This is a genomic window from Bacillus sp. GW823-FHT06A10 (assembly GCF_058795375.1).
Genome location: NZ_JBXAHT010000001.1, coordinates 379,394 through 437,064 on the forward strand (window position 1 = coordinate 379,394; position 57,671 = coordinate 437,064).

General features: G+C 36.3%; 57 protein-coding genes and 1 other annotated feature (2 of these 58 running past the window's edge). Of the genes, 34 read left to right on the top strand and 23 right to left on the bottom strand.

The features are described from left to right. From AC1Q8M_RS01985 to AC1Q8M_RS02010, 6 genes are all read left to right on the top strand, one after another. Positions 1 to 509: the 3' portion of a competence protein ComK gene (locus AC1Q8M_RS01985; protein ID WP_000444448.1), read on the top strand. 73 nt of this gene lie to the left of the window's left edge; 509 of the gene's 582 nt are visible here — the last part of the coding sequence; the start codon falls outside the window, past its left edge; the stop codon is at positions 507 to 509. A gap of 374 nt (positions 510 to 883) precedes the next feature. After that, positions 884 to 1,477, top strand: coding sequence for a TVP38/TMEM64 family protein (locus tag AC1Q8M_RS01990; protein ID WP_000347517.1), 594 nt, complete (start codon positions 884 to 886; stop codon positions 1,475 to 1,477). A 56-nt stretch (positions 1,478 to 1,533) separates the two neighbouring features. Next, entirely contained in the window at positions 1,534 to 2,097 is a 564-nt protein-coding gene (gene lepB / locus AC1Q8M_RS01995) for a signal peptidase I (protein ID WP_000751897.1), read from the top strand. 116 nt (positions 2,098 to 2,213) lie between these two features. Beyond that, positions 2,214 to 5,729: a helicase-exonuclease AddAB subunit AddB gene (addB, locus tag AC1Q8M_RS02000; RefSeq protein WP_000058586.1), complete on the top strand. Its 3,516-nt coding sequence runs from the start codon at positions 2,214 to 2,216 to the stop codon at positions 5,727 to 5,729. Further along, entirely contained in the window at positions 5,726 to 9,451 is a 3,726-nt protein-coding gene (gene addA, locus AC1Q8M_RS02005) for a helicase-exonuclease AddAB subunit AddA (RefSeq protein ID WP_492334113.1), read from the top strand. Before addB ends, addA begins: the two co-directional genes overlap by 4 nt. 12 nt (positions 9,452 to 9,463) lie before the next feature. Next, positions 9,464 to 9,751, top strand: coding sequence for an RNA polymerase alpha subunit C-terminal domain-containing protein (locus tag AC1Q8M_RS02010; RefSeq protein WP_000255714.1), 288 nt, complete (start codon positions 9,464 to 9,466; stop codon positions 9,749 to 9,751). Between the two features lie 136 nt (positions 9,752 to 9,887). Here the strand turns inward: AC1Q8M_RS02010 and gerPF are convergent, their stop codons facing one another. The 7 genes from gerPF to AC1Q8M_RS02045 form a co-directional block, all read right to left on the bottom strand. Continuing rightward, on the bottom strand, positions 9,888 to 10,103 hold the full coding sequence (gerPF, locus tag AC1Q8M_RS02015; RefSeq protein ID WP_001141566.1) for a spore germination protein GerPF: 216 nt from the start codon (positions 10,101 to 10,103) through the stop codon (positions 9,888 to 9,890). 42 nt (positions 10,104 to 10,145) lie between these two features. After that, positions 10,146 to 10,532, bottom strand: a complete 387-nt coding sequence (locus AC1Q8M_RS02020) for a spore germination protein GerPE (protein ID WP_086422205.1) — start codon at positions 10,530 to 10,532, stop codon at positions 10,146 to 10,148. Positions 10,533 to 10,547: 15 nt separating this feature from the next. Then, the gene (gene gerPD, locus AC1Q8M_RS02025) at positions 10,548 to 10,742 is read right to left on the bottom strand and encodes a spore germination protein GerPD (protein WP_001052807.1); all 195 of its coding nucleotides are present in this window, start codon (positions 10,740 to 10,742) and stop codon (positions 10,548 to 10,550) included. A gap of 6 nt (positions 10,743 to 10,748) precedes the next feature. Continuing rightward, the gene (gene gerPC, locus AC1Q8M_RS02030; RefSeq protein WP_001070763.1) at positions 10,749 to 11,363 is read right to left on the bottom strand and encodes a spore germination protein GerPC; all 615 of its coding nucleotides are present in this window, start codon (positions 11,361 to 11,363) and stop codon (positions 10,749 to 10,751) included. A gap of 67 nt (positions 11,364 to 11,430) precedes the next feature. Then, positions 11,431 to 11,637 (bottom strand): spore germination protein GerPB, encoded by a 207-nt coding sequence (gene gerPB, locus AC1Q8M_RS02035; protein ID WP_001012508.1) that lies wholly within the window; start codon positions 11,635 to 11,637, stop codon positions 11,431 to 11,433. A gap of 14 nt (positions 11,638 to 11,651) precedes the next feature. After that, on the bottom strand, positions 11,652 to 11,873 hold the full coding sequence (gerPA, locus tag AC1Q8M_RS02040) for a spore germination protein GerPA (RefSeq protein WP_001111187.1): 222 nt from the start codon (positions 11,871 to 11,873) through the stop codon (positions 11,652 to 11,654). A gap of 96 nt (positions 11,874 to 11,969) precedes the next feature. Next, positions 11,970 to 12,149 carry an aspartyl-phosphate phosphatase Spo0E family protein gene (locus tag AC1Q8M_RS02045; protein ID WP_000462857.1) on the bottom strand — a complete coding sequence of 60 codons (180 nt, stop codon included), beginning with the start codon at positions 12,147 to 12,149 and terminating at the stop codon, positions 11,970 to 11,972. A 246-nt stretch (positions 12,150 to 12,395) separates the two neighbouring features. Between AC1Q8M_RS02045 and AC1Q8M_RS02050 the strand changes: the two genes are divergently transcribed. After that, entirely contained in the window at positions 12,396 to 13,295 is a 900-nt protein-coding gene (locus AC1Q8M_RS02050) for a fumarylacetoacetate hydrolase family protein (protein ID WP_064532885.1), read from the top strand. A 34-nt stretch (positions 13,296 to 13,329) separates the two neighbouring features. Here AC1Q8M_RS02050 and AC1Q8M_RS02055 read toward each other — a convergent pair whose 3' ends face one another. Then, a complete protein-coding gene (locus AC1Q8M_RS02055; protein WP_000926859.1) occupies positions 13,330 to 13,611 on the bottom strand; it encodes a hypothetical protein in 282 nt (93 codons plus the stop codon). A gap of 110 nt (positions 13,612 to 13,721) precedes the next feature. Beyond that, positions 13,722 to 14,912 (bottom strand): ornithine aminotransferase, encoded by a 1,191-nt coding sequence (gene rocD, locus AC1Q8M_RS02060; protein WP_000616660.1) that lies wholly within the window; start codon positions 14,910 to 14,912, stop codon positions 13,722 to 13,724. Between the two features lie 150 nt (positions 14,913 to 15,062). Here rocD and AC1Q8M_RS02065 point away from each other — a divergent pair, with 150 nt between their 5' ends. Then, complete coding sequence (locus AC1Q8M_RS02065; protein ID WP_000233490.1) at positions 15,063 to 15,428, top strand: YisL family protein; 366 nt, start codon at positions 15,063 to 15,065, stop codon at positions 15,426 to 15,428. A gap of 61 nt (positions 15,429 to 15,489) precedes the next feature. Here the strand turns inward: AC1Q8M_RS02065 and AC1Q8M_RS02070 are convergent, their stop codons facing one another. Next, positions 15,490 to 16,044, bottom strand: a complete 555-nt coding sequence (locus AC1Q8M_RS02070) for a DUF2777 domain-containing protein (protein ID WP_000616066.1) — start codon at positions 16,042 to 16,044, stop codon at positions 15,490 to 15,492. Positions 16,045 to 16,282: 238 nt separating this feature from the next. On the opposite strand from AC1Q8M_RS02070, the gene asnB reads away from it, so the two are divergent. From asnB to katB, 3 genes are all read left to right on the top strand, one after another. Beyond that, on the top strand, positions 16,283 to 18,130 hold the full coding sequence (gene asnB / locus AC1Q8M_RS02075) for an asparagine synthase (glutamine-hydrolyzing) (protein ID WP_098365587.1): 1,848 nt from the start codon (positions 16,283 to 16,285) through the stop codon (positions 18,128 to 18,130). A 186-nt stretch (positions 18,131 to 18,316) separates the two neighbouring features. Beyond that, complete coding sequence (gene hemH, locus AC1Q8M_RS02080; RefSeq protein WP_097822113.1) at positions 18,317 to 19,276, top strand: ferrochelatase; 960 nt, start codon at positions 18,317 to 18,319, stop codon at positions 19,274 to 19,276. A gap of 59 nt (positions 19,277 to 19,335) precedes the next feature. Continuing rightward, entirely contained in the window at positions 19,336 to 20,802 is a 1,467-nt protein-coding gene (gene katB, locus AC1Q8M_RS02085) for a catalase KatB (RefSeq protein WP_098855627.1), read from the top strand. 264 nt (positions 20,803 to 21,066) lie between these two features. Here katB and AC1Q8M_RS02090 read toward each other — a convergent pair whose 3' ends face one another. Continuing rightward, positions 21,067 to 22,299 (bottom strand): ammonium transporter, encoded by a 1,233-nt coding sequence (locus AC1Q8M_RS02090; protein ID WP_000367134.1) that lies wholly within the window; start codon positions 22,297 to 22,299, stop codon positions 21,067 to 21,069. A gap of 213 nt (positions 22,300 to 22,512) precedes the next feature. Here AC1Q8M_RS02090 and AC1Q8M_RS02095 point away from each other — a divergent pair, with 213 nt between their 5' ends. Both AC1Q8M_RS02095 and AC1Q8M_RS02100 read left to right on the top strand, forming a co-directional pair. After that, a complete protein-coding gene (locus AC1Q8M_RS02095) occupies positions 22,513 to 23,814 on the top strand; it encodes an alpha-amylase family glycosyl hydrolase (protein ID WP_097822112.1) in 1,302 nt (433 codons plus the stop codon). A 305-nt stretch (positions 23,815 to 24,119) separates the two neighbouring features. Next, the gene (locus AC1Q8M_RS02100) at positions 24,120 to 25,016 is read left to right on the top strand and encodes a helix-turn-helix domain-containing protein (RefSeq protein WP_000397889.1); all 897 of its coding nucleotides are present in this window, start codon (positions 24,120 to 24,122) and stop codon (positions 25,014 to 25,016) included. A gap of 853 nt (positions 25,017 to 25,869) precedes the next feature. On the opposite strand, the gene AC1Q8M_RS02105 is transcribed toward AC1Q8M_RS02100, so the two are convergent. Beyond that, positions 25,870 to 26,361 carry a YajQ family cyclic di-GMP-binding protein gene (locus AC1Q8M_RS02105; protein WP_001040146.1) on the bottom strand — a complete coding sequence of 164 codons (492 nt, stop codon included), beginning with the start codon at positions 26,359 to 26,361 and terminating at the stop codon, positions 25,870 to 25,872. Between the two features lie 230 nt (positions 26,362 to 26,591). Here AC1Q8M_RS02105 and AC1Q8M_RS02110 point away from each other — a divergent pair, with 230 nt between their 5' ends. Then, on the top strand, positions 26,592 to 27,446 hold the full coding sequence (locus tag AC1Q8M_RS02110; RefSeq protein ID WP_000281262.1) for a CvfB family protein: 855 nt from the start codon (positions 26,592 to 26,594) through the stop codon (positions 27,444 to 27,446). A gap of 53 nt (positions 27,447 to 27,499) precedes the next feature. On the opposite strand, the gene prsA is transcribed toward AC1Q8M_RS02110, so the two are convergent. Next, positions 27,500 to 28,357, bottom strand: coding sequence for a peptidylprolyl isomerase PrsA (gene prsA / locus AC1Q8M_RS02115; RefSeq protein WP_001214222.1), 858 nt, complete (start codon positions 28,355 to 28,357; stop codon positions 27,500 to 27,502). 129 nt (positions 28,358 to 28,486) lie between these two features. Beyond that, positions 28,487 to 28,618 (bottom strand): DUF3941 domain-containing protein, encoded by a 132-nt coding sequence (locus AC1Q8M_RS02120; protein ID WP_001120851.1) that lies wholly within the window; start codon positions 28,616 to 28,618, stop codon positions 28,487 to 28,489. Positions 28,619 to 28,718: 100 nt separating this feature from the next. Here AC1Q8M_RS02120 and AC1Q8M_RS02125 point away from each other — a divergent pair, with 100 nt between their 5' ends. Then, positions 28,719 to 29,576 carry a YitT family protein gene (locus tag AC1Q8M_RS02125; RefSeq protein WP_000364431.1) on the top strand — a complete coding sequence of 286 codons (858 nt, stop codon included), beginning with the start codon at positions 28,719 to 28,721 and terminating at the stop codon, positions 29,574 to 29,576. Between the two features lie 25 nt (positions 29,577 to 29,601). On the opposite strand, the gene AC1Q8M_RS02130 is transcribed toward AC1Q8M_RS02125, so the two are convergent. The 3 genes from AC1Q8M_RS02130 to AC1Q8M_RS02140 form a co-directional block, all read right to left on the bottom strand. Then, positions 29,602 to 29,799, bottom strand: a complete 198-nt coding sequence (locus AC1Q8M_RS02130) for a DUF3813 domain-containing protein (protein ID WP_000527406.1) — start codon at positions 29,797 to 29,799, stop codon at positions 29,602 to 29,604. After that, on the bottom strand, positions 29,800 to 29,940 hold the full coding sequence (locus AC1Q8M_RS02135; RefSeq protein ID WP_000516816.1) for a hypothetical protein: 141 nt from the start codon (positions 29,938 to 29,940) through the stop codon (positions 29,800 to 29,802). A 105-nt stretch (positions 29,941 to 30,045) separates the two neighbouring features. After that, positions 30,046 to 30,855 carry a Cof-type HAD-IIB family hydrolase gene (locus AC1Q8M_RS02140; protein ID WP_001041231.1) on the bottom strand — a complete coding sequence of 270 codons (810 nt, stop codon included), beginning with the start codon at positions 30,853 to 30,855 and terminating at the stop codon, positions 30,046 to 30,048. 492 nt (positions 30,856 to 31,347) lie between these two features. On the opposite strand from AC1Q8M_RS02140, the gene AC1Q8M_RS02145 reads away from it, so the two are divergent. Further along, positions 31,348 to 31,527, top strand: a complete 180-nt coding sequence (locus AC1Q8M_RS02145) for a YjzC family protein (protein WP_000531422.1) — start codon at positions 31,348 to 31,350, stop codon at positions 31,525 to 31,527. A gap of 210 nt (positions 31,528 to 31,737) precedes the next feature. Continuing rightward, entirely contained in the window at positions 31,738 to 34,338 is a 2,601-nt protein-coding gene (gene clpB, locus AC1Q8M_RS02150; protein ID WP_000365410.1) for an ATP-dependent chaperone ClpB, read from the top strand. Positions 34,339 to 34,376: 38 nt separating this feature from the next. On the opposite strand, the gene AC1Q8M_RS02155 is transcribed toward clpB, so the two are convergent. Next, entirely contained in the window at positions 34,377 to 34,559 is a 183-nt protein-coding gene (locus AC1Q8M_RS02155) for a YjzD family protein (protein WP_001211116.1), read from the bottom strand. Positions 34,560 to 34,715: 156 nt separating this feature from the next. Here AC1Q8M_RS02155 and AC1Q8M_RS02160 point away from each other — a divergent pair, with 156 nt between their 5' ends. The 7 genes from AC1Q8M_RS02160 (at position 34,716) to AC1Q8M_RS02190 (ending at position 40,803) form a co-directional block, all read left to right on the top strand. Then, on the top strand, positions 34,716 to 35,450 hold the full coding sequence (locus tag AC1Q8M_RS02160) for a lipase family protein (protein WP_000028690.1): 735 nt from the start codon (positions 34,716 to 34,718) through the stop codon (positions 35,448 to 35,450). Between the two features lie 29 nt (positions 35,451 to 35,479). Further along, complete coding sequence (locus AC1Q8M_RS02165) at positions 35,480 to 36,352, top strand: NAD-dependent epimerase/dehydratase family protein (RefSeq protein WP_000487723.1); 873 nt, start codon at positions 35,480 to 35,482, stop codon at positions 36,350 to 36,352. 54 nt (positions 36,353 to 36,406) lie between these two features. After that, a complete protein-coding gene (locus AC1Q8M_RS02170; protein WP_001986215.1) occupies positions 36,407 to 36,583 on the top strand; it encodes a ComZ family protein in 177 nt (58 codons plus the stop codon). 231 nt (positions 36,584 to 36,814) lie between these two features. Then, complete coding sequence (fabH, locus tag AC1Q8M_RS02175; RefSeq protein ID WP_001100533.1) at positions 36,815 to 37,747, top strand: beta-ketoacyl-ACP synthase III; 933 nt, start codon at positions 36,815 to 36,817, stop codon at positions 37,745 to 37,747. 31 nt (positions 37,748 to 37,778) lie between these two features. Further along, positions 37,779 to 39,017 carry a beta-ketoacyl-ACP synthase II gene (gene fabF, locus AC1Q8M_RS02180; protein WP_000412656.1) on the top strand — a complete coding sequence of 413 codons (1,239 nt, stop codon included), beginning with the start codon at positions 37,779 to 37,781 and terminating at the stop codon, positions 39,015 to 39,017. A 106-nt stretch (positions 39,018 to 39,123) separates the two neighbouring features. Then, complete coding sequence (locus AC1Q8M_RS02185; RefSeq protein ID WP_000513280.1) at positions 39,124 to 39,912, top strand: DUF2268 domain-containing putative Zn-dependent protease; 789 nt, start codon at positions 39,124 to 39,126, stop codon at positions 39,910 to 39,912. 144 nt (positions 39,913 to 40,056) lie between these two features. Continuing rightward, entirely contained in the window at positions 40,057 to 40,803 is a 747-nt protein-coding gene (locus tag AC1Q8M_RS02190) for a YjbA family protein (RefSeq protein WP_000966129.1), read from the top strand. 108 nt (positions 40,804 to 40,911) lie between these two features. Here the strand turns inward: AC1Q8M_RS02190 and trpS are convergent, their stop codons facing one another. After that, the gene (gene trpS, locus AC1Q8M_RS02195; protein ID WP_000110989.1) at positions 40,912 to 41,901 is read right to left on the bottom strand and encodes a tryptophan--tRNA ligase; all 990 of its coding nucleotides are present in this window, start codon (positions 41,899 to 41,901) and stop codon (positions 40,912 to 40,914) included. A 75-nt stretch (positions 41,902 to 41,976) separates the two neighbouring features. After that, positions 41,977 to 42,193, bottom strand: a binding site (T-box leader). 105 nt (positions 42,194 to 42,298) lie between these two features. Next, a complete protein-coding gene (locus AC1Q8M_RS02200) occupies positions 42,299 to 42,679 on the bottom strand; it encodes a DUF3899 domain-containing protein (RefSeq protein ID WP_098855625.1) in 381 nt (126 codons plus the stop codon). 320 nt (positions 42,680 to 42,999) lie between these two features. On the opposite strand from AC1Q8M_RS02200, the gene AC1Q8M_RS02205 reads away from it, so the two are divergent. The 5 genes from AC1Q8M_RS02205 to AC1Q8M_RS02225 all read left to right on the top strand — a co-directional run bounded on the left by AC1Q8M_RS02205 (position 43,000) and on the right by AC1Q8M_RS02225 (position 48,715). Beyond that, positions 43,000 to 44,655: a peptide ABC transporter substrate-binding protein gene (locus tag AC1Q8M_RS02205; RefSeq protein WP_071713722.1), complete on the top strand. Its 1,656-nt coding sequence runs from the start codon at positions 43,000 to 43,002 to the stop codon at positions 44,653 to 44,655. A 127-nt stretch (positions 44,656 to 44,782) separates the two neighbouring features. Then, on the top strand, positions 44,783 to 45,712 hold the full coding sequence (gene opp3b, locus AC1Q8M_RS02210; RefSeq protein WP_000534166.1) for an oligopeptide ABC transporter permease: 930 nt from the start codon (positions 44,783 to 44,785) through the stop codon (positions 45,710 to 45,712). Next, complete coding sequence (gene opp3C, locus AC1Q8M_RS02215) at positions 45,709 to 46,725, top strand: oligopeptide ABC transporter permease (protein WP_000974103.1); 1,017 nt, start codon at positions 45,709 to 45,711, stop codon at positions 46,723 to 46,725. The genes opp3b and opp3C overlap by 4 nt, the downstream gene beginning before the upstream one ends. A gap of 18 nt (positions 46,726 to 46,743) precedes the next feature. Continuing rightward, positions 46,744 to 47,787, top strand: a complete 1,044-nt coding sequence (locus AC1Q8M_RS02220) for an ABC transporter ATP-binding protein (RefSeq protein WP_000854346.1) — start codon at positions 46,744 to 46,746, stop codon at positions 47,785 to 47,787. Further along, on the top strand, positions 47,780 to 48,715 hold the full coding sequence (locus AC1Q8M_RS02225; RefSeq protein WP_000166351.1) for an ABC transporter ATP-binding protein: 936 nt from the start codon (positions 47,780 to 47,782) through the stop codon (positions 48,713 to 48,715). The genes AC1Q8M_RS02220 and AC1Q8M_RS02225 overlap by 8 nt, the downstream gene beginning before the upstream one ends. 114 nt (positions 48,716 to 48,829) lie before the next feature. Here AC1Q8M_RS02225 and AC1Q8M_RS02230 read toward each other — a convergent pair whose 3' ends face one another. Next, the gene (locus AC1Q8M_RS02230) at positions 48,830 to 50,275 is read right to left on the bottom strand and encodes an MATE family efflux transporter (protein WP_002093905.1); all 1,446 of its coding nucleotides are present in this window, start codon (positions 50,273 to 50,275) and stop codon (positions 48,830 to 48,832) included. Between the two features lie 352 nt (positions 50,276 to 50,627). Here AC1Q8M_RS02230 and AC1Q8M_RS02235 point away from each other — a divergent pair, with 352 nt between their 5' ends. Further along, positions 50,628 to 52,274 carry a peptide ABC transporter substrate-binding protein gene (locus AC1Q8M_RS02235; RefSeq protein ID WP_000727254.1) on the top strand — a complete coding sequence of 549 codons (1,647 nt, stop codon included), beginning with the start codon at positions 50,628 to 50,630 and terminating at the stop codon, positions 52,272 to 52,274. Positions 52,275 to 52,301: 27 nt separating this feature from the next. Here AC1Q8M_RS02235 and AC1Q8M_RS02240 read toward each other — a convergent pair whose 3' ends face one another. After that, positions 52,302 to 52,505: a hypothetical protein gene (locus AC1Q8M_RS02240; RefSeq protein ID WP_000559974.1), complete on the bottom strand. Its 204-nt coding sequence runs from the start codon at positions 52,503 to 52,505 to the stop codon at positions 52,302 to 52,304. 593 nt (positions 52,506 to 53,098) lie between these two features. Here AC1Q8M_RS02240 and spx point away from each other — a divergent pair. After that, positions 53,099 to 53,494 carry a transcriptional regulator Spx gene (gene spx, locus AC1Q8M_RS02245; protein ID WP_000258267.1) on the top strand — a complete coding sequence of 132 codons (396 nt, stop codon included), beginning with the start codon at positions 53,099 to 53,101 and terminating at the stop codon, positions 53,492 to 53,494. 49 nt (positions 53,495 to 53,543) lie between these two features. Here spx and AC1Q8M_RS02250 read toward each other — a convergent pair whose 3' ends face one another. Continuing rightward, complete coding sequence (locus tag AC1Q8M_RS02250) at positions 53,544 to 54,218, bottom strand: TerC family protein (protein WP_000362604.1); 675 nt, start codon at positions 54,216 to 54,218, stop codon at positions 53,544 to 53,546. A 345-nt stretch (positions 54,219 to 54,563) separates the two neighbouring features. Between AC1Q8M_RS02250 and mecA the strand changes: the two genes are divergently transcribed. The 3 genes from mecA to AC1Q8M_RS02265 form a co-directional block, all read left to right on the top strand. After that, a complete protein-coding gene (mecA, locus tag AC1Q8M_RS02255; protein WP_000350715.1) occupies positions 54,564 to 55,247 on the top strand; it encodes an adaptor protein MecA in 684 nt (227 codons plus the stop codon). 72 nt (positions 55,248 to 55,319) lie between these two features. After that, positions 55,320 to 56,864, top strand: a complete 1,545-nt coding sequence (locus AC1Q8M_RS02260; RefSeq protein WP_000799191.1) for a cardiolipin synthase — start codon at positions 55,320 to 55,322, stop codon at positions 56,862 to 56,864. A gap of 80 nt (positions 56,865 to 56,944) precedes the next feature. Beyond that, on the top strand, positions 56,945 to 57,671 hold the 5' portion of the coding sequence (locus AC1Q8M_RS02265; RefSeq protein ID WP_000612279.1) for a competence protein CoiA. Its footprint extends 518 nt past the window's final position; only the first 727 of its 1,245 coding nucleotides appear in the window; its start codon is at positions 56,945 to 56,947; its stop codon lies beyond the right edge, outside the window.

Here is a 57,671-nt window from a genome sequence, read left to right on the forward strand (position 1 = left end):
TTCTAAGTGAAAAGAAAATTGTTACTCGAGTCGTTGAAATGAATGATTCTTTTTTCGTATTTCAAAAACCTCTAGATATTATAGAAAGAAGTTGCCGCAAGCATGGCTCGAGTTTCTTAGGCAGAAAAGAAGGAACGAAAGAGTTAACTCATATTACACATAAAGCACCAATTGCGATTAGTCCTACAGATCAACTTTATTTTTTCCCTACCTATTCTTACTCTAGAAAAGAGTGCGCTTGGTTGTCTCATTTTTATATTGAAAGTAATAAAGAATTAAAAGATGGAAATCTTATTATTAGATTTATAAATGGCTTTGCTGTGAAATTAGAAATATCAAAAACTAGTTTTGAAAATCAACAAAATCGTACAGCGAAATTACGTACTGAATATGAAGATCGTAGGAAAAAACAAGGGAGCCCTTGTTTTAAAGAGATTGATAAAAAAGAGGAATCAACATTAAGACCCGCTTATGAGAGTGTGTATTTTGTGAAGGAAGGCGAAGTGTGAAAGAATGGGGGGAATCCCCATTCTTTTTTTGTTTATCCCGCTATTTGTGGGCAGTAAGACCCCCACCTCAAAATTCAGCGAAAGCAAAAAAGTTAGGTGGGGGTCGGGCTGTATAGATAAAGCGATATATTTAGAAAATCAACAGTGTAATTTCATTTACCGATAAAAAATCGGAAAACCATCTAAATAACAAAACGAACGACATGTCCTGTCGAATATTGATAGATTATCATAGCTAAATAATGAAGGAATTCTTATGAAAGATATGGAAACTTTAATAAATACATCTCCATATGTCGTATCTACCATTTCCTTTCTCATATAAGCGATGATACAGTAGGGATAGTATTTAGAGTAAAGGGGTAAAGTGTAGAATGGATTTTCAGACAATCAAAGAGTATTTTTCACCAGAAAATATGGATCATATTGTTGAGAGTTATAAAGCGTTCGGACCACTTCTTGGTATTGGTTTACCGATGATAGAGGCGTTGATTCCAGCATTACCGCTTATCGTATTTGTACTGGCGAATGCTGTTGCATTTGGCTTTTGGCTCGGTTTTCTTTATTCATGGCTTGGATCAGTAATGGGTGCATTACTTGTCTTTTTCATCATCCGCCATTTTGGTCGCAGTCGTTTCTTTTCGTTTGTAAATAAGCATGAGAGAGTACGAAAAGCAATGGGGTGGATTGAAAGGAAAGGATTCGCACCGATTTTTGTTATATTTTGTTTTCCGTTTACACCGTCAGCGCTCATAAATGTTGTCGCTGGTTTATCCCGAATTAGTGTAAAACAGTTTGGTCTAGCGTTAGCATTCGGAAAACTTGTGATGATTTTTATTTTAACGTATATCGGTCATGATTTAATGTCATTTATTCATAACCCGGTGAAATCAGTCATTGTAGCGATTGGTATTTTTATTTTATGGTATGTCGGTAAGAAAATCGAAGTAAAGTTAGAACTACATTAAGAATAGTCTTCTTTGTAAAGGAAAGCTTCAGTATTAAAGGATAAGGGGAGAAGCAGATGAAGAAAACTTTGAAAAAAGAAGGCATAGAGTGGATACGAACAATTTTAATTGGTGTATTATTAGCTGTATTTTTTCGAACGTTTTTCTTTTCAACGTATGTTGTAGAGGGGAAGTCAATGATGCCGACATTGCAAGATGGCAATATGCTCGTTGTAAATAAGGTGAGTTATCAAGTTGGGGACTTGAACAGATTTGATGTTGTGGTGTTTCATGCGAATAAAAAAGAGGACTATGTAAAGCGAATTATCGGTTTACCTGGAGATCATATTGAATATAAGCATGATAAGTTATATATAAATGGACAATTTATTGATGAGCCGTATTTAGAGAAGTATAAGAAAGAGATAAATGGAAGGCAACTAACAGGCGACTTTACATTAGAAGAGTTAACGAAAGAAAAGCTGGTGCCACCCGGGTTTATTTTTGTAGTAGGTGATAACCGGCTCGGGAGCTGGGATAGTAGACACTTTGGCTTTGTAAAAGCTGATACAGTCGTCGGTAAAGTTGATTTGCGATATTGGCCAATTCAAGAGGTACAAACGAATTTTTCAAAAGGTTGATATAATGAAGTAGAAGTATAGAAAAGACAAACAACTCAGTTTGTCTTTTTTCGTGTACTATAATACAATTATAGTAGCAAACTAACGTTCGTTATGTAAGTGAAAGGTGGGGTTACATGTCACTTCGATTTGTGATTGGTAGAGCGGGAAGTGGAAAAAGTACACTTTGTTTACGTGAAGTGCAAGAAGAGTTAAAACAGCGCCCGAGAGGGAAAACAATATTATATCTTGTGCCAGAACAGATGACATTCCAGACGCAGCAGGCGTTAATTGGAAGTGAGGATGTAAGAGGTTCTATTCGGGCACAAGTTTTTAGTTTTTCACGATTAGCGTGGAAGGTGCTGCAAGAAGTTGGCGGAGCGAGTCGTCTTCATATTGATGAAGCTGGTGTACATATGTTACTCCGTAAAATTGTAGAGTCTCGTAAAGATGGATTATCGGTGTTCCAAAAAGCAGCGGAGCAAAATGGTTTCTTTGAACATCTTGGCAGTATGATCGCGGAGTTTAAACGTTACAATGTAACGCCATCTAACGTATATGAAATGTGGCAACAATTAGATGCGCATAGTAGCAGTGCCGAACAAAAGTTACTAGCGAATAAAGTGTATGATTTACAGTTACTATACGATGATTTTGAACGTGCTTTAATTGGAAAATACTTAGATTCAGAAGACTACCTGCAATTGCTAGTGGAAAAGCTTCCGCAGTCTGAATATGTAAATGGTGCGGAAATTTATATAGATGGATTTCATTCATTCTCCCCGCAAGAGTTAGAGATTGTAAGACAGCTTATGATTTGCGGAGCGAAAGTTACGATCACGTTAACGATAGATGAAAAAACGTTAGCACAGCCAGTAAATGAACTCGATTTATTTTATGAAACGACGTTAACGTATGAAAAAATAAAACAAGTAGCGCGTGAAGAGAAAATAGAAATTGAAAAAACAATTCCACTTATGGAACAGCCGCGTTTTCATTCTCCAGCATTAGCGCATTTAGAAGCTCATTATGAAGCGCGTCCGAATGAAAAATTTAACGGTGAAGCGAGTGTAACGATTAGTACAGCTGCGAATTTACGAGCGGAGGTAGAAGGTGTTGCTCGTGAAATTCGTAAACTTGTTGCGGATGAAAAATATCGTTACCGAGATATTGCTGTGCTTCTGCGTAACGGGGAAAGTTATTACGATGTGATGCGGACTTTATTTACAGATTATAATATCCCGCACTTCATCGATGAAAAACGCCCGATGTCACATCATCCATTAGTAGAATGTATTCGTTCTGCTTTAGAGATTATTAGCGGGAATTGGCGTTACGATGCGGTGTTCCGCTGCGTGAAAACAGAGCTTTTATATCCATTAGACGTAAGAAAAGAAACGATGCGCGAAGAAATGGATGAGTTTGAAAACTACTGTTTAGCGTACGGTGTACAAGGAAAGAGATGGACTTCAGAGGATCCGTGGATGTATCGCCGTTATCGTTCTCTTGATGATACGAACGGGATGATTACAGACAGTGAACGTGAAATGGAAGAGAAAATAAATAGGCTACGTGACGTTGTAAGAACACCTGTTATTCGCATGCAAAAAAGGTTAAAGCGTGCAGGAACAGTTATGCAAATGTGTGAAGCAGTTTACTTGTTTTTAGAAGAACTGGATGTTCCGAAGAAACTAGAAGAATTACGTATACGTGCAGAAGAAAGTGGAGATTTCTTATTTGCGACAGATCATGAACAAGTATGGGAAGAAGTAATGAGCCTTCTTGATACATTTGTAGAGATGCTTGGGGAAGAGAAAATGTCTCTTTCTATGTTTACTGACGTTATGTCGACAGGTCTTGAGGCACTTCAATTTGCTAACATTCCGCCGTCATTAGACCAAGTGTTAATTGCTAATATTGATCACTCCAGGTTATCTGACGTGAGAGCAACGTTTATTATAGGTGTAAATGAGGGTGTCATTCCAGCAGCACCTATGGATGAAGGGATGCTTTCTGATGAGGAAAGAGAAGTTCTTGGTGCGGCAGGGATTGAACTAGCGCCAACGACGAGACAAACTTTGTTAGAAGAACAGTTCGTTATGTATCAAATGGTAACGAGAGCATCTGAGAAGTTATACATATCATGCCCGCTTGCAGATGAAGAAGGAAAGACATTACTTGCGTCTAGCTTTATTAAGAAAATAAAAAGAATGTTCCCTAATGTGAAAGATTCATTTATTACGAATGACGTAAATGATTTATCACGTTCAGAACAAATTTCATATGTAGCAACGCCAGAAGTAACGTTATCTTACGTTATGCAGCAACTACAAACGTGGAAACGATACGGATTTGAAGGGAATTTAGATTTTTGGTGGGATGTATATAATTTCTACGTAACGTCAGATGAATGGAAACAAAAAAGTAGTCGCGTGCTATCAAGTTTATTTTACCGAAATCGTGCGCAGAAACTAAGTACAGCAGTAAGTAGAGATTTATACGGAGATACAATTAAAGGAAGCGTCTCTCGTATGGAACTATTTAACCGTTGTGCATACGCTCATTTCGCGCAGCATGGTTTGTCGCTTAGAGAGCGTGATATTTTCAAACTTGATGCGCCAGATATCGGCGAATTATTCCATGCGGCATTAAAGAAAATTGCGGACAAGTTATTGCGTGAAAACCGCACTTGGGCGGATTTATCAATAAAAGAATGTGAACATCTTTCTGTTTTAGTAATAGAAGAAATTGCACCGTTATTACAACGACAAATTTTATTAAGTTCAAATCGTCATTTCTATTTAAAACAAAAACTACAACAAATTATTTTCCGCACGTCAATCATTCTTCGTGAACATGCGAAGTCGAGCGGATTCGTACCAGTTGATTTAGAGGTGCCGTTCGGTATGGGTGGTACAGGGTCACTTCCGCCGATGGAATTCTCATTACCAAATGGTGTAAAGATGGAAGTAGTCGGTCGTATTGACCGTGTTGATAAGGCAGAAGATGAAAACGGGACGTTCTTACGTATTATTGATTATAAATCAAGTTCAAAAGCGTTAGATTTAACGGAAGTGTATTACGGATTAGCACTTCAAATGTTAACGTATTTAGATGTTGTTACTTCGAATGCACAGACGTGGATGAAAAAAGGCCACGCAGCATCACCAGCTGGTGTATTGTATTTCCATATTCATAACCCAATCGTTGAGATGAAAGGTGACGCATCTGAAGCTGAAATTGAAAAAGAAATTTTAAAGAAATTTAAAATGAAAGGACTCGTATTAGGAGATGCTGACGTTGTTCGTTTAATGGATAACAAACTTTCAACAGGAAGCTCAGATATTATTTCTGCTGGCCTGAAAAAAGACGGTAGCTTTAGTGCGCGTTCAAGTATTGCAAGTGAGCAAGAGTTTAACGTACTGCAAAAATATGTACACCATACGTTTGAAAATATTGGAAAAGATATTACAGAAGGTGTTATCGATATTGCTCCTTATAAAATGGGAAATAAAGCAGCATGTACGTTCTGTAACTTCAAATCTGTTTGTCAATTTGATGAGTCACTTGAAGATAATCAGTTCCGATCGTTAAAAGATATGAAAGATAGCGAAGCGATGGAGAAAATAAGAGAGGAGGTTGGCGGAGAATGATAGAAAATTGGCCTAAAAAACCAGAAGGTAGTCAATGGACAGATGACCAGTGGAAAGCTGTTGGAGCGAACGGACGTGATATTTTAGTTGCGGCTGCAGCTGGATCAGGTAAAACAGCAGTATTAGTTGAACGTATTATTAAAAAGATTATTAATGAAGAGAACCCAGTCGATGTCGACCGCCTGCTCGTTGTAACATTTACGAATGCAGCAGCGCAAGAGATGAAAAACCGAATCGGGGAAGCGTTAGAAAAGGTATTAATTGATGAACCAGGCTCTCAACACGTAAGAAAGCAGCTGAGCCTATTAAATAAAGCTTCCATTTCAACAATTCACTCATTCTGTTTACAAGTAATTAGAGGATATTACTACATGCTTGATGTTGATCCTCGTTTCCGTATTGCGAATCAAACAGAAAATGAATTGTTAAAAGAAGAAGTGCTAGATGACATATTAGAAGAAGAGTATGGCATCGAAGATAATACGATATTCTTTGAACTCGTTGATCGTTATACGAGTGACCGTAGTGATGATGACTTACAACGTATGATTTTAGCGCTTCATACAGAATCAAGAGCGCATCCAAATCCGGAAAAATGGCTTGATAAATTAGTAGAAGCATATGACGTAGAAGGAAAGACAATTGAGGATTTAGTATATGCTTCTTATTTATTAGAAGATGTGAAATTCCAGCTTGAAACAGCGGAACAGCATATTCGTAAGGCAACTGAACTCGCAATGCTTCCTGACGGTCCAGCGCCTCGCATTGAAACCCTGCAAGCAGATGTAGCTTTACTTGGAACGCTATCATCAGCTGCTCGTGAGTCGTGGACAAGTTTGTATGAAGCGATGCAAAACGTATCGTGGCAAACGTTAAAGCGTATTAAGAAAAGTGATTACAATGAAGATGTTGTAAAACAAGTAGACTCTCTTCGTAATAAAGCGAAAGATGAAGTGAAGAAATTACAGGAAGAGTTATTTAGCCGCAAACCTGAAAGTTTCTTACGAGATTTTCAAGATATGCACCCAGTATTAGAAAAGCTTGTTCAACTTGTAAAAGTATTTACAGAGCGTTTCCAAGCGATGAAGCGAGATAAAGGAATGGTCGATTTCACAGATTTAGAGCATTTTTGTTTACAAATTTTAAGTGAACAAAGTGAAAATGGTGAAATGAATCCGTCAGCAGTGGCGCTCCAATATCGTAATAAATTTGCTGAAGTATTAGTCGATGAATATCAAGACACGAACTTTGTACAGGAATCCATTATTAAATTCGTAACGAAAGATTCTGAGAGTGAAGGAAACTTGTTCATGGTTGGTGACGTAAAGCAGTCGATTTATCGTTTCCGACTAGCCGAGCCAGGACTATTCCTAGGAAAATATAAACGCTTCACACAAGAAGGATTGGGCGGCGGAATGAAGATTGACTTAGCGAAAAACTTCCGTAGTCGTCATGAAGTACTAGCAGGTACGAACTTTATCTTTAAACAAATTATGGGCGAAGAAGTTGGGGAAATTGACTACGATGCTGACGCTGAACTAAAGCTAGGTGCTACCTATCCAGAAGGTGAAGATGTAGCAGCAGAATTACTATGTATTCAGCAAACGGAAGAAGAAGTAATGGATGGAGAAGAAGGTGCAGAAGTCGAAAAAGCACAGCTAGAAGCTCGTCTTATGGCGCAGCGTATTAAAGCGATGGTTGATTCAGGTTATGAAGTGTATGATCGTAAAACGGATAGTATGCGCCCTGTACAATACCGTGATTTCGTTATTTTACTCCGCTCGATGCCGTGGGCGCCGCAAATTATGGAAGAGTTAAAATTGCAAGGAATTCCAGTATATGCTGACCTTGCGACTGGTTATTTTGAAGCGACAGAAGTAAATATTATGATGAACGTATTCCGCGTTATTGATAATCCGATGCAAGATATTCCGCTTGCAGCTGTACTTCGTTCACCGATTGTGGGACTAAATGATGAAGACCTTGCGACGCTTCGTGCTCATGGGAAGAAAGGGTCATTTTATGAAGTAATGAGCTCGTTCTTAAAAGGAGCACCGCTTGAAGAAGAGCAAGAACTTCATGATAAATTAGAGTGGTTTTATAATTTACTGCAAGGATGGCGTGAATTTGCCCGTCAACAATCCCTTTCTGATTTAATTTGGAAAGTGTACGGTGAGACAGGTTATTACGACTTCGTTGGCGGTTTACCAGCAGGAAAGCAAAGACAAGCAAACTTACGCGTACTATATGACCGTGCAAGACAATATGAAGCAACATCATTTAGAGGGTTATTCCGCTTCTTACGTTTTATTGAACGTATTTTAGAACGCGGTGATGATATGGGTACGGCGAGAGCCCTAGGTGAACAAGAAGACGTTGTTCGCATTATGACGATTCATAAAAGTAAAGGGCTAGAGTTCCCGGTCGTATTTGTAGCTGGACTCGGTCGTCGTTTTAATACACAAGACTTAATGAAGCGTTTCTTACTGCATAAAGATTTCGGTTTCGGTTCACAATTTATCGATCCGCGTAAACGAATTAAATATACGACATTATCGCAACTTGCAATTAAACGCAAAATGAAAATGGAATTAATCGCGGAAGAAATGCGTGTATTATATGTAGCGTTAACGCGTGCGAAAGAGAAGTTAATTTTAATCGGAACAGTTAAGGATGCAAATAAAGAAATGGAAAAATGGCTTGATGCGAGGGAACATAATGAATGGTTATTACCAGATCACATACGTGCCGGAGCGTCTTGTTATTTAGACTGGATTGCACCTTCATTATATAGACATCGTGATAGTGAAATGCTTCTTGAATTAGGACAAGGAAGCATTCCGGATGAAATTTATGGGTATGACACTAGCTGGAAAGTAGAAGTTGTGGACGGTAACACGCTACTTGCACCAGAGCCAGTTCAAGAAGAGAAACAAGAATTGTTAGAAGCGCTTCGTGAGAAAAAGGCTGTTCCCCTGCAAAGTGAACGGAAAGAAGAAGTGTACGACAGATTAATGTGGAAGTACGGATATGAGGATGCGACATCTCATCGTGCGAAGCAATCTGTTACAGAAATAAAGAGAAATTATCAATCGGAAGAAGGTAGCGATAACGCCTTTATTAAAAAACTACGTGCACCAATTAAAACACGTCCACGCTTTATGGAGAAAAAAGGGTTAACGTACGCAGAGCGTGGAACAGCAGTCCATGCCGTTATGCAGCATGTAGATTTGAAGAAACCGATTACGGCCGAAACGCTACAAGAACAAATCGCAGGAATGGTAAATAAGGAATTATTAACATTCGAGCAGGCGGAAGAAATAGCAATTGAAAAAGTAATTTCATTCTTTGACAGTGACTTAGGTAAAAGGGTATTAGCGGCGAAAAGTGTTGAGCGTGAAGTACCATTTACGATGATGCTTGCAGCAGAAGAAGCATATCAAGATTGGCAAGGGGAGAGTGAAGAAACGATTCTTGTCCAAGGGGTTATCGACTGCATGATTGAAGAGGAAGATGGCATTACGTTAATCGACTTCAAAACAGATACGATTGAAGGGAAATTCCCAGGTGGATTCGAACAAGCAAAACCAATTTTAGAAGATCGATATAAAGTGCAACTTTCGTTATATGCAAAAGCACTCGAGAAAAGCTTACAACATCCTGTGAAAGAGAAATGTTTATATTTCTTTGATGGGAATCACGTTGTAAATATTGAAGAATAGAGGGGCTTGAAAATGGTAACGGAAAAAACGTTAAGAGCTTGTGAACAGGGACACGAGTATTATAAAAGTAGCGATTGTCCAACTTGCCCAACCTGTGAGAAAGAGAGAAAACCAAAAGAAGGTTTTCTCTCTCTTCTTTCAGCACCAGCAAGAAGGGCATTAGAACACCATGGAATTCAAACTGTAGAAGAACTCTCAAAATATAGTGAAAAAGAAATTTTAAAACTGCATGGTATGGGACCTGCGTCTTTGCCGAAGCTTAGACAAGCTTTGGAGGAGAGCGGATTATCATTTAAATAAAATGAAATAGTGCCTCTTCACTCCTTACTTGTTTATACCACTATTTGTGAACAGTAAAGCTCTTGCTGATTAAAATTTCATTTTAATAATTTGAATTAGATAAAAGAAAAAAGTAGGAGAATATCTCCTACTTTTTTTACGCTGTTCCAATCTGATCTTGATCCGCCACATCAGAATCAAACGTATTTGTTGCACTAACACCGTTAAAAGTATTCACGACAAATCCAACATTAGAAGCTCCGGATCCATTATAAGCTTTCGTATTTTCTTTCGGAGATACGTTATAAAAATCCCCTAAATTAAAAGAACCATTACTGTTTTGAACGACGAGATTTCCAACAACGGAAGGCATACTATCCACCTACTTTACTAAGCTATTTAATTATTATATGGATTATTGAGCGGAAGGTTCATCAGTAATATATTGGCGAATTTGCATAATACGAGAGTTATTGAAAGCATAATCAACATTTCCAATTTGAAAGCAACCAGAATTTAAGAGTGTTCGTAATTCAACGTCATTCACTTCAATAAAAGGACATTCATTTACAATGTTTAATTTTACATCTGTCGTTCGTTTTGGGATTGTAACGTGTTCATCTGTAAAAATTTCAAATGCATCTAAGCGACCTTCGCCTTTTATATAACAAGGAATTTCACGGTGGACGGCAAGAGCTCTACTTTTTAATTCCATTTGGTTTGCATCTCCAACTTGCAATACGGCAGTAATTCCTAAAGAAATAATAGAAACATTTTGGACAATGGACACATGATGCAACATAATTTCTCAGTCTCCTTAACCTGGAGTAGGAGGGACATCTGTTACTAATGGTACAAATGGACCCTCTGTAACTGTTTCAAATGGTGTATCGAGAATAGAAGATAGAATGAGGAGATTTGCATCTCCAATTAAAAAGAGTGCGGACGACGATACACCGTTCATTTTAATCTGTCCGACTTTTAACTCACGGTTTACAACGTTAAGGTTCATACATACTTACTCCTTTCGGAAATTTCCCGGTATGTGCTGAATAAAGGAGAGAAAGGCTTTGTCAATATCTTGTTTCATTGCCTGAATAATGATATCTCGTAAATAATCTGGATCTGTTGAAATACCTTCATATGATTGCGCTTGTGATAAATAATAAGGGAGTCGATGCTCCATCTGTTTTTTTATGTCATCTACCATCATTTGTCGATACATTTCATCAAGCGGTGTTCTCTCTTCTTGTTCAAAATGGAGAATACGATTATATGCTTCTTCATCTAAGTATCGATGCATTTCTTGGAGGATACCTTGATAAAAGTCTGGGTTTGTTTCGGTTTCAGGGTTTACCTTCAATGTTTCTGTATCCACTTGAAAATCTTCAATTTGTTGTCCTTTTGCTGAAAATGGGTTTAAACCAATATTTAAAGTACCATTTAAATTTTCGACTTTTAATTGATCGAATTTGTATTCCACTTTTCCTACAGAAGAGGAGGGGCGATTTTTTAATTCGTTAAGCTCTTCTTGGAGTTGGCGCACTTGTTCTTCTAAATTTAGGATGGCTGCTTGTTGTGTTTGAAGAGCTTGTTGAAGTTGGTGTAAGTAAGTATATATATCTTGATTCATTTGTGAAACCTCCTTTTCAATAGGGAGGGTAAAAATATTCCTGCTATATATTTATGACAAGGATGTCTTAAGAAGAACTAGTTGATGGTTTGATAGAAATAATTTGTCCTTTTGCCTGTAATGGGCGAAGTGGCTCCGTAAATCCGCCCGTATTTGAAAATTTAGATAGGGCTTTAATACTTCCGGCAGTACCAATTTGGAACACAGAAGAGGTTGTAATACTATCAATTTTAATACTGTTGATGATGATACTTTGGTTTACATAAAAATTCAATGCAATTGCCTCCTTTAAGTTGAGCCAATTATCGCTTGATCGATTACATCTGAATCGTTGACAGTCGTTGCACTTTGATAATTGTAGACAGAAACATTATCTCCAACGTTGAAAGAGCCGGCCCCGGCGAAAGCACGTGAGTAACTAATAGGCCTAATCGCAAATACATCTCCAATATGAAAAATACCACTTGATCCAATATTGACGATACGAATATGTCCGACCATAGCTGGCATACAAAACACCCTTCGTTTTTAAAATTTTCTTTTCTACTATTGTATGGGCGTTTCCAATAAAATGTGTGTTTTTTTGAAATAAAAGAAACACACGCGTTATTGCGTGTGTGTGTTGAACGTTTGAGTAGGGTGTAAATCCGTATGTACATGACAAATTACATTTAAGAGCCTGTCCAGTTCTTGGCTACAATCCACTGTTCTTTGAGAAGTCATTCCATAGCGTTCAGCAAAATAGATCATTTTTTCACGTTTTTTTTCAATAGCTTGCTCAAACATTGAAATCGGCTCCATCTCTAAATGAAATTTTTAGTATATATGTAGTACATATTATACAAAAACTCCATAAAAAAGAAATACCTTCGCTAAAAAAAGTAAAATTTCTACATTTTATGCTAAATAATGAATAAGTAACGAATAAGTGCGAGAAGAATATTGTAAAAATTAGCGTGCATGAGAAGGTTTTTTTCTTGCGGATGCGAATACAATTAAAAGGTATGAGTTTTAGGATGGAGAGTGGAAATATTGCGTTTTGTAACGGCGAAGAAAGAAGAAAAGGTATTTGTAGGTATTGTGGATGAAGAAGAAGAAAAGGTATTACACTTAAGAGAAGCGCAAAGACAAAAAGGGGAAAAGGTTACAATCCCTATTACAATGTTAGAGTGTATTGAAAGAGGGACTGAATGCTTTGAGAAAGTATGTGAAATTGTAAATTGGGCAAAAGAGAACGGGGAAGCGGCGTATTATCCGTTAACAGAGGTGAAAATATTAGCGCCGATTCCAAGGCCAAGAAAGAATATTTTGTGCGTTGGAAAAAACTATCGTGAGCATGCGGTAGAAATGGGCGGAGTAGAGTCTATTCCAGAAAATATAATGATCTTTACGAAAGCACCAACAACAGTTATTGGCATAAATGAGCAAATTAATGGTCACCCTCACGCAACGGACGAACTAGATTACGAAGGAGAACTAGCTATCATTATTGGTAAGCGAGGGAAGCAAATTAAAAAAGAAAAAGCGCTTGAGCATGTTTTTGGTTATACGATTATAAATGATGTAACAGCTCGAGACATTCAAAGAAAACATAAACAGTTTTTCCTTGGGAAAAGCTTCGATACATTTTGTCCGATGGGACCGTATTTAATTCATAAATCGGTGGTTGAAACGCCGAATGCATTACACATTGAAACGGTAGTAAATGGAGAAGTAAGGCAAACTTCCAACACAAATAAAATGATTTTTTCAATAGAAGAAATTATTTCAACGATAAGCAAAGGAATGACTTTAGAACCAGGCGATATTATCGCAACAGGAACGCCGGCTGGTGTCGGAAAAGGTTTTACACCACCGAGGTTTTTACATGCTGGTGATGAAGTGGTCATTACAGTGGAAAGAATTGGTACTTTGCGAAATGTAGTGAAATGAGAAAAGAGCTATCTTGTATAAAGATAGCTCTTTTCTATGGTCTCGGATTATAGAGATAATCGATAACGGCAAAAGTGTAAAGACCAATTAATGCAAGTGTACAAATGCCAAATAATATAACCGCAAGTGCGCTTTTTTCTCGTCCAAATCCAATAATAGTAAGAATAACAGCAGTCCAAAATGATGCTTTCAGTAGTGTGAGTGTAGTAGGAGTTGAGTAATGAAGCCATGTTGTGGAAAGTAGGAAACTAAAGAATGTAACTAAAATAAACGCTGTAGCTAAATAGTTAATATGTTTACCATATCTTAGTAGCATATCGCACCTCCTTTATGAATTTAAAATACAGAAAATTACAATTTTATCTTAATATAATTGAATATAAAAAGAAAGAGGTTGTCCCAACATGTTGGACAACCTCTCTATTATTACGATAATACAGCTTTAATTTTTTGGAATGCCCACTCTAAATCTTCTTCAGAGATTACTAGAGGTGGTGCGATACGAATTACGTTTTCGTGTGTTTCTTTACATAGTAGACCAGCTGCTTTTAGTTGTTCACAGTAAGGACGAGCTGGCTCGTTTAATTCGATACCGATGAATAAACCTTTACCGCGAACTTCAGTAATCATTGGGTTATCAATTTCTTTTAATTGCCCAACTAATTTTTCTCCTAATTGAAGAGAACGCTCTGTTAATTTTTCTTCTTCTAAAACTTCAAGAGCTGCGATAGAAACAGCACATGCAAGTGGGTTACCGCCGAATGTAGAACCATGAGAACCTGGCTCAAATACACCTAAAATGTCGCGGTTTGCTGCAACACAAGAGATCGGGAACACACCGCCACCAAGGGCTTTACCAAGTATGTACATGTCAGGAGTTACATCGTCCCAGTCACAAGCGAATACTTTACCAGTACGGCCTAAGCCTGTTTGGATTTCATCTGCTACGAATAAAACGTTTTCTTTTTTACATACTTCAAGAGCTTCTTTTAAGTAACCAGCTGGTGGGATGTTAATTCCTGCTTCACCTTGAATTGGCTCTAAAATGAATGCTGCTGTGTTTGGTGTAATTGCGGCTTTTAATGCTTCTAAATCACCGTAAGGAATTACAACGATGCCAGGAAGCATTGGACCAAATCCACGCTTGTACTCTTCATTTGAAGACATAGAAACAGAACCCATTGTACGTCCGTGGAAGTTATCTTCACAAACGATGATTTCAGCACGGTTTGCTTCTACTTTCTTCACATCATAAGCCCAGCGACGAACTGTTTTAATTGCAGTTTCAACAGCTTCAGCACCTGTATTCATTGGAAGTACCATTTCTTTATTAGTTAGTTTCGCAACTTTTTCGTACCAAGGACCTAATTGATCGCTATGGAAAGCACGAGAAGTTAACGTAACACGATTAGCTTGGTCAATTAAAGCGTTAATAATTTTCGGGTGACGATGACCTTGGTTTACTGCAGAATATGCACTTAATAAGTCCATATAGCGGTTTCCTTCAGGATCTTCTACCCAAACACCTTCTGCTTTAGAAATAACGATTGGAAGTGGGTGATAGTTATTTGCTCCATATGTGTCTGTAAGTTCGATAATATCCTTAGTTTGAATCATGATTGTTCCCCCTTTTGTTATTACAAGAAGTTTGTAAATACTCTAAATATTATAGCATTTAAATGTAAAAAAGCGAAACATTTCCTGAAAATAAATGAACATGTTATCATATAGAGTGAAAAAGTGTGAAAAGAGGAGGTAAGGGATACGATGGTACATATGCATATTACAGCATGGGCGTTAGGTTTAATTTTATTCTTCGTTGCGTATTCACTTTATTCAGCAGGAAGAAAAGGTAAAGGTGTACATATGGGGCTTCGTCTTATGTACATTATCATTATTGTGACAGGTTTCATGTTGTACATGGGGATTATGAAGACTGCAACAAGTAACATGCACATGTGGTATGGTTTAAAAATGATAGCTGGTATTTTAGTTATCGGTGGAATGGAAATGGTTCTTGTGAAAATGAGCAAGAACAAAGCAACAGGGGCAGTTTGGGGGCTATTTATTGTTGCATTAGTAGCAGTATTTTACCTTGGACTGAAATTACCGATTGGTTGGCAAGTATTCTAATAAAGAAAATAAAACCACCTTATAATCTCAAAGACTTGGGAGCTAAGGTGGTTTTTACTTTTTATGTCGCATCGATATGTAACTCTTCTCCATTTACTTTCGTAAAACGGAACATGTTTTTATTGGATGTAGTGTGACGGACGAAATGATGCTGTAGTGTACAGATCATCTCTTCGTTATCAAACAAAAGAATATTTACTCCTTCGCGTGACTCCTCTTTCGGTAAGAAAGATAAATAATTATGACAATACATGCAATCATATAAAGAGTAGTGAAGTGATTGCAATGATTCGGTTAATAATGTGAACACAGAGTCAGGTAATTCCTCGAGCCATTCATTATAGCTAAGAAGTAATTTTTTTCGAATACGTATCATTTCCCCGTTTTGCAGGTGGTGCTGTTCGTTGGCGATTTGTAATATATCTTGTTCATAGAAACGAGCTGGTAGCCAGTTGTTGTTATATAAAATCTCAAAACCATCTTCGGCAATATCTTCTAATAAAAATGCTTCATCATTTTCATCATCAAAGAATACCCATTCATTGTTTATATATTCTACATTACCGACTGTATGAGCGCGGGGCTGGTTATATAAAATATGGTTACGTTGTATCATACATGATTTCTCCTTTATAAAAAGTAGTTATTCCTGTTATAGACAGTTCGTGCATTCTTTATAACTAGACACATCTAGACATAGGTGGGCATACAATAAAACACGTTTTACTGAGTGAGAATGCTATTCCATATGTGGATAGTAGGTTATCGTCAAGTTTTCCATTTTTTGATCCGCACTCTTAGGGTGGGGATTACTGCACGTTCAAGAAAAGAAATAAGATGGAAGGATGATTTATATGTGCGGGATTACAGGATGGGTGGATTATAAACGCTCATTAGAAGGAGAAAGAGATGTCGTTACGAAGATGGCTGAGACGTTAGCCAAACGTGGGCCGGATGATAATAAAGTTTGGATTAAAGGCAATGTCGCATTTGGGCATAAACGTTTAATCGTTGTGGACCCTGAGGGCGGGAAACAACCGATGACTTGTTTAAAAGATGAAACGAATTACGCCATTTGCTATAACGGTGAACTTTATAACACAGAAGACATTCGAAAGGAATTATTAAGAAGAGGGTATACGTTTAAAGGTCATTCTGATACAGAAGTATTATTAGCTTCTTATATTGAATGGAAAGAAGAATGTGTCGATCATTTAAACGGTATATATGCGTTTGCTGTATGGGATGAACAGAAAGAACAAGTATTTATTGCGCGAGATCGACTAGGTGTAAAACCGCTATTTTATAAATATGATAGTGGGCGATTACTATTTGGTTCGGAGTTAAAAGCGATATTGTCGCATCCAGATGTGAAGGCGGAAGTAACGTTAGAAGGGTTATCCGAAATATTCGGCCTCGGACCGTCAAGAACGCCTGGCCATGGTATTTATGCTGGTATAAAAGAATTACGTCCAGGTCATGCGATGACATTTTCAAAGAACGGTTTATGTATATGGAGATATTGGAATGTAGAAAGTAAAAAACATGAAGACTCTTTTGAAGAAACAGTAGAGAAAACGCGCTTTTTATTACAAGATGCGATTACAAGGCAGCTTGTTTCTGATGTGCCACTATGTACTTTTTTATCAGGTGGTGTAGATTCGAGCGCTATTACAGCTATCGCAGCAAAAGAATACGAGAAATCAGGAAAAGGGCAATTACACACGTATTCTATTGATTACGAAGATAATGACAAATACTTTAAAGCGAATGCGTTCCAGCCAAATTCAGATGCTCCGTTTATTAATTTAATGACTGAGACATTTCAAACAACCCATCATCGCTGCGTCATTTCGAATGAAAAATTAGCAGAGTATTTAACTGAAGCAGTACTCGTTCGTGATTTGCCTGGTATGGCAGATATCGATTCGTCATTATTATGGTTTTGCCGCGAAATTAAACAAGATTTTGTCGTCGGTTTATCTGGGGAATGTGCAGATGAAATATTTGGTGGATATCCGTGGTTTTATAGAGAAGATGATTTACAATCGAGTGCCTTTCCGTGGATGCGCTCTACAGAAGCACGTGAACAACTGCTAAAGAAAGAATGGAGAAATAAATTAAATTTACAACAATATGTACAAAGGCGCTATGAAGAGTCGATTCAAGAAGTTCCTATTTTAGATGGAGAAAGTCCGCTAGAAGCAAAAAGACGCCAATTATTTTATTTAAATATGGTATGGTTTATGACAACATTATTAGACAGAAAAGACCGCATGAGTATGGGGGCAAGTTTAGAAGTACGTGTTCCATTTGCAGATCATCGCCTTGTCGAATATGCGTGGAATATTCCTTGGGAAATGAAAATGTATAAAAACCGCGAAAAAGGTCTATTACGTAAAGCGTTAGAAGATGTACTTCCACATGACATCTTATATAGAAAGAAGAGTCCTTATCCGAAAACGCACAATCCATACTATACAAAAGCAGTAACAGTATGGCTTCAAAATCTATTAACGGATAAAGGTTCAATTTTACACGAATTGTTTGATAAGGAGCAGTTGAACGGATTAATTCAGTCTGGTGGCAGTGCATTTCAAACACCATGGTTTGGTCAATTGATGACTGGGCCACAGCTTTTAGCTCATTTAGCACAAATTCACGTTTGGTTTAAAGAATATGGGGTAAATATTAAGGAATAAGGGAAAAGCGACTTACAATTATGTAAGTCGCTTTTTATTAAAGAAATTGTCATATAAAATTCAAAATTACCTTATAAATAATATTTAATTAGAATTATTATTTTGACGTACTTATTATTACTTGTTATAATTGGAAATAAACGTTCTGAAAAGGATTCTCATTTATAAAATTGAGGTGTTATATAGATGACAAAGAAAAAAATAGGTTTACTCGTAATGGCGTATGGAACACCAGAATCATTAGACGATGTAGAGGCATATTATACACATATCCGTCACGGACGTAAGCCGTCAGAAGAAGCGCTTGAAGATTTAATTGGGCGCTATAAAGCGATTGGTGGAATTTCGCCGCTTGCAAAAATTACGAAAGAGCAGGCGCATAAATTAACAGATTCGATGAATAACATATTTACAGAGTATGAATTTACTTGTTACTTAGGTTTAAAACATACTGCGCCATTTATAGAAGATGCTGTAGAGGAAATGAAGCGAGATGGAATTGAGCAGGCGATTAGTATCGTATTAGCACCGCACTATTCTACATTTAGCATTAAAGCGTATAATGATCGTGCTATTCGTCTTTCAAAAGAAATCGGTGGTCCTGTTATTGAACCAATTGAACAATGGTATGATGAACCGAAATTTATTTCGTATTGGGCAGACCAAATAAAAGAAACGTTTACAGAAATTGATGATAAAGAGAAAGCAGTCGTAATTTTCTCAGCGCATAGTTTGCCAGAAAAGATTATTGCAGCAGGAGACCCATATGTAGAACAACTAAAGTATACGGCAGATTTAATTGCAGAAGCTGCAAATATTCAAAACTATACAATCGGTTGGCAAAGTGCTGGGAATACTCCTGATCCATGGATTGGTCCAGATGTGCAAGATTTAACGAAAGATTTATATGCAGAGCATGGGTACGAATCTTTCGTATATTGCCCAGTTGGTTTTGTAGCGGAGCATTTAGAAGTTTTATATGACAACGATTATGAATGTAAAGTTGTAACTGATGAATTAAATGCCAAATATTTTAGACCAAGTATGCCGAATGCACAATCTGCATTTATCAACTGTTTGGCTGAAATTGTTTCAAAAAAAGTGAAGGAAATAGTTGACAAAGATTTAGTTTTGAATAATAATTAGTTTATAATAATTTTAAATAAATAATAATTACTATGAAAGAAAGAGGAGGATCCCCCTAGATGAATCCAAATAATCGCTTAACAACAAACCAAGGTGCTCCAGTTGGAGATAACCAAAATTCTCGTACAGCTGGTCGTCGTGGACCAGTATTATTAGAAGACTATCATTTAGTAGAAAAACTTGCACACTTTGATCGTGAACGTATTCCGGAGCGTGTTGTGCATGCGCGTGGTGCAGGTGCTCACGGTGTATTCGTAACGAAAAATAGCATGAAGCCATATACGAAAGCGGCATTTTTACAAAATGAAGGAACTGAAACACCTGTATTTGTTCGTTTTTCAACGGTTATTCATGGTCAAGGTTCTCCTGAAACAGCGCGTGATCCGCGTGGGTTCGCTGTTAAATTTTATACAGAAGAAGGAAACTACGATATCGTAGGTAATCATTTACCTGTTTTCTTCATTCGTGATGCAATTAAATTCCCTGATATGGTACATTCTTTAAAACCAGCACCTGATACGAATATTCAAACGCCAGATCGTTACTGGGATTTCATGACGTTAAGTCCAGAATCTACACATATGATGACATGGGTATTTTCTGATTACGGTACACCAGCAAGCTATCGTGAAATGGAAGGTTTCGGTGTCCATTCATTTAAATGGATTAATGAAGAAGGTAAAATTGTTTATATTAAATACCACTGGAAACCACAGCAAGGTGTACGTAACTTAAATGCGAAAGAAGTGCAAGAAGTACAAGGGAAAGACTTCAATCATGCAACTCGTGACTTGTTCGATGCAATCGAAAAAGGAAATCACCCGAAATGGGATTTACACGTACAAGTTATGCAATTAGATGAAATGGACTCTTTAGACTTTGATCCATTAGATCCAACGAAAGTATGGCCAGAAGATCGCTTCCCATTAATGGAAGTAGGGACAATGACGTTAAATCGTAATCCGAAAAACTTCTTTGCAGAAGTAGAACAAGTAGCGTTCTCTCCAAGTGCAACTGTAAATGGTATTGAGCCATCGGAAGATAAATTATTACAAGGTCGTTTATTCTCTTACCCAGATACACAGCGTTATCGTCTTGGTGCAAATTACTTACAAATTCCTGTAAACTGCCCATACGCAGCTGTTCATAATCAACAACGTGATGGTGCGATGCAAGTAAATCAAAACCCATCTACAATCAACTACGAACCGAGCCGTCATGCAGAGAATCCGGTTGAAGACAAAGTTTACCGCGATTCAACTATGAAAGTAGAAGGCTATGTATCTCGTGAAAAAATCGAAAAACCAAATGACTTTAAACAAGCAGGTGAGCGTTACCGTTCATTCTCTAAAGAAGAGCAAGATAACTTAATTGCGAACTTAACAAATGATTTAAAAGACGTAAATGAACGCACAAAATTATTAGCTGTTTGTAACTTCTTCCGTGCAGATCAAGAATACGGTATGCGCTTAGCGCAGGCGTTAAATGTTGATATTACGCAATATGTAGGAAATGCTCCGAAATAAATAGGAAAAGACGACCGGGTTTCGGTCGTCTTTTTTCTATAACGTTATGTGGGGTATTTTACTTGTAAATTATGTCGGAATTTGTTTGTAAATCGATATGTTGTGTCGAACCGTTGATATATTGAAAGAAACAATCGATATATTTGAAAAATCGTTGATATATCCAAAAAACCGATGATATATTTACATTTATACTAGGTGGGGTATGTTGCCTAGTACGCAAAAAAGAGATGCAATCTACTGTCAATAGATTGCGTCTCTTTTTTAGTTTGCTCGCTCTGCATGTTCATAAGCCTTCTCGCCGTGCATTGAAATATCAAGACCCATGTGTTCTTCATGTTCATCGACGCGAACAGGGAGGAAGAAGTTAATCGCTTTAATAATGGCATACGTCATGATGATCGTGAATGCATATGTTGCGCCAATCGCTATAAGTTGTTTAAACAGTAAAGCGGCGTTTCCGTAAAACAATCCGTTCGCACCATCCCCGTTTACGGTAGTAGTTGCAAATAGTCCTGTTGCAATACCGCCCCAAGTTCCTCCGATACCGTGGCATCCAAAGGCATCAAGTGTATCGTCATACCCGAATTTTGTTTTTAAGAAGAAAACGGCGCCAAAGCATAATATACCACCAATTGCTCCGATAAGAAGAGCGGAGAAAGGTGTAACGAACCCGCAAGCTGGTGTAATAGCGACTAGACCAGAAACAACTCCGCAAGCAGCTCCCATCGCAGTCGGTTTTGATTGGAAGAACCATTCAGAAAGCATCCAAGTTAGAGCGGAGGCAGCAGCGGCTATATTTGTATTAATAAATGCAGTTAAAGCTACGTCGTTTAAGGATAATGCGCTGCCGACGTTAAAACCGAACCAGCCAAACCATAATAAGCCTGCGCCTAACATTGTAAATGGCAAATGGTGGGGAGAAGAACCATTTATGTTTTTTCGTTTTCCAAGGAAAATAGCTAATACAAGACCAGCAACTCCGGAAGTGATGTGAACGACGTTTCCGCCAGCGAAGTCTAGTGCACCAAGTTCCCTTAGCCATCCGCCGACGCCCCATACCCAATGAGCGACAGGATTGTAAACGATCGTTGTCCATAGAAGGATAAAAATAAGAAAGGCAGAAAATCGCATTCTTTCAGCGAATGCACCTGAAATTAAAGCTGGAGTTAAAATGGCGAACATGAGTTGAAACATCATGAATAAATTGTGAGGAATAGTAGATGAGTAGTCTGGATTTGGTGCGTAGGTAACTCCGTTTAGACCGAACCAATCAAGTGTACCGATAAGCCCGTGCCAATCTGGTCCGAATGATAAAGAATAGCCGATAACAATCCATTGAATCGAAACGATAGCCATTGCGCTATAACTATGCATCGTTGTGCTGAGTACATTTTTGCTGCGAACCATACCTCCATAAAAAAGTGCCAATCCTGGTGTCATCAACATGACCATTACTGTCGTCACAAACATAAAAACTGTATCTCCCATATCCATGATCTCTCCTCCTGTAATGTTAGAAAAAATAACATCTATTTGTTATGTTTCATATCATATTCGAAATTAAACTAAAAATCAACTAAAAATTCAGAAAATTATATGCATGATGTCATAAAACCTAACATGAATTATTTTGTGAGGATTAAAATCGACATATGCGTTTCATTCGGATAATTGGTATAATATTCTTACAATTAAAAAGCTTGGGGGATGCGTGTGGGAAAAATACGGACTAGGAAACTATTCATTTGTTTTTGCTTAGCTGTTGTTTTGTTTGTACCAATACATACTTTTGCAGACGAAAAAAGAGAGTGGCGAGATGAAGTTATATACTCCATTATGATTGATCGCTTCAATAATGGAGAACCGAAAAATGACAAACAGTTAGAAGTTGGTAATTTAGAAGGGTATCAAGGAGGGGATATAAGAGGAATTATAAAAAGGTTGGATTACATAAAAGAAATGGGTTTTACTACCGTTATGCTTTCGCCACTTTTTGAAAGTGGAAAGTACGATGGATTAGACGTGCGAAATTTTAAAAAGGTAAATGAACATTTCGGGACAGACAATGATGTGAAAGAACTTGTAAAAGAAGTTCATGCAAAAGGAATGAAAGTTGTATTTCAATTTCCACTTGGAGAAAACGAACAACAGGTAATTGACGCAATGAAATGGTGGATAAAAGAAGTTGATTTAGACGGAAGTTATGTTATACATAGTGAAAAAAAGCCGCGTTCCTTTTGGGATAACGCGCAAAAAGATATGCAAGTGATAAAGAAAGATTTTCGTATTATGACAAAGGAGGATAGCGAATACAACGAAAAAATAGTAGAATCGTTTTCTAAAGCAGATGTATCGGTGAAATCGTTATACGATGTGAGTAAAAAAGAAGGAGAATTTGTTACGTTCTTAGATAATCAAGAAACAAAAAGATATGCGCGTATTGCAAAAGAAAATATGTATTATCCGCCATCACGTTTAAAACTGGCGCTTACTTATTTGTTAACATCACCTGGAATTCCGAATTTTTATTACGGAACTGAAATTGCATTAGATGGAGGAAGTGTACCCGATAATAGACGATTAATGGATTTTAAGTCAGACGAAAAATTTATGCAGCACATAACAAAACTAGGTGAACTTAGACAGGTGAGACCGTCTTTACGACGCGGTACGTTTGAGCTACTGTATGATAAGAGCGGTATGAGCATACTAAAACGAAAATATAAAAATGAAGTAACTTTAGTAGCAATTAATAATACGAAAGAAACACAAAAAGTCTCCTTACCTGCAAGTACGATTGGTGAAAAACAAGAGTTAAGAGGATTGTTGCAGGATGAAATTATAAGAGAGGAAAACGGGAAATTTTATCTCGTTTTAAAGCGTGAAGAATCAAACGTGTATAAAGTTAACGGAGAAACAGGTGTGAATTGGTTATTTATCTCCTTAATCGTTGGGGTGAATGTATTATTTATTGCGTTTTTAATTGCAGTTAAAAGGAAGCGTAGATAAGATGAGGAGTTGCTGGCTCTATGTTCATGTCTTCTTATTGTATATGTAAGTTTGTTCGGTGGCGCGATAGTGTTTATTCTGTTGATATGAAATTTCTTAAGAGAAACGATGTGAGAATGAAAACGTCCCTAGTGAGAGGAGGGCCAGGTTAGGAAGAGGATTTTCTTCCTAACCTGTTTTTTGTGTTAGCACCGATAGGGAAGAATCTTTGAAAAATCAATAATTGCAACTATATTAATTTTACATTACATTAAAAGTTAGAGAATACTCTTATACTAATACAGTGCTAAATAGTAGGTGGGAAAATGGAGTTTTACGATTTGGGTATTACCATTAAAGAGCTTAGAATTAAAAAAAATATATCACAATCCGAATTATGTCATGGAATATGTTCGCAAAGTCAAATTAGCAAAATAGAAAAAGGTGTGATTTATCCATCTAGTATATTGTTATATCAATTATCAGAAAGACTTGGTATTGACCCAAATAATATATTTGCATTAACTCAAAACAAAAAACTAAAATATGTAGAAAATGTAAAATGCGTAATAAAAGATTGCTTAAAGCAAAAACAATACAAAGAACTTTATGAAATAGTGAAAAAAGAGAAAAACGAAAATAACTTCCAATCAACAGAAGATAAACAATTTTTAATATGGCATGAAGCGATTGCTATATTTATGGTGGATAAATCAATAAAAACTGCTTTAGATTTTTTAAATAATGCATTAAAATTAACTGTAACTAATTCAGATTTTTTATCAGAAAGAGAAATAGATATTATGCAGACAATTGCTATATTCCATGGGGAAAATAAAGAATATGAAAAAAGTATTAATATATTAAGAAGGTGTTTAACTAATTTTAATAAGTTAGATTTTCCTAGAGATAAAGAAATTAAATTGAAAATTATTTTTAATTTAGCAAAAATTTTAGGTCATGCAAATCAACATGAAGAGGCAGTAAAATACAATGATATGGGTATCAAACTAGCTATTAATCTAAATACTTTATATTTACTAGGTGAATTATACTATGGAAAAGCTTGGAATTTATTGAAACTTAAACAACCTAATGAAGAAGATGTTGCAAATAACATGAAAAAAGCATTATTTATATTTGAACTAACAGAAAAAGAAAATCTGATAAAAATGGTTAAAGAAAAATATTTTGAAAACCAAACTGAAAAAAGTCACTCATAATTCATTTGGAAATCACTTGAAATATAATAAAACCTACAGGGAAAATCCCTGTAGGTTCTAAACTTATAAACTTTCTTCTAAAATATTAGTGTTTAATATAAATTTTTGAATAAGAGTTTACTTAGTGTACTTTTTATTTTGAAGTCTGCATCTTTATTAACGATGTATGCTTCTTTTTAAATCCATCCGAATATTATTGGTTCAAGTCGGAGGAAGGTACTTTGAAGTGTCTTTTTTTTATGACCTTTATCATTAACTATTTAATGTTTTTTTAAATGATTACATGACATAGTTTTTTTGTACCAAGCTTTGTTGATACAGTTAGACTTATCCGTTAGTGAATTCGCATTATTAGAACATCCTACAGTATTTAGGGAGAATGTGGCCAATAAAAACCATAGTATTAATTTCTTCATAATAACCACTTCTAACTCTTTTTTAATTAACATTTTTTAAGTTCCTTATTAATTTTACATTACATTAAAGGTTGGGAAATATTCTTATACTCATAAATTGTTACGTTTTGACGGGGAGAGGAATTATGAGTTACAGCGATTTTTAAGATGATTTTGGTCTAAGATGTAGTTATTAAGAAAAGTAATTCAAATTGAAGGGGGAAACGTCTTGAGGTGTCTTTTTCTTATTTTCAATAAGGTCTGCTAAATGCATGTATAAAACAAATTCTACAATAAGGTCTAGTTTAATCATACGGTCATTTGTAAAGTCTTCGTATGGTTAGACTCCGTTTACTTAGCAATTTTCACCGCATATACCTTTTTCTCTAGTTTGTTCTCGTAATATTGTCTCTACAAGACAAAAAAGAAAACTCCTCTAATTAAGAGGAGTTTTCTTTTTAGCGGTAGTTAATGAACTGTACGTCGATTGGTAAATCAGCGCTACGAACAGCTGCGATTACGGCTTGTAAGTCATCACGGCTTTTCGCTGTAACACGTACTTGATCGTCTTGTACTTGTGTTTTTACTTTTAATTTCATTTCTTTAATGATGTTGTTAATTTTTTTGGCGTTATCTTTATCGATACCTTGTTGAAGTGTTGCACGTTGGCGAACAGTGTTGCCAGTTGCAGCTTCAACTTTTCCGTAATCTAAGTTCTTAATTGGAACGTTACGTTTTACAAGTTTAGAAATTAAAACGTCTTTTACTTGGTCTAATTTGAACTCGTCGTCAGAAGTTAAAACTAGTACTTCTTTTTCTAATTTAATATCACTTTTACTTCCTTTAAAGTCATATCGGTTTTGGATTTCTTTTAATGCGATATTAATTGCGTTTGTTACTTCAGGTAATTCTACTTTCGAAACGATGTCAAAAGAACTATCTTTTGCCATAGTTAGCACCTCCAAATAAATTTCTAATCTTGTTATGTACTGTACATACTAAAGTATAGCTGAAAACGAGTCTAGACTTAAGTGTTTTCGTACTTATATTCATGGAACCTCATTTTATTATAGTGAATTTTGGGCAGTTGGACAAATACAGGAAAAATCATGTTATAATTAACTTTTGTTTGGAATGATAAAAAAGATAATTTTATATATATAGAAGGGAATTAAAAAATATGTATTTGCAAATAGGATCGATTGAACAGGTAACTGTTTTACGCGAAACGGAAATCGGATATATGGTTGGGAATGAAGAAGAAGAAATTTTCCTACATAAAAACGAAGTAGCTGGAGAAATTGAAGAAGGCGATACGATTGATGTATTCTTATACCTTGATCACCAAAATCGTATTTCAGCAACTATGAAGGAACCGATTATTACAACTTATGATTGGAACTGGGTAAAGGTTGTAGAAGTTATTCCTAGTTTAGGTGTGTTTGTTGATATTGGTGTGTCAAAAGATATACTAATTCCAGCTGATGAGTTCCCGATTTATATGCCAGTATGGCCAGAAGTAGGCGACGAATTATATTGTACGTTAAAATTAACGAATCGTGATCGTTTAATTGCTCTTCCGGCAAGAGACAGTGATATGCAAGAAATTATCGTAGATGCAACGCCATCTATGCGTAATAAAAACGTAAATGGACGTGTATATCGTTCGCTTCAAGTAGGTTCATTCGTTTTAACAGATGAACATTTCCGTGCTTTCTTACACCATACAGAAAGAAAAGAACAAGTCCGCATCGGTCAGCGTGTAACAGGACGTATTATTGACGTAAAAGATGACGGTACAATTAACATTTCACTTCTTCCTCGTAAAGAAGAAGGAATGGAAGACGATGCTGCAGTAATTTATGCATATATGGAAGAACGAGGCGGAGCAATGCCGTTTTGGGATAAGAGCCATCCAGAAGATATTAAAGAACGCTTTAACATGAGTAAAGCTGCATTTAAGCGCGCACTTGGTAAGTTGATGAAAGAAGAAAAGGTTTACCAAGAAGAAGGTTGGACTTACTTTAAGAAATAAGATAGAAGATTAAAAAGCACACCCTTATCTAAAAAGATAAGGGTGTGCTTTTTTTAATTTCCTTGCGGAGAAACAAGAGTAAATGTATCTTTCAAATCACTATCATTTATTTTAATATTTGCCTTTTTTAATTCCTCTTGTAACAATTTTTTGCTGAATACAGGATCAGCAGTACGTTCTTCCTCTAAGTTTTTGCGAATAGAGTTTTTTACTTCATCGTAAGGTTTTAAATCTTTTTTATCAGTTAATTTAATAACGTGATAACCGTTTGATGATTTTACGGGATTGCTAATTTGTCCAACATTTAGTTTGTAGGCAGCCGTTTCGAATTCAGGAGCCATTGTACCTGAATTGAAGTATCCAAGGTCTCCGCCTTTATCTTTTGATAGTAGATCTTGTGATTCTTGTTTTGCTAATTCTTCAAATGAAGCACCAGCATCTAGTTTACTCTTTATTTCTTTCGCTTCATTTTCGTCACTTACTAAAATGTGACTCGCTTTAATTTCTGGCTTATAGTGGTCTTTTACGTCTTTCTCTGTAATGCTTTTCTTAATCGCTTCATTCATAGCAAGTTTGAACTTAATTTGATTTTTAAAATCCTCTTCATCTTTTAAACCATTATTTTCTAATACTTTTTTGAATTGATCTCCATATTGTTTTTTTACTTTTTCTACTTCTTTATTTACCTCTTCATCAGGTACTTTATATTTTTTTGTGATGACGTCTTGTGCCATCATTTCGTATAGCATGTCTTTTCCGTAACGATCTTTCAATTGTTTTTCGAAGTCGTCCTTTGTAACAGTCGAGTCTGTTGCTGTGGCGACTGTAGCTGATCCGTTTTTTTGTCCGCAAGCAGATAGCATCAATATACTTATTAGTGCAGTAATAATGAAAATATGTTTCCCTCTCATGCCAACACCTCATCCGAATATGTTATCGCTATTGTAGAATATAGAAGTGAACATGAAGTGAATTTTTAATGTTTTTTTCCTTTAAAATGTAAAAAAGTACATCAACATAATTGTTGATGTACGATGGAATCAAAGGTGATCGGTCTTTTTAGAGTATGCACGTTTACCTTGCTGAATATTTTTTTGCTCTTGCTCATTTTTTTGTGTGCGTTTTGCGTTATTATCGCGTGCTTTTTTGTCGTTATCACTCGTATGTGGCATATGTATCAACTCCATTTCTAAACGTTGTACGTTTATCATTTCCTTTTTCGTAAAGACTATGTATAGCGGTGCATTTATGAAGGGTAAAGGTGGATTCGAAATGGATTTGAAGTTGAATTATACTGAACTTATAAAGAAGTTAATCGTTGTAATCATCGCAGGTTTATTAAACGCGATTGGGATGAATTTATTTTTAACGCCAGCGAAAGTGTATGCGAGCGGCTTTGCTGGATTGTCTCAATTATTATCACAAATATTAGGTGATTTTTTATCGATTCACATATCTACGGGAGTATTGTTTAGCTTATTTAATATTCCTGTCGTTATTTTAGCGTGGAAAAAGGTTGGAAAGGCCTTCACCTTTTTTAGTTTTCTTTGTGTTATATTTATGACTTTGTTTCTAGAAATCATCCCTGTTAGAGCGGTTTCGAATGATATCATATTAAATGCGATTTTTGGCGGGATTATTTCGGCAATTGGAGTAGGGATTGCTTTAAAGTGGGGTGCTTCTACAGGTGGATTAGATATTATCGCCATGATTTTATCAAAAATAAAAGATAAGCCTGTCGGTACATACTTTTTCTTTTTTAATGCAATTATCATTATCGCTGCTGGCTATGTATATGGATGGGAAAAAGCGTTATATACGTTAGTGACTTTATATGTATCAACGAGAATTATTGATGCAATTCATACTCGTCATGTAAAGATTACAGCATTAATTGTTACGAAGAATGGGGCGGACGTAAGAAAGGCAATTCACTCGCGATTAGTAAGAGGAATTACAACGATACCAGCAACAGGTGCTTATACGAATGAAAATAAAGAAATGTTAATGATGGTTATTACCCGTTACGAGTTATACGAATTGGAGAGGATTATTAAACAAGTGGACCCAGGTGCATTTACAAATATACTGCAAACAGTTGGGGTGTTCGGATTGTTTCGGAAAGATTAAAGAGGACCGAAGTTGGTCCTCTTTTTTAATGTATATTCGTAATGTTTTGCAATTGCTCTTGCATTTCACGGAGCTGAACTTTTTCAGCAGTTGAAGAGTTTGCGTAAGCGGATTGCAAAGCATTTTTTGCTCTATATACGAGATCTTGTTGCTCAGTACCGCTTGAACAAGATACGGCATTTTCAACAGCATCTCTAGCTTGTTGGAATAGTAAGTTCCCCATTTAAACCCCTCCAAAAGAAGAGTTACTTCTTGCCTTTTCTGCCTCAGCTAATGTACCTCTGTACGGGAATCTTGCATCATGCTTCATAACAGCATCGGCTCCTTGTTGGATAAAACGCTTTGATTTGTTCTTTTTACCCATTCGAAAAACCCCCTTTATTTAGCTGAAAACAATCGACGCGATGTCTCTTGCGTCTACTTATAGTATGGACATTTGGCAGGAAACTATAAGTAGGGAATTTTTAGATTACAACCCAAGAACCTCTTCTAAATATAAAGCAATACCATCTTCTTCGTTCGTTAACGTCGTATGGTTTGCGAGTGATTTTAATTCAGGGATGGCATTCCCCATTGCGATGCCGTGACCAGCAAATTCAATCATTTCAAAATCATTATCTTCGTCACCGAAAGCGATAATTCGCTCTTGTGGAATGTTGTAATGACTAGAAATTTTTTGTAATCCAACCGCTTTATTTAATCCGCTTTTCACAATCTCAATAATCGGCCAAGGTGCGCCCCATTTTCTATGATCGATTACTTCCGCGTGCATATCCGTTAAATGTTGACGAATTGCAGTGGAATGCTCGTCATGTGCATCAATTAATAAGCAAGTTGGATGATCGTTTAAAATATTTAATAAGTCTCCCGTAAAAATCTTAGGAGAGCCGAATTCGAAAATATGTTTTTTATCTTCATCAATTTCACGAACGTACACATCGTCCATTACTTCCGCGTATATATTTTTTACGCCGAAATCAAAGCAAGCTCGTACAATTTCTTGCGCTGTTGCTAGCTCAAGAGGAGAGTGATGTGTTCCCCAGCTTGAATCAAGAGGATGATGTACATAAGCACCGTTAAAGTTTACGATAGGTGTGTTAAGAGCAAGTTCTTTATAGTAATCATAACTAGCACGGAATGGACGTCCTGTTGAAATAACAACAATATGTCCCTGTTCCTTTGCTTTTGCAATTGTATGTTTCGTTCGAGTGGAAATTATTTTGTTGTCTGTTAATAAAGTACCGTCTAAGTCTAATGCGATTAAATGTTGTTTGTTCATAATTTCACCTCTTATAATAATTTTTTTGTATCTATCTGTATTTCCGTTTTTAATATGCAGAAATAAGAGGTTAGACTCGGTGAAATCACCATAGATGGAAATTTCACTATATATCCATCTTACGTCTCAAAGTGCTGCGGTGTCTACTATTTATCGTTGGAAATTAAGAAAAGTCAACATCTTTTTAGAAAGTTCAAACAATGTTTCTTTCATTATGTACAAATTGTGAAAAGGGTTACATTGCTCGTGTGATGAGGCATATAATGAACATGTAATCTTCTCGTATATGTTTGACTCTCCTTTGAAACTAGCCTAGAGTAGGTTGGTTTCTTTTTTTTTCTACAAGTAGGAAAGAAATCCCTGCTTACGCTTGTATCATTCATATATATGTACAAGGACGAGATGTAGTACTGTTTCCTAAACATGACAGAAAACCTTTCTTTTAAAATGGATATACTAATGAGGCAAAGACGTCATGGAAGGAGAATGAAAATGGGACAAAATCGCAGGTTTCGTTCTGGACAAAAAGCGCCGAATGATGGTATTTATGTAGAAATTGGTGAAACGGGAAGTATGGTGAAAAATCCGCAAATGGTACAATTAACTGCCGGTGAAAAATTTCCAGATAATACGAATCATAACCGTCAGTGGACATATAAAAGAAAACCGTAACAGAAGCCGCAATCGTTATTGCGGCTTTTTTGTCGTTACACATTATAATTTCATTTACCGTATTTTTAAAACAATATAATGAATGCTTCCTTTTTCTTTTTCCAATAATAAGTTTGAAAATACATAGGCAAAATTATTGTATAAAAAAGTAAGTTGGCGTATAATCAAATCAAAGGTCAAAGAAAGTCAAACTTTTGGAGGGCTGTAAAGATGGACTTAAATCAAATGACAACAAAAACACAAGAGGCGATTATGAGTGCCCAATCTTTAGCGGTATCTCATCATCACCAAGAGGTGGATACTGTTCATCTATTACTTGCATTATTAGAAGAGCAAGATGGATTAGCAGTACGTATATTTCAAAAAATGAATGTTGATATAGAAGCATTAAAGCAAAGCGCTGAAAGCTTAATTAAAAAGAAACCTTCTGTAACAGGGAGCGGTGCAGAGGTTGGAAAATTGTATGTAACGAGCGCTCTGCAACAATTGCTTGTAAGAGCAGGGAAAGAAGCAGAAAAACTACAGGATGATTACATTTCAGTCGAACATGTATTGCTTGCTTTTTCCGAAGAAAAAGGCGATATAAATCAATTATTTGCAAGATTGCATATTACGAAAGATAACTTATTACAGTCTTTAATGACAGTTCGGGGGAATCAAAGAGTGACTAGTCAAAATCCAGAAGCAACTTATGAAGCGTTAGAAAAATATGGCCGTGATTTAGTGGCAGAAGTGAGAGCCGGGAAAATTGATCCTGTTATCGGCCGAGATAGTGAAATTCGACGCGTTATCCGCATTCTTTCACGTAAAACGAAAAACAATCCTGTTTTAATTGGTGAGCCAGGTGTTGGTAAAACAGCAATCGTTGAAGGATTAGCACAGCGTATTGTGAAAAAGGATGTACCTGAAGGATTGAAAGATAGAACGATTTTTGCATTAGATATGAGTGCGCTCGTAGCAGGTGCGAAATTCCGTGGTGAGTTCGAAGAGCGTCTGCAAGCTGTATTAAATGAAATTAAAAAGAGTGAAGGCCGCATTTTATTATTCATTGATGAACTTCATACAATCGTTGGAGCTGGTAAAACAGAAGGTGCGATGGATGCAGGAAATATGTTAAAACCGATGCTTGCTCGTGGTGAACTGCATTGTATCGGGGCGACAACATTAGATGAATATCGTAAATATATTGAAAAAGATCCAGCACTAGAAAGACGTTTCCAACAAGTATTAGCAGAAGAACCAACTGTTGAAGATACGATTTCCATATTACGTGGATTAAAAGAACGCTTTGAAATTTATCACGGTGTAAATATTCATGACCGTGCGATTGTAGCAGCGTCAGTTTTATCAGATCGATATATTTCAGATCGCTTCTTACCGGATAAAGCGATTGACCTTGTTGATGAAGCGTGCGCAACAATTCGTACAGAAATCGATTCTATGCCGACAGAATTAGATGAAGTAACGCGTCGTATTATGCAGTTGGAAATTGAAGAAGCGGCTCTTGGAAAAGAAACGGATCGTGGTAGCCAAGAGCGTCTAAAAACATTGCAACGTGAATTATCGGATTTAAAAGAAGTTGCAAGTGGTATGAGAGCGAAATGGGAGAAAGAAAAAGAAGACATTCACAAAGTTCGTGACTTACGTGAACATTTAGAACGTCTGCGCCGTGAATTAGAGGAAGCAGAAGGTAATTACGATTTAAATAAAGCAGCCGAACTTCGTCACGGGAAAATTCCTGCAATCGAAAAAGAATTAAAAGAAGCGGAAGAAATGGGCGCGCATAATAAACAAGAAAATCGTTTATTACGTGAGGAAGTAAGTGAAGAAGAAATTGCAGATATTGTTTCACGCTGGACTGGTATTCCTGTTGCTAAACTTGTTGAAGGCGAGCGTGAGAAATTACTACGCTTAGAGCAAATCTTATCAGAGCGTGTCATCGGACAAGAGGAAGCAGTAAGCTTAGTATCAGACGCGGTTCTTCGTGCGCGCGCTGGTATTAAAGACCCGAATCGTCCAATTGGTTCCTTCATTTTCTTAGGCCCTACGGGTGTTGGTAAAACAGAACTTGCAAAAACGTTAGCGCAGTCTTTATTCGATAGTGAAGAGCAAATGATTCGTATTGACATGTCTGAGTATATGGAGAAACACGCTGTGTCACGCTTAATTGGTGCGCCTCCTGGATATGTAGGATATGAAGAGGGCGGTCAATTAACAGAAGCGGTAAGACGTAAACCGTATTCAGTTATTTTGTTAGACGAAATCGAAAAAGCACATCCAGAAGTATTCAACATTTTATTACAAATGTTAGATGATGGACGCATTACAGATTCACAAGGAAGAACAGTAGACTTTAAAAACACAGTTATTATTATGACTTCAAATATTGGATCTGCTCATTTACTAGAGGGATTAGAAGAAGATGGTTCGATCAAAGAGGAATCAAGAGACCTTGTAATGGGGCAATTAAGAGGACATTTCCGTCCTGAATTTTTAAACCGTGTTGATGAAATTATTTTATTCAAACCTCTTACAACGAATGAAATTAAAGGCATTGTTGATAAAATTGTAAAAGAACTACAAGGCCGTCTAGCTGACCGTCACATTACAGTAGAATTAACAGATGCAGCAAAAGAATTTGTTGTAGAAGCTGGTTTCGATCCAATGTACGGAGCTCGTCCATTAAAACGATACGTACAACGTCAAGTGGAAACGAAATTAGCAAGAGAATTAATTGCAGGAACAATTACAGACAATAGTCACGTAGTTGTTGATGTAGAAAATAACGAATTAGTCGTTCATGTGAAATGAAAATAAAAAAGAGTTCGGATAAAATCCGGACTCTTTTTTTAGTGTTGTTCTACTGGCTCGTTTGGAATTGCAGCTGAAATTGCGAGTACTAATACAGCAAGAACAACTGAGAAAATAGACGCTTGGTTAAAGTCGTATGTACCGCCAGTCATAGAGCCAATTACGTAGCTCATCATATGTACAAGTAAGAACGACCAAATTAATGCCCAAATGAAACGCATATTTTACACCTCTATTCGTTCAATCTGTCCTTATTGTAACACAATTGAAAAAAGAATATAGAAAAATATTTGTAGATTTTTCAACGCAAATTTGCATTCCGTTCATACATTATAAAAGAGTGGTTTTATATGTTTAGAAAATAAGGCGGGGGAAAAATGAGTATTACGGAACGTTTTTTTTACTTAGAAAAAGAACCATGTGTCATTTATTTACCGGAGAAGCCAAATGGATTTTCTGTTATGCTCCTCGGTGATTATAACTACTTTATTGAGAATGGTACAAGTTTATGGACACAACATGCGGGTAAATCTTATTTCTTACATGGTCTTATTGAGCAAGGCTACACGGTCTTTTCCTCTAATTTATACGGAAGACATTGGGGGAACGATCAATCTGTTCGTCTGGCAAAACGTTTATATGATGTTGTTTTGAGAAAAGAGACGTTAAATGCGAAGATGCACATTATGGCAGATGGTATGGGAGCGCTTGTGGCACTTGAAATGATGAACAAATATCCTGAATGTATTCGTTCTGTTGTTATGTTAAATCCGTGTTTAGATTTACCAGAATATGTGGGTTTTGAGAAAGAGCATAAGTTTTTTTACAAGAGACTCGTGAAGGAATTAAGTTTGGCGTATGATTCCAAAGAAGAAGAATTAGATTTAAAAATAAATAAGAAATCATTTACGCTTCTTCCATCTTGTGTACCTGTTAAAATTTTCGTATCAACACAAGAAAAAAGAGGAAGAAAACAGCAGTTGCGGAGATATGAGAAAATGAGGCAATTAAATCAATGTGATACTTCTGTCTTATTCCATCTGCAAGATGTGAAATATAAAATGGTTAGGCAAACGACCGATTTCTTTAAAAAATATGAAGAAGAATTGTGAAGCTCCCATATACATAAATGAGGAGCTATTTGTTTCAAAGGGAAAGGGTTGGTGGTATGGAACGCGTGCTGATAATAGGTGCACTTACGTTTGTAGGTTATCACCTTGTGAATAAAATGATCGCAGAAGAAGTAGAAGTGTATGGTCTTGATTTTGATGAATTCGATAGTATGACCAAAATTAATGAAGAGAAGTTATTGTTAATTGGGCGAAATGCGTTATTTACGTATTATTCGATAAGAGATGAAGATGGATGGAGATCGGTAGAGGAAGAGAGATTCGATACTGTCTACTTTTGCTTATATGAGCCAAATCAGCAATGTGGATTTCGGAATGAAAGAGTCATATTACAATATTTAAAGCGAATTATAAGAATGTGTGAAGAACAAAAAGTGAAGTTAAATTTAATTTCTTCTATTGAAGTAAGTAGTACAGGTGAATCCGAAAATAAGCGCCTATTTTTGAAAGTAGAAGAAGGATTGAAAAAAGGGAATTTAAAATATAGTGTATTTCGAGTTCCTACATTATATGGACCGTGGCAACCATCCTTTATGATGTATCATCAGCTCATTTTATCAGAATTAGACGAAAAAGAGTGCCGTTGTACGAGTGAGGAAAAAGGAAGTGATTTGCTTTACATTGAAGATGTATGTGAATACTTATGGGAAAATGGAACGAACGGGGCGCATCTTGGTATATACAATTTACTTAGTGGTAAACAGTCATTATGGGAAAAAGGTATGAATCTTTTACGCGCGGATGATAAAGTAAATAAAAATAATAATGAAATAAGAGATGAGGCTATTGAAGTCATTTCGATAAAAAGAAATACTCCGTTAGAATACGGTTTAAATAAGCAACTGGCACACATGAAAAAATATAAAGAGTTATACGAAGAGTAGCACGCGTGTTACACTATTGTATGTGAAAGTTTTAATGGAGAGGAAGAGTATAATATGAACGAAAAAAGCATGCAGTTTTTACAAATCGCAATGAAGCATTTACCGGAAGCGAAGGCAATTTTAGATGATAACGGAATTGCACTTGATATGGAGAAGGCACAGCCGGTGTTAGAGTTGTTAATGAAAGTTATGAACGAAGCTTATGAGCTTGGGAAAGCAGATAAAGAATAAAATCCTTCTTTTTTGATGGAGGGGAGGCTCGAATCGTGAGTAGAAGCGGTTCGGGCCTTTTTATTTGGAATGAAACACGAAAAGGTATGATTCTGTTTCTTTTAATGAAAAATAAAGTGGATAATGTGTTAGCTTTCTGTTTTATGCGAAATATATTCTAGACAAAAATACATTTATGTTTTAAAATTAGTACCAAGTCATAATAATTGATATAAAACGGAGGGCTGCGATGTGAACGTGGGCATTTTAGGGATCGGAAGATATGTGCCAGAAAAAGTAGTCACAAATCACGATTTAGAAAAAATAATGGATACATCCGATGAATGGATTCGTACGAGAACGGGAATTGCAGAAAGACGCATTGCCGATGATACAATAGATACTTCATATATGGCCGTAGAGGCTGCAAAAAAAGCACTTGAAGATGCAGGGGTTAGCGGAGAAGATATCGATCTTATTTTAGTAGCGACAGTAACACCAGATCGTGCGTTTCCAGCAGTAGCTTGTGTCATTCAAGAAGCGATTGGAGCGAAGCATGCAGCTGCAATGGATGTAGGTGCAGCATGCGCTGGTTTTATGTACGGAATGATTACAGCGCAGCAATTTATTCAAACGGGGACTTATAAAAACGTATTAGTAGTTGGTAGTGATAAGCTATCTAAAATTGTAGACTGGAATGATCGAAATACAGCGGTATTATTTGGAGACGGAGCCGGTGCTATCGTAATGGGAGCAGTTTCAGAAGGAAGAGGCGTTCTATCTTTCGAATTAGGAGCAGACGGAAGCGGCGGCAAGCATCTATATCAAGACGAGTATGTTATGATGAATGGCAGAGAAGTCTTTAAATTTGCCGTTCGTCAACTTGGTGAATCTTGTCTTCGTGTTTTAGATAAAGCTGGTCTTACGAAAGAAGATGTGGATTTCTTAGTACCGCATCAAGCGAATATTCGTATTATGGAATCTGCAAGAGAGAGATTAAATTTACCACAAGAAAAAATGAGTATGACAATTGAAAAGTTTGGTAATACATCAGCTTCTTCCATTCCGATTGCAATGGTAGAGGAATTGCAAAATGGACGTATTCAAGATGGTGATTTAATTATACTTGTTGGTTTTGGCGGCGGATTAACATGGGGAGCGGTCGCTCTTCGTTGGGGTAAATAAGGACTGAGAGAAAAAAAGGAGTGTATTTTGTATGGAAAAAAAGAGGGTCGTAATTACAGGACTAGGAGCTGTTACACCGGTCGGAACAGATGTTGAAACAGCATGGGAAAACATTAAAAAGGGTGTATCTGGAATCGGGCGACTTACAAGAATTGATCCAGAACTATTTCCAGCAAAAGTAGCAGCGGAAATTAACGACTTTGAAGTCGAGAAATATATTGATAAAAAAGAAGCGCGCCGTATGGATCGCTTTACACAATATGCAGTAGCAGCAGCGAAAATGGCAGTTGCAGATGCAAAGCTTGAAATTACAGAAGAAAACGGACCTCGAATTGGTGTATGGATTGGATCTGGTATTGGTGGTATGGAAACATACGAAGAACAATTTAAGATTTTTACTGAGAAAGGCCCACGCCGCGTGAGCCCATTCTTCGTGCCGATGATGATTCCAGATATGGCAGCAGGTCAAGTATCAATCGCAACAGGAGCAAAAGGAATTAACACTTGTTCTGTAACGGCTTGTGCATCTGGTGCAAACTCAATTGGTGATGCATTTAAAGCAATTCAGCGTGGTGATGCTGATGCAATGATTACAGGTGGAGCAGAAGCGCCGCTAACAAGTATGGCATTCGCAGGATTTAGCTCAGCGAAAGCATTAACATTTAATGAAGACCCAGCAACGGCTTGCCGTCCGTTTGATAAAAACCGTAGCGGTTTCGTAATGGGTGAAGGTTCAGGTATTTTAATTCTTGAAGAATTAGAGCACGCATTAGCTCGTGGTGCTCACATTTACGCGGAAATCGCTGGTTACGGTGCAACTGGTGATGCGTTCCATATTACAATGCCTGCTCCTGGTGGTGAAGGCGGAGTGCGTGCAATGCGTCAAGCTTTAGCTGATGCAGGCCTACAGCCAGAAGATATTGATTACATTAATGCGCATGGTACAAGTACGGATGCGAATGAAAAATATGAAACGATGGCAATTAAAGAAACTTTCGGTGAGCATGCGTATAAAGTAGCAATTAGCTCAACGAAATCAATGACAGGTCACTTATTAGGAGCAGCTGGTGCTGTTGAAGCGATTTTCTCTATTAAATCAATTACAGACGGAGTAATTCCTCCAACAATTAACTATGAGACACCAGATCCAGAATGTGACTTAGATTACGTACCGAATCAAGCGAGACACCAAGAAGTAAATGCAGTATTAAGTAACTCATTAGGATTCGGTGGTCATAACGCAGTGTTAGTATTTAAATCGTATAAATAATAGATAAAATAAGGAGTTTTTCCGCAAGATATTGCGAAAAAACTCCTTATTTATTTTTACGTCTTTTTCTCCTGTAGCATATACATAAGAAAAAGGAGGGATAAAGATGGGGATTGTTGAAACAGCTGAATGGCTACATTTATATTATGGACGGCCAGAGAAACTTTGTGAGAAATTTACGAAGTATATTCCGTTGCCAAAAGAAAGGTTGTATCGCTTTTTAATTTCAAAAGGGATGTATCGCCCGATCATGCGCGGGGAAAAGGAAATTAAAGAATTAGAGGAAAAGGAAATTTGGAAAGAGTTGAGCCTGGAGTATGATAAATTGAAAAATTGGTTGAAAGGTCCGGATGTCCCTGTCTTTATTTTATTATCAGATTCTTATAATCGAACTGTGCAAGAAGAGTATAACGGTAGGGCTGGATTATCTATGCGTCATGTTATTTTCTTATTCGTATGTGGACGGAATTCGGTAGAAGAATTAAAAGTGTTATTGGCGCATGAATACCATCACATATGCAGGTTACATCAAATTGAGACGAAAGAAACAGAATATACATTACTTGATACAATGATTATGGAAGGGCTAGCTGAGCAAGCAGTAACAGAAAGGTATACAGAAAAAAATAATGCACCGTGGACGGAGTATCTTTCAAAAGAAGAGGCTATTTATTATTGGAAAAATGTTGTACATGAAAGAATAAGTATAAAACGAGGAACAAGGGAACATGACATCTTATTAAATGGCTTTCACTCTTATCCGAAGATGCTTGGCTATGCGCTTGGATTTCATATTGTCAAAGATTGTGTAACTTTGGAAGGAGAAGATACACTTTCTTTATTATCTATAGATGCAAAAGAAATATTGAATAAAGCAAATACATTTCATATATAAAAAAACAGGGGCTCTATTTCCTGTTTTTTTTAGTATTAATAGAAGAAAAAATAATAATTAGAATATATTTCCTCAAGTGGAATAAAGTTAAGCAAAAATGAACATAATGATTGGTACAAACAGTAGTGAAGTGAGGGGTAGTGAATGTTATATCTACATGATGTATGGGTAAATTGGTTTGAAGGTGAAGAGAATGGGTATAACGTTTGTCATTTTTACGAATGGCGGAAAGATGATACGATTGAGCTATTAGATCAAGTGCCATTATTAAAAGTAGATGCCACATTATATCATTACATCGAGAACGAATTGTTAGAGCTTCCGCAAAAAATGCTGGAAGACGTACATCATAAGGCTTATATTCGTAAAAATCATGAACGTTTGCAGCAAGAGTATTGCTTTGTTGTTACAGATGGAAAAGGAATTATTGCGATTGACACAATTGGTTACAATGTACCAATTCGCAAAAGCAGACTTATACCACGCCAAGAGCAGATGGTATATGAGATGGTAGAAAACGTACAAGCAGAAAAGTATGAGTTCCAAGTAGAAGAAACAGAAAAAGAACACCACATTTTATCACCATCGCCTTTCATTATGAATGGCTTGACTCGTAAAGAAAGACAGCTAAAACAATTATTATTTATGGCGTTAGATCAATTACATACAACGAAAAATACAGCAGAGATTCGCTATTGGTACACAGAGTGGGATCCATCAGCATATGGAACGGTTCAACATATGGAGTTCGAGGATATTTGGGCTAGACTGTATGATGAAGCGAAAGCTGGCTGGTCTGAGAAACATGAACAATTATGCGAGCGTCTCGTAAAAGGACAGCCATTTTTTGAAAAGTTATGGGAAATGGAAAATGAGCAAAAGGTAAATTAAAAAACCGCCAATTGGCGGTTTTTTAATTTTGTAGTAACCTAGCTCCGGTAGCAAGCCCTCCGCTTTATATGAAATCCAGCTCCGGCTCCTAGCCCTTCGCTTTATATGTTACCTACGTTTTCTACTTAACCCCATTGCATTTTCTACTTTGCGTAGTTGTTTGAATGCAACACGGTTTGCTTTTTCGGCACCTTTGTCTAGAATTTCGTCTAGTTCTGGTGAGCTGATTAGTTCGTTGTATTTGTCTTGGATTGGACGAATTGCATCTACGACTACTTGCGCTAGGTCGCCTTTGAAGTCACCGTATCCTTTTCCTTCGTACATTGCTTCAATTTCTTCAACTGTTTTTCCAGAGAATGAAGAGTAGATTGTTAATAAGTTAGAGATACCAGGTTTGTTTTCTTTATCAAATTTCACAATACCTTCAGAGTCAGTAACAGCACTCTTAATTTTCTTTTCAATTGTTTTTGGCTCATCAAGCATACTGATCATTGATTTTGGATTCGGATCAGATTTGCTCATTTTTTTCGTAGGTTCTGTTAAGGACATAACGCGAGCTCCTACTTTTGGAATACGAATTTCAGGCATTGTGAAGATTTCACGGTAACGTTTGTTGAAACGCTCTGCTAGGTCACGTGTTAATTCGATATGTTGCTTTTGATCATCACCAACCGGCACGATTTCAGTATTGTATAGTAAAATATCAGCAGCCATTAGTGGTGGATACGTAAGTAATCCAGCTGGAACTGAATCTCTACCAGAAGCTTTATCTTTATATTGCGTCATACGCTCTAATTCTCCAACGTAAGCAACAGATTGCATGATCCAACCTAGTTGAGCGTGTGCTGGTACTTCTGATTGTACAAATAAAGTAGCTTTTTCAGGGTCAATGCCACATGCCACATAAAGTGCAGCAAGACTGCGGATGTTTTTACGAAGTTGTACGGGATCTTGAGGTACTGTAATCGCATGTTGGTTTACAATACAGAAATAACAGTCGTGTTCATTTTGAAGCTCTGTAAACTGCTTCATGGCTCCTAAATAGTTTCCAAGTGTAATCGTTCCACTTGGCTGAATACCAGAAAAGATAACTGACATAAGTAATTCCTCCTAAAATTGAATGCGTGATGGGGGAAGAGAAGGCAAACAAAAAAGCCCATTCATCCCAAAAACTATAGGGACGAATGGACCGCGGTACCACCCTAATTATTTCACCACTGTGAAATCTCTCTAATCCATAATAACGTTTGGATATAACGCCAAAGCCTACTACTTTCGGTTCGGTTTGGTGCTCAAAAGCCCATTCCATACTGTACAATTACTTGTTCACACCGACCACAAGCTCTCTGAAATTGCCTCAATATGTACTCTTCTTTATCATCGCATACATATAAATTTATTTATTGTTACTTGAGCTCTTTTAATATGAAAGAACTAAAGTTTTATAACAAAATGTTTTGCTGATTATTATATCATATGGGATAGTGTTTGCAAACTACATCAAAATAGTAAAGCTAATAAGGATCGAGAACAACCCAAGAACGATACCTGTAATACAAATTGGATATGTCCATTTGAATGAATATGTTTTATAAATACGTTCTTTCTTATCTGTAGGTTCCTCGACTTCTTCAATTAAAGAGTCAATCTTTTTGTTCGTACCAAATACTCTTTGGAATGCGTAAATGGTTACATTGAAAAAACCATTTTGAAATATGTATAAAAAACCGCCGATAAGAATAAAAAACAGTGCAATATAAAACAAGATGTTGACAAAATTCAACAAAAATTGCGATGAAATGAGGAATGCGCCAATACTAGAAGCGATTATCGCTATGAAAATTAGTATACAAGTATGAAAAAAAACTTTATTCAAAATGTTCCCCTCCGTCAAAATATTACTAGAATTATTATACTATAAAAGCTATAATATGTACTAGAATTAATTTTTTGAAAATTATACGCAATTAAAGGTCTGATTTCAAGATGATGGTATCAATGTTAACGTATCCCTTTACAAAAAAAATAAAAATATAAACATTTTATTAAAAATTTTAACAAAAAAACAAAAAACTATATTCACAATTGTTATATTATATGTATAATGAAAATTGTAGAAACTTGGAGATTATTCTTTCAATTCTACTTTTTAACAAGTGAGGGTACAGGAAGTGCAATTAGGGGAGGCAACACAACATGAAGAAAAAGATACCGTTATTACTTGCATCGACTTTAACTGCAAGTATGTTGCTGGGTGCGTGTAGCTACCAAAAAGATGACGCAAAAGCAAAAGGGAAAGAAAAAACTACGAGTAGTAGTAACGGAAAGCAGGTTCTTAATTTAACAGAGTTATCTGAAATTCCGTCAATGGATGCATCGCTAGCATCTGACTCTGCATCTTCTACAGCATTAAATAATACGATGGAAGGTTTATATCGTATCGGCAAAGATCAAAAGAGAGTGCCTGGAATTGCAGAAGATGTTCAAAAGCTAGATGACGGAAAGAAATACATATTTAAATTAAGAAAAGATGCAAAATGGTCGAATGGGGAGCCTGTAACAGCAAAAGACTTTGTGTATTCATGGAAAAGAGCAGTAAATCCAGATACAAAAGCGACGTATTCGTACATTATGTTTGATATTAAAAATGCAGAGAAAATTCATAAAAAAGAATTACCTGCTGACCAATTAGGTGTAAAAGCGATTGATGATTATACATTAGAAGTGGAATTAGACAATCCCGTTCCTTACTTTGTTGATTTAACAGTTTATCCGGTATTTTACCCACTAAATGAAAACTTTGTAAAAGCACAAGGTGATAAGTTTGGGTTAGAGGCAAATACAACATTATATAATGGGCCATTTGTTATGAGTGATTGGAAACATGAGCAAAGCTTCCAGTTTAAGAAGAACCCATCATATTGGGATAATAAAACGGTTAAAATCGAAGAGATTAACTTTAATATTGTAAAAAATACGTCAACTGATGTAAATTTATATGAGACAAACTCGATTGATCGTGCGGCTCTAACTTCAGAATTTGTTGATAAGTTTAGACAAAGCTCAGAATTCCACACAAGAAAAGAAGCAGGGGTTGCTTACCTAAGATTTAATCAAAGTAATCAATACTTAAGTAATAAAAACTTAAGAAAAGCAATTTCAATGTCCTTTGATCGTGATAACATTGCGAAAGTTATTTTAAATAATGGTGCGATTGGAGCTTATGGATTTGTTGGAAAAGATTTCGCTGAAGGTCCGAATAAAAAAGATTTCCGATCTGAAAATGGAAAGCTAGTTGAAACGAATCCAAAAGAAGCGAAAAAGCTTTGGGAAACAGCGAAGAAAGAGCTTGGCACTGATAAAATCGAACTAGAATTCTTAAACTTTGATAATGAAGATGCAAAAAAGGTTGGTGAATTCTTAAAAGGTGAGATGGAAAAAAACTTACCTGGTTTATCAATTAAAATTAAACAGCAGCCATTTGCACAAAAAAATAAATTAGAAGATTCTCAGCAATATGATATTGCGTTTGGTATTTGGGGCCCAGATTTCCCAGATCCAATCTCATATTTAGATATGTTTGTTACAAATGGTTCTCAAAATAAAACAGGGTATTCTAATCAGAAATATGATGAGTTAATTCTAAAAGCTAAAACAGATACAAAAGATTTACAAGCACGCTGGAACAACCTTTTAGAAGTAGAGAAGATGTTAATTAAAGAGGATGCAGTTATCACTCCAATCTTCCAAAAAGGTTCAGCATATATAGTAAAAGATGCTGTAAAAGATATTATACCAATCAACTATGGTGGTAGATTAACTTACAAATGGGCATCTGTTGAACAAAAATAATCTTTTTTTCCATCGTTTACAGGGGTATATGCCTATGATGGGCATATGCTCTTATTTTAAAAAAATAAAAGTAAGAATATTTTAAACTATCTTATTGCTTTTGAGAAAAACGGGGAGGTGCTTGACTATGGGACGTTATGTATTAAAACGTTTCGTGTACATGGCTTTGACATTATTTTTAATTACTACGCTGACTTTCTTTTTGATGAAATTACTTCCGGGTTCTCCGCTTAAAAACCAGGAGAAGCTATCACCGGCACAAAAAGAAATCATTCTTGAAAAATATGGTTTAAATGATCCAGTACCAGTTCAATATGCGCGTTACTTAGGTAACTTAGCAAAAGGTGATTTAGGGGTATCATTCCAATATGATAACCGTCCAGTAACAGATATGATTGTGGATCGCATTGGACCATCAGCACAACTTGGTTTACAAGCGATTATATTAGGAACATTTATTGGTTTAATTTTAGGAATCGTTGCGGCACTTCGTAACAATACGTGGGTCGATTATGGAGCGACAATTATTTCCGTACTCGGGATGTCGGTACCATCATTCGTATTCGCCGCTTTACTACAATATTTCGTAGGGGTAAAACTTGGTTGGTTCCCAGTAGCGTTCTGGAAAGGACCAGAGTTTACAGTAATGCCTACAATTGCTTTATCGATGGCAGTTATCGCAACAATCGCACGTTTCTCTCGTGCAGAATTAATTGAAGTTATGCAAGCCGATTACATTTTAACAGCAAAAGCAAAAGGAATTAGCCAAGGCGTTATCATTGTCAAACACGCACTTCGTAACGCATTAATTCCAGTAGTAACAATTTTAGGACCAATGGTTGCGGCATTAATTACAGGAACACTTGTTATCGAGCAAATTTATGCTGTACCAGGGCTTGGGGAACAATTCGTTAAATCTATTACAGTGAATGACTATACAGTTATTATGGGAACTACGATTTTCTATAGTGCTATCTTCATTTTAGTTATTTTCATTGTCGATATTTTATACGGAATTATTGATCCTCGTATTCGTTTAGCGGGAGGGAAAAAATGATGAAAGATGTACAAAAATTATCTCCAGATTTATTTCAACAAGCCAATCAAAATAATGTTGATAATGAAGTCATTGCCCGTCCAAGCTTAACGTTTTGGCAAGATGTAAGAAGACGTTTATTCCAACATAAAGGTGCGATGATTGGTTTCGTATTATTAAGCCTTATTATATTACTAGCGATTTTTGGACCGATGGTAAGTAAACACTCGTATAAAGAGCAAGATTTAGGTCGTGCGAAAATGCCACCCAAAATTCCAGTTATTGAAAATGTTCATTGGTTACCATTTGACGGTACAGATCAATATGGTGTTGACCAATATGAAAAACGTGATATTAAAGAGTACTTCTGGTTTGGTACAGATGATCTTGGTCGTGATTTATGGACAAGAACATGGGAAGGTACACGCGTATCATTATATATCGCTCTTTTAGCAGCAGCAATTGACTTAGTAATTGGGGTTGCATACGGAGGTATTTCGGCGTTTTATGGCGGCAGAGTAGATAATATTATGCAACGTATTATGGAGATTATTAACGGTATTCCATACTTAATCATCGTTATCTTAATGGTAATCATTATGGGATCTGGTATATGGTCAATTACACTCGCAATGGCAATTACAGGTTGGATAGGGATGTCGCGTATCGTTCGTGGGCAAATCCTGAAATTAAAAAACCAAGAATATGTATTAGCATCTCGTACATTAGGTGCAACAAATACACAATTAATTGTGAAACATTTAATTCCAAACGTAATGGGACCTATTATCGTAATGACAATGTTTACAATTCCATCAGCGGTGTTTGGTGAAGCGTTCTTAAGTTTCATCGGTTTAGGAATTCAGCCACCATTTGCGTCACTAGGTTCTCTTGTAAATGATGGTTATAAATCTATTCAAACGTATCCGCATATGATGTTCATCCCTGCGGTTGTCATCAGTATATTAATTTTAGCGTTTAACTTAATGGCAGACGGATTACGCGACGCGTTAGATCCAAAAATGCGTAAGTAAAAGAGGGGAGAGGCAAAGATGAAAACATTGTTAGAGGTAAAAGATTTACAAGTCTCCTTTGATACACATGCAGGTGAAGTGCAAGCTGTACGCGGCGTTACTTTTGATTTGAAAAAAGGAGAGACATTGGCGATTGTAGGAGAATCTGGTTCAGGGAAATCAGTTACTTCTAAAGCGTTAATGGGATTAATTCCGAATCCTCCTGGACGCATTAAAAATGGTGAGATCGTATTTGAAGGTCGTGACTTAACGAAATTAACAGAAAAAGAAATGCAGCAAGTACGTGGTAAAGATATCGCGATGATTTTCCAAGATCCAATGACATCATTAAACCCAACGATGACAATTGGAAATCAAATTATGGAAGGCCTTATTAAACACCAAGGGATGAGTAAAGCAGACGCACGTAAAGTTGCTTTAGAATTAATCGACCTTGTAGGTATTCCAAATCCAGAAGCTCGTTTAAAACAATATCCTCACCAGTTCTCAGGTGGTATGAGACAGCGTGTAGTTATTGCGATGGCGTTAGCTTGTAACCCGAAATTATTAATTGCCGATGAGCCGACAACAGCGCTAGACGTTACGATTCAGGCACAAATTTTAGAACTTATGAAAGACATTCAGCAAAAAACAGAAGCGGCAATTATTTTCATTACGCATGACTTAGGTGTAGTAGCAAACGTTGCTGACCGAGTGGCAGTTATGTACGCTGGTAAAGTTGTTGAAATTGGAACTGTAGATGAAATTTTCTATAATCCGAAACATCCATATACTTGGGGCTTAATCGCATCTATGCCAAGTTTAGATGGCTCAGAGGAAGAGTTATACGCAATTCCTGGAACGCCTCCGGATTTATTGAAGCCGCCGAAGGGTGATGCTTTTGCACCACGTAACCCACAGGCATTAAAAATTGATTTTGAAATGGACCCACCTTTATTTAAAGTAAGTGATACACACTATGCGGCAACTTGGTTACTTCACGAGCAAGCTCCAGAAGTAAAACCACCGGCAGTCGTTGAAAAACGCATTCTTCAAATGAAAGCAGGTGAACAACATGACTAAACAACGTGAGAAATTAATTGAAGTAAAAAATGTAAAGCAGCACTTCGACGTGAGTGGTGGTGTTGTCAAAGCGGTTAATGATATTTCATTTGATATTTACCGCGGAGAAACATTTGGTCTTGTAGGAGAATCAGGTTGTGGTAAATCAACAACTGGAAGAACGATTATTCGTTTATATGATGCAACTGCTGGTGAAGTATTGTTCGATGGTGAAAACGTACATGGTAAGAAATCACGCGCAGAATTGAAGAAATTCAACCGTAAAATGCAAATGATTTTCCAAGATCCATACGCATCATTAAATCCTCGTATGACAGTAGGGGATATTATCGCAGAAGGTATTGATATTCACGGATTAGTGAAAAGTAAAAAAGAGCGCATGGACCGTGTTCATGAACTATTAAACACAGTTGGTTTAAATAAAGAGCACGCAAACCGTTTCCCGCACGAATTCTCAGGTGGACAACGTCAGCGTATCGGTATCGCTCGAGCGCTTGCTGTAGAACCAGAATTTATCATTGCGGATGAGCCGATCTCAGCACTTGACGTATCGATTCAGGCGCAAGTTGTAAACTTACTGAAAAAGCTACAAAAAGAAAAAGGGTTAACATACTTATTTATTGCCCATGATTTATCAATGGTAAAATACATTAGTGACCGCATCGGTGTAATGTACCGTGGTCAAATCGTTGAGCTAACAACAAGTGAAGAGTTATATGCGAATCCAGTTCATCCATATACGAAATCACTATTATCAGCAATTCCGCTACCAGATCCAGATTATGAGCGCAATCGTAAACGTATCGTATACGATCCATCGCAGCATGATTACGGTAGCGAAGTGCCAACAATGCGTGAAATTCGCCCAGGGCATTTCGTACTATGTTCTGAAGCAGAGTATAAGAAATATAAAGAGATTTATCAATAATAAAAAAAGCCATTCTTTAAGGAAGGATGGCTTTTTTCTATACTATATAAATGAGTTGTCGGTAAGTCGATATAAATTGCATTTATTAATAACTACATCATGATCAAACAAGTACTACTGTGCCTGAACAGAACCAATCTCGTCTTGCTCTTCTGGTTTCACAAGTGCGTAACGTTCCCACGCCCTGCTTTTCCAGCGGAAGAACATAATAATGGCACGCGTCCATTCGTCGATGGCGATCGCTAGCCAAATACCAACGAGCCCCATATCTAAATGAAAGGCGAAAAAGTAACCTAGTGGTAAACTCATTAACACCATAGAGAATGCACCGATTAAAACAGGATATTTTGCATCACCAGCTGCACGAAGCGAATTAATGATGACGATATTCATCGTACGTCCCGTTTCAAGTAGTACACTTAGTAAAAGAACACTTGCGCCTAACCCGATAATGTGCGGATTATCTGTAAACAGTCCCATTAATTGTGTACGGAATGTAATAACGAGAGCGACCATACATAGAGTTACACCAATCGCCCATTTTACACTTTTCCATAAGCGTTCGTATGCTTCATCCTTTTCGCCACCACCAACAAGGCGGCCAATAATAATGGCTGTTCCCATACCAATCGCAATTGCAAATAAATAAGTGAACATGGAAATGTTAGTAGCGTATTGTCTAGCAGCTAATGATTCCGTTCCTAAGTACGTTGCGTAATAAAGGAAGACGATTTGACAAGCTTGATACATCACTTGTTCAAATGCAGATGGAATACCGATTTTTAAAATTTTCCCAATGTATTCTTTGGATAAAGTGAAGTAATATTGTAATTTCACGCGATATTCCATAACGCGGTATAGTAACCAGAAGAAAACAATAAGTGCGATCAATCGACTGATAGCGGAAGAAATTGCAGCTCCTTGTACACCGAGCTCAGGGAAACCAAATTTCCCGAAAATGAGTACGTAGTTTCCAGCGATATGAATAATATTCATTCCGAGTGAAATAAACATCGCTTGCTTTGTAAAACCGTGTACACGGATAATTGCGGCTAATGAGTTAATAATAGCTTGCAGGAAGATAGCCCCTCCGACGATAGATAAGTAGTTTTGTGCATACGTTAGTACATCGCCTTGTAAGTTCATTGCGAGCATCATATGTTTCGAAAATAAAAGAAAACCAGCGCTTATAACGAGCCCGACTATTAAATTTAATGTGACGGCTAATGCTGATATTTTAGATGCCTCCATAAAGCGTTTGGAACCGAGGTATTGAGATACAACGATAGCAGCGCCGTTCCCGATGACTTCTAATACCAAAATCGCGATATGAAGATATTGATTCGCTGCACCAACCCCAGATACAGCATCGTCTGATAATGCACTTAACATGAAAGTATCAGCGATCCCCATCAACATAAAAAGAAAAACTTCTAGAAAAATAGGCCATGTTAATAAGAATAAACTTAATTTTTCTGCCGTCCCATTTTTTGCCTGAATTGCTGTCATGTCCGTCCCCTCTTTACCGATATCTATTTTTAGCAAAATGTATCGTAACATACTTTCTTATCCTTTGCACTCATTTTAGCCTACATATTTTTAATATGAAGGGCTTGCTATTTTATGTTAAAAAGGGTGGGATAATTATACATAAAGTATTATGAAATATAAAATTTGTTTTTATTTGATAATTTAGAAAAATATAAAAATAATTATTTTCGGCACTTTAGTAAGGATAATTAGCAGTATAAAACGTTTACAAACATATATTTTTTAACAGAAAATTTTAATGAAATAGAAATATAAATATACAAGAAATGTATTTGTGTGTATAATATGAATTGTTAGAACATATATATATTTCTTTCTGTTTGAAAATGAAAGGGCTAACATTTTTTTGGAGGGTGGAAGTATGAAAAAAAAGATACCAGTTTTTGTAGTATCAACAGTAGCAATGAGCATGATGTTAGGGGCATGTAGCTATCAAAAAGATGAACCGCAAGCAAACGCAAAAGGGGATAGCGGGAAAAGCGATGCGAAGCAAGTTCTTAATTTAATTGAAACACAAGAAATTCCAACGATGGACCCAGCATTATCAGCTGACGCAGTTTCTTCAAAAGTAATGAACAACACGATGGAAGGTCTATACCGCCTTGGAAAAGATGATAAGTTAGTTCCAGGTGTAGCAAAAGAATTTAAAAAGTCAGAAGACGGTAAAAAATATACATTTAAATTACGTGAAGACGCGAAATGGTCAAACGGTGAGCCTTTAACAGCGAAAGATTTTGTATACGCATGGCAAAGAGCGATCAATCCAGACACAGCTGCGAAATCAGCATACATTATGTATGATATAAAAAATGCAGAGAAAATTAATAAAAAAGAGATGCGTCCTGATCAATTAGGTGTAAAAGCAATTGATGATTACACATTAGAAGTAGAATTAGACAATTCTATTCCATATCTTGTAGATTTAATGGTATATCCAATCTTTTATCCTGTGAATGAGAAATTTGTGAAAGAGCAAGGTGCGAAGTTTGGTTTAGAAGCAAATACAACACTTTATAACGGACCGTTTACATTAAGCGATTGGCAGCATGAACGCAGTTTTAAAATGACAAAGAGCTCATCATATTGGGACAATAAAGAAGTGAAGCTTGAAGAAGTAAACTTTAATATTGTAAAAGATACATCTACGCCAATTAACTTATATGAAACAAATGCAATCGATCGAGCGACGTTATTAGCAGAGTTCATCGATAAATATAAAGGAAAACCAGATTTCAAAACAGTAGAAGAGACATCTGTATTTTTCCTACGCTTAAATCAAAAAGATCCAGCTTTAGCAAATAAAAATATTCGTAAAGCAATTTCACTTGCTTTTGATCGTAAGCCGTTCGTTGATACATTATTAAATAACGGTTCTAAGGCAGCGACAGGATTAATTCCTGATAACTTCATTAAAGGACCAGATAAAAAAGATTTCCGTGCTGTAAACGGGGATATTGTAAAACCAAACGTGAAAGAAGCGAAGAAATATTGGGAAGCTGGCAAAAAAGAACTTGGTAAAAATGAAATCGAATTAGAATTATTAAATGAAGATGTAGAGTTATCTAAGAAAACTGGTGAATATTTAAAAGGTGAATTAGAAAAAAATTTACCAGGTTTAACAGTGAAAATTAAACAACAACCATTCGCACAAAAACTAAAATTAGAAGATGCGGGTGATTATGTCATGTCATTCTCTGGATGGGGGGCAGACTTCCCAGATCCGATTACATATCTTGATATGTTTGTAACAGATGGGTCACAAAATAAGATGAAGTACTCTAATCCGAAATACGATGAAATCATTATGAAAGCGAAAAAAGATGGAAGCGATGTAAATGCTCGCTGGAAAAACTTACTTGAGGCAGAAAAAATGTTACTTGATGACGCTGCGATTGTTCCAGTATACCAACGTGGTAGAGCATACTTACAAAGAGAAACAATTAAAGATATGTACAACCATAAATATGGCCCCGATGTGAGCTTCAAATGGGCATCCCTAGGAAAATAAAAAAAGCAGGCTAACCACCTGCTTTTTTTAATACGTTCGTTTCTTATAAATGCCTTTTCCGCCAACTTGATTCCAGCCGGATTGCACATCCAAACTTTTGTTAACAAACTTCATTTTTTCTTTTCCACCAAAGAGCTTTTCGCCGATGCTATTTGTAATGACACCGATTAATGCTGTTATTCCGATGATGAGGGTAGCAACCGTAATAAAATCAATAAAAAACGCAATCATTTGAAAACTCCCCCTTTGCCTGTCTGTATGTTTATTGTATGAGATAAAAAATGAAAAAGAAAGAAATGTCAGAAAAATATTTAATTTACTTTAGAAATCGTGTAGACAGGAGAGAGAATGTTTGTTAGAATGAGAACAAATGTTCCTTTTTATTCTCATTTGTATAGTCTTACATTTCTTAATTGATTTATCAGGAAAAAGTAAGAAAACGTTCTCTTTTTCATAGGGAAGATTATAGATAAATAACTATATATTATATGAAGAATCTAGAGGAAGTGAGTACTAAAAGGGTTGAAAGTTATTGTTCAAGTACAGCTAAATTGAGCGTAATCATGTTACATAGCAGTGGAATACACGGAAGAGTTTTCTCAACTAGCAGGAAATTTACTGTATATTTCTTGCAAAATCTATTGTATAATGATTATAGAAGTTACTTATTAAAAGTAATTGTTGTTTATTATAAGTTGTTGCTTACATGAAATGCGATTTTTGTACTTTTCAATAAGACAAGTTATCGCGAAAAATTGCTTAAGTTAGAAATTAAAACTGTATGTAGTACAGAATTTGTACTCTTTAAGGAGAGTGAGCTTTGTATGGTAACATTATATAGTTCTCCAAGCTGTACGTCTTGTAGAAAGGCGAAATTATGGCTAGAGGAAAATCATATTCCCTATACAGAACGTAATATTTTCTCAGATCCATTAACGATTGAGGAAATTAAAGAGATTTTACGTATGACAGAAAGCGGAACGGATGAGATTATTTCTACTCGTTCGAAAGTTTTCCAAGAATTGAATGTAAACTTAGAATCTTTACCACTTCAAGATTTATATAAGATGATTCGTGACTATCCGGGGATTTTACGTCGTCCAATTATGATTGACGAGAAACGCCTTCAAGTTGGTTACAATGAAGACGAAATTCGCCGTTTCTTACCACGTACAGTAAGAACGTTCCAATTACGTGAAGCACAACGTCTTGTAAATTAATTATAATAATATGAAAACCTTCTACCTATTATATAGTAGAAGGTTTTTTTTAATGTTTCACATTGCGTAATCGAACTTGTTTTACGATAAAGCCGATGCATAAAATAGTGAAAATGAACAAATAAGGAATGCTTGCAGTGAAACTTGGGTTGTTATGAAAAAAGGTTGCAAGTCTGTCTTCATGTGTAACCATTTTCCCTGCAGTATAGGCAAGAATTGCTGCACCGCAATAAATGAGGAATGGAAATCGTTCCATAAGTATTAAAATAAGTTTACTTCCCCAAATAATAATAGGGATAGAAATGAGTAAGCCGATTATGACGAGTAAAAATCTCCCGTGAGCTGCACCTGCAATGGCAATAACATTATCAAACCCCATAACGAGATCCGCGAAAACAATTGTCCGCACTGCTTGAAATAAAGTTGTTTTTCCTTGAATGGCAGAAAGGTCGTTGCTATCATCAGTTAATAAATTGACTGCAATTAATGTAAGTAAAACCCCGCCAATCAATTGTAGGAATGGAATGTCGAGTAAATAGACAGCTAGTATAGTAAGGATAATTCTTAGTACGATTGCTAAAAGAGTACCGATCAAAATAGCTTTATTTCGTTTCGATTCAGGTAAATTTCGGCTAGCTAGTGCGATGACGATTGCATTGTCACCACCTAATACAACATCGATACCGACAATCATTAGTACGGATGTTAAAAACTCTAAGTCCATTCGTCTGCCTCCATTTATGATGTTTTAATAAGCGAACTGTATGTATGTGATGCAGAAAGTTGTTGTTAAATAATCTCTTTCAATAGAAGTTTCACTTTATTACAGTGTACGGGGGAATGTGGAAATGTATGTCCAAATTTTTTGTAAGTAAGAAATCGCTATAATAATATATTTATGTAGTTAATCGAGTAAAGATAGGTATATAACTATTTTTGTAAAATAAATCGATTTTATTTCCATTCTGGAGAATCTTATCATAAAATGAGAGTACAAGAATCTATTGATTTGTCATATGAGTGGGGAATCCCTTCATAACAATTCTAAGCAGGAAGGGAGAGTTGTATTTTGGATATTGAAAGAATTAATGATCATACGATGAAATTTTTTATTACGTACATTGATATAGAGGATAGAGGATTTAATCGTGAAGAAATTTGGTATGATCGCGAACGAAGTGAAGAGCTCTTTTGGGAGATGATGGACGAAGCTCGTGATCATGACGATTTCTTTATTGATGGGCCGTTATGGATTCAAGTGCAAGCAGTCGATAAAGGGATTGAAGTACTTGTCACGAAAGCAGAGCTTTCAAAGGACGGACAAAAGCTGGAACTACCGATAGGGGTAGACAAAATTATAGATATTCCTCTAGATGAAGGCATCGAATCATTATTCCAACAAGAGTTAGTCGAAGAGGTAGAAGAACAAACAGGAACAAACTTTAATGAAGATGGTACGTTTGGCTTTTTAATTAAATTTAATGATTTTGAAGATGTCATTTCATTAAGTCATCGTCTTATCTTTGAAGATATAAAAGATGAGCTGTATTCATTTGAGGACCGCTATTATGTATATGTGGAATTCGATGAAGTGCTACATGATGAAGAAGAAATCGATCGTATTTTAAGTATTGTTTTAGAATATGGGGAAGAATCAACTTTAACAATTCATCGTGTAAGTGAGTATGGAAAACAAATTGTGAAAGAGCATGCGCTTGAAACGATTCGCAATAATTTTCCTGCTAAAACGTAGGCCGATTTCTGTAGTATGAAATCGGCTTTTTATATGAAGAATAGGAAAGCTTTCTTAGTTAGGAGGTAAGAGATGAAAAATACGTTAAAGCTGATTTTCTTTATCCTGCTATTGTTCGCATTATTTGTTTCGTTACGTATGTTTATTGATGTAGCATTTTATTCAGATGTGATTGGGATAAAAGATGTTTCGATTTTAGGTATTATTAGTATTTTATTTACAGTATCTGCGTTTTTAATTGGTTGCGTTATTTTCTTAGAAAATCGCCATCCATCTAAAACACTTACATGGTTAATTGTGTTAGGGATTTTTCCGGTATTTGGCTTCTTTGCTTATTTATTATTTGGACAAAATTTTCGGAGAAAAAGAATGTTTCAAAAGAAGGCGTTACTTGATGAACAGGCGTTTTTACAATATAAAGGGCATGAAGATTACGAAGAACGAATTTTACGCAATCATAAGCATCAAGAATTGTTATTTCGTTTAGCGGATCGATTAGGTGCTTTAAATATTTCATTTCAAACTGAAACGAGGACATTAACAAATGGAGATGAAACGTTTCAGGCCATTTTAAATGGGTTAAAACGAGCGAAACATCACATTCATATGGAATATTACATTGTGCGTGATGATAAATTAGGAACAGAAATTAAAGATATTTTAATACAAAAATCAAAAGAGGGCGTTGTTGTTCGCTTTTTATATGATGCGGTTGGAAGTTTTAAGTTATCGAAATCGTATATTGAAGAATTAAACGATGCAGGTGTAGAAATGATTCCGTTCTTTCCTGTGCGCTTTCCGATTTTAAACGATAAGATTAATTATCGAAATCATAGGAAAATTGTTGTGATTGATGGGAACGAAGGGTTTGTAGGCGGATTAAATATCGGTGATGAGTATTTAGGAAAAAGTAAATATTTTGGCTTTTGGCGAGACACGCATTTGTATTTACGTGGTGAAGCGGTTCAAAGTTTACAGCTTATTTTCCTTCAAGATTGGTTTTATATGACTGGAGAGGCTGTGCTAGCTCCGGAATATTTACAAGCAAAAGCAGTTGAGGGTGATCATTGGGGAGGAGTACAGCTAGTCGCAGGCGGCCCCGATAATAAGTGGGAAACGATTAAGCATTTATATTTCGCAATGATCGCTTCTGCTCGGAAATCTATTTGGATTGCAACGCCGTATTTTATTCCGGATGATGATATTTTATCCGCATTAAAGGTTGCTGCACTTGCTGGTATTGATGTTCGTTTATTAATGCCGAGTAAACCTGATAAGCGTACTGTCTTTTACGCATCGAGATCGTACTTCCCGGAGCTTTTAGACGCAGGAGTAAAGATATATGAATACGAAAAAGGCTTTCTTCATAGTAAAATTGTCATCGTTGATTCTGATTTAGCTTCAATTGGGACAGCTAATATGGATATGAGAAGTTTTCATTTGAATTTTGAAGTAAATGCCTTTTTATATGATACAGATAGCATTAAAAGACTTGTTCAAGACTTTAAAGACGATTTAGAAGAATCTAGTGAAATTCACGTCGATCGTTTTCATAAAAGGCGTCTGCATAGACGAATTGTTGAATCAACGTACCGGTTATTATCGCCATTATTATAAAAAGAGATGTCCGAAATTGGGACATCTCTTTTTTAAAAGGAATTTGTAATAAATTGTAGAATATAAGGAGCTGAAAGGGTGTGATTCCGATATTTATAGCTAAAAGAGAAAACGGAGAAAAAATTCATTTACTCTATAATTGTAATGAAGAGCTTTTGCGCCGTATGCGCCAACAGGAACGATTCTTTTGTGTAGCTTGTGGAAAGGAAGTGCAAATGAAATTAGGGAAACAAAAAAGTTGGCATTTTGCTCATAAAAAAGTGGATTCATGTCTTGCCTTTTATGAAGCGGAATCAACGTATCATATGCACGGTAAAGAATTGTTATATAGATGGTTCAAACGTCAAAACTTTCAGGTGGATATTGAGTACTACCTTCCGGAAATTAAGCAACGACCAGATATTTTTGTAGAGAGGGCGGGCAGAAAAATTGCAATTGAATACCAATGTGCAAACCTTGCTATAGAGCAGCTGTACAAAAGAACCTATTCATATTGGCGAGCTGGTATACAGGTCATTTGGATCGTTGGTGGAAATCAATTGAAAAAGCAATCGGCATATTGGATGAAATTCTCCTCACTTATGGCTTTCTCCTTACAATCTTATCCTCAACCATTTCTTATTTTCTTCTGTTCGAAAGAAAAATCATTTATGAAATGTGCATTTATCACTTCATTTTCTACAAGCGTCTCTTTCTCACATATTATATATTTACCAATTGAAACGACTACTTTTGAAATGCTTTTTTCTCCTGTTCCTTTCAAAAAGGAAATATTAGAACGAGAATGGAAGAAGCGAAAGGATTATT

Bases quoted from the DNA above. Each gene is read 5' to 3' on its own strand.
- AC1Q8M_RS01990 (WP_000347517.1), top strand. From the start codon at position 884: ATGGATTTTCAGACAATCAAAGAGTATTTTTCACCAGAAAATATGGAT.
- AC1Q8M_RS02160 (WP_000028690.1), top strand. From the start codon at position 34,716: ATGAGTATTACGGAACGTTTTTTTTACTTAGAAAAAGAACCATGTGTC.
- AC1Q8M_RS02010 (WP_000255714.1), top strand. From the start codon at position 9,464: ATGGTAACGGAAAAAACGTTAAGAGCTTGTGAACAGGGACACGAGTAT.
- AC1Q8M_RS02230 (WP_002093905.1), bottom strand. From the start codon at position 50,275: ATGTTACGATACATTTTGCTAAAAATAGATATCGGTAAAGAGGGGACG.
- AC1Q8M_RS02065 (WP_000233490.1), top strand. From the start codon at position 15,063: ATGGTACATATGCATATTACAGCATGGGCGTTAGGTTTAATTTTATTC.
- AC1Q8M_RS02170 (WP_001986215.1), top strand. From the start codon at position 36,407: ATGAACGAAAAAAGCATGCAGTTTTTACAAATCGCAATGAAGCATTTA.
- AC1Q8M_RS02055 (WP_000926859.1), bottom strand. From the start codon at position 13,611: ATGCTACTAAGATATGGTAAACATATTAACTATTTAGCTACAGCGTTT.
- rocD (WP_000616660.1), bottom strand. From the start codon at position 14,912: ATGATTCAAACTAAGGATATTATCGAACTTACAGACACATATGGAGCA.
- AC1Q8M_RS02130 (WP_000527406.1), bottom strand. From the start codon at position 29,799: ATGGGGAACTTACTATTCCAACAAGCTAGAGATGCTGTTGAAAATGCC.
- gerPA (WP_001111187.1), bottom strand. From the start codon at position 11,873: ATGCCAGCTATGGTCGGACATATTCGTATCGTCAATATTGGATCAAGT.
- hemH (WP_097822113.1), top strand. From the start codon at position 18,317: ATGACAAAGAAAAAAATAGGTTTACTCGTAATGGCGTATGGAACACCA.
- lepB (WP_000751897.1), top strand. From the start codon at position 1,534: ATGAAGAAAACTTTGAAAAAAGAAGGCATAGAGTGGATACGAACAATT.
- AC1Q8M_RS02105 (WP_001040146.1), bottom strand. From the start codon at position 26,361: ATGGCAAAAGATAGTTCTTTTGACATCGTTTCGAAAGTAGAATTACCT.
- AC1Q8M_RS02090 (WP_000367134.1), bottom strand. From the start codon at position 22,299: ATGGATATGGGAGATACAGTTTTTATGTTTGTGACGACAGTAATGGTC.
- AC1Q8M_RS02260 (WP_000799191.1), top strand. From the start codon at position 55,320: ATGAAAAATACGTTAAAGCTGATTTTCTTTATCCTGCTATTGTTCGCA.
- AC1Q8M_RS02240 (WP_000559974.1), bottom strand. From the start codon at position 52,505: ATGATTGCGTTTTTTATTGATTTTATTACGGTTGCTACCCTCATCATC.
- gerPD (WP_001052807.1), bottom strand. From the start codon at position 10,742: ATGAACCTTAACGTTGTAAACCGTGAGTTAAAAGTCGGACAGATTAAA.
- addA (WP_492334113.1), top strand. From the start codon at position 5,726: ATGATAGAAAATTGGCCTAAAAAACCAGAAGGTAGTCAATGGACAGAT.
- AC1Q8M_RS02235 (WP_000727254.1), top strand. From the start codon at position 50,628: ATGAAAAAAAAGATACCAGTTTTTGTAGTATCAACAGTAGCAATGAGC.
- AC1Q8M_RS02110 (WP_000281262.1), top strand. From the start codon at position 26,592: ATGTATTTGCAAATAGGATCGATTGAACAGGTAACTGTTTTACGCGAA.
- AC1Q8M_RS02020 (WP_086422205.1), bottom strand. From the start codon at position 10,532: ATGTTGCATCATGTGTCCATTGTCCAAAATGTTTCTATTATTTCTTTA.
- AC1Q8M_RS02135 (WP_000516816.1), bottom strand. From the start codon at position 29,940: ATGGGTAAAAAGAACAAATCAAAGCGTTTTATCCAACAAGGAGCCGAT.
- katB (WP_098855627.1), top strand. From the start codon at position 19,336: ATGAATCCAAATAATCGCTTAACAACAAACCAAGGTGCTCCAGTTGGA.
- AC1Q8M_RS02145 (WP_000531422.1), top strand. From the start codon at position 31,348: ATGGGACAAAATCGCAGGTTTCGTTCTGGACAAAAAGCGCCGAATGAT.
- AC1Q8M_RS02140 (WP_001041231.1), bottom strand. From the start codon at position 30,855: ATGAACAAACAACATTTAATCGCATTAGACTTAGACGGTACTTTATTA.
- spx (WP_000258267.1), top strand. From the start codon at position 53,099: ATGGTAACATTATATAGTTCTCCAAGCTGTACGTCTTGTAGAAAGGCG.
- trpS (WP_000110989.1), bottom strand. From the start codon at position 41,901: ATGTCAGTTATCTTTTCTGGTATTCAGCCAAGTGGAACGATTACACTT.
- AC1Q8M_RS02125 (WP_000364431.1), top strand. From the start codon at position 28,719: ATGGATTTGAAGTTGAATTATACTGAACTTATAAAGAAGTTAATCGTT.
- fabF (WP_000412656.1), top strand. From the start codon at position 37,779: ATGGAAAAAAAGAGGGTCGTAATTACAGGACTAGGAGCTGTTACACCG.
- AC1Q8M_RS02045 (WP_000462857.1), bottom strand. From the start codon at position 12,149: ATGTTTGAGCAAGCTATTGAAAAAAAACGTGAAAAAATGATCTATTTT.
- AC1Q8M_RS02070 (WP_000616066.1), bottom strand. From the start codon at position 16,044: ATGATACAACGTAACCATATTTTATATAACCAGCCCCGCGCTCATACA.
- AC1Q8M_RS02120 (WP_001120851.1), bottom strand. From the start codon at position 28,618: ATGCCACATACGAGTGATAACGACAAAAAAGCACGCGATAATAACGCA.
- AC1Q8M_RS02155 (WP_001211116.1), bottom strand. From the start codon at position 34,559: ATGCGTTTCATTTGGGCATTAATTTGGTCGTTCTTACTTGTACATATG.
- AC1Q8M_RS02100 (WP_000397889.1), top strand. From the start codon at position 24,120: ATGGAGTTTTACGATTTGGGTATTACCATTAAAGAGCTTAGAATTAAA.
- gerPC (WP_001070763.1), bottom strand. From the start codon at position 11,363: ATGAATCAAGATATATATACTTACTTACACCAACTTCAACAAGCTCTT.
- AC1Q8M_RS02205 (WP_071713722.1), top strand. From the start codon at position 43,000: ATGAAGAAAAAGATACCGTTATTACTTGCATCGACTTTAACTGCAAGT.
- addB (WP_000058586.1), top strand. From the start codon at position 2,214: ATGTCACTTCGATTTGTGATTGGTAGAGCGGGAAGTGGAAAAAGTACA.
- prsA (WP_001214222.1), bottom strand. From the start codon at position 28,357: ATGAGAGGGAAACATATTTTCATTATTACTGCACTAATAAGTATATTG.
- clpB (WP_000365410.1), top strand. From the start codon at position 31,738: ATGGACTTAAATCAAATGACAACAAAAACACAAGAGGCGATTATGAGT.
- AC1Q8M_RS02225 (WP_000166351.1), top strand. From the start codon at position 47,780: ATGACTAAACAACGTGAGAAATTAATTGAAGTAAAAAATGTAAAGCAG.
- asnB (WP_098365587.1), top strand. From the start codon at position 16,283: ATGTGCGGGATTACAGGATGGGTGGATTATAAACGCTCATTAGAAGGA.
- AC1Q8M_RS02220 (WP_000854346.1), top strand. From the start codon at position 46,744: ATGAAAACATTGTTAGAGGTAAAAGATTTACAAGTCTCCTTTGATACA.
- AC1Q8M_RS02095 (WP_097822112.1), top strand. From the start codon at position 22,513: ATGCGTGTGGGAAAAATACGGACTAGGAAACTATTCATTTGTTTTTGC.
- AC1Q8M_RS02190 (WP_000966129.1), top strand. From the start codon at position 40,057: ATGTTATATCTACATGATGTATGGGTAAATTGGTTTGAAGGTGAAGAG.
- opp3C (WP_000974103.1), top strand. From the start codon at position 45,709: ATGATGAAAGATGTACAAAAATTATCTCCAGATTTATTTCAACAAGCC.
- AC1Q8M_RS02185 (WP_000513280.1), top strand. From the start codon at position 39,124: ATGGGGATTGTTGAAACAGCTGAATGGCTACATTTATATTATGGACGG.
- opp3b (WP_000534166.1), top strand. From the start codon at position 44,783: ATGGGACGTTATGTATTAAAACGTTTCGTGTACATGGCTTTGACATTA.
- AC1Q8M_RS02250 (WP_000362604.1), bottom strand. From the start codon at position 54,218: ATGGACTTAGAGTTTTTAACATCCGTACTAATGATTGTCGGTATCGAT.
- gerPF (WP_001141566.1), bottom strand. From the start codon at position 10,103: ATGCCTTCCGTTGTTGGAAATCTCGTCGTTCAAAACAGTAATGGTTCT.